The sequence below is a fragment of the Micromonospora sp. NBRC 107095 genome (genome assembly GCF_030269705.1).
GTDB classification, from domain to species: Bacteria; Actinomycetota; Actinomycetes; order Mycobacteriales; family Micromonosporaceae; genus Micromonospora; species Micromonospora parva.
Window position 1 is genome coordinate 399,994 of sequence record NZ_BSTU01000003.1, and the last position, 56,784, is coordinate 456,777.

Below are 56,784 nucleotides of genomic sequence, written 5' to 3' on the forward strand. Positions count from 1 at the left end.
GCGACTACCAGTACGAGTACGCCCCGGACACGTACAACGTCCCCGGTGGCAACCCCCGTGACCACGAGGGACCGGAGACCCGGACGCTGGCCAACTACCGGCAGCGGCACGCCCAGTACAAGACCGACCCGGACCTGCAGGCCGCGCACGCGGTGGCGCCGTGGGCGGTGGTGTTCGACGACCACGAGGTGGAGAACAACTGGGCCGACGAGGTGCCTGAGGCGCCGGACCCGGAGTTCCCCGCGCGGCGGGCGGCGGCGTTCCAGGCGTACTACGAGAACATGCCGCTGCGGCGCACCTCGATCCCCCGGGGCATCGACATGCAGCTCTACCGGCGGGTGCGCTGGGGACGGTTGGCCACGTTCCATATGCTCGACACCCGGCAGTACCGCGACGACCAGGCCTGCGGCGACGGCTATCGGGACTGCGCGGCGGCATCCGACCCGGCCCGGTCGATCACGGGGGCCGCGCAGGAGGCGTGGCTGCTGGACGGCTTCCGCCGCTCGGACGCCCAGTGGGACATCCTGGGCCAGCAGGTCTTCTTCGCGCAGCGGGACAACAACTCCGGCCCGCTCACCGTCACCAGCATGGACGCCTGGGACGGCTACGTGGCCTCCCGGGACCGCATCACCCGGGGTTGGTTGGCCGCCGGGGTACGCAACCCGGTGGTCCTGACCGGCGACGTGCACGCCCACTGGGCCAGCGATCTCAAGCTGGACTACGCCGACCCGACCTCACGGACCGTCGGCACCGAGTTGGTCTGCTCCTCGATCACCTCGACCGGTGACGGCGCGGACTCGGCGTCCGGCTCGCACCCGTGGTTCGCGTTCAACCCGCACCTGCGCTTCCAGAACAACCTGCGCGGGTACGTGCGCACCACGATCACCCCGGGGCAGCTCACCGCCGACTTCGACGTGCTGCCGTACGTCAGCCGGCCGGACGCGCCCGCGTACACCCGGGCGTCGTTCGTGATCGAGGACCGCGTGCCCGGCCTGCACCAGACGGCCGACAACCCGCTGCCGTCGGCGCTGCGCGGCGGCGCGCCGTCCGTCGACCCCGGCCAACAAACCGTCGACCAGGAAACCGTCCGCCCGTAACCGCCCCGACGCCTCAAGATCCGCGCAACATCAGGGAACCTGCTGCCTCGCCAGGCGCTGAGGCAGCAGTTTCGCGGAAGTTGTGCGGATCTTGAGGAGGGCCTGCGGGGCGGGGGGCGGGACGGAGCGGCGGGGCGGGGCGGGGCGGGGCGGCGGGTCAGCCTGGGAGGAAGGAGAAGCGGACCTGGCGGGTCGGGTTGTCGCCGTTGGTGTCGACGAGGCAGATCGACTGCCAGGTGCCGAGCGCCAGTCGGCCGCCGAGCACCGGCACCGTGGCGTACGGCGGGATGAACGCCGGCAGCACGTGGTCACGGCCGTGCCCGGGCGAGCCGTGCCGGTGCCGCCAGCGGTTGTCGGTGGGCAGCAGCGCGTCGATCGCGGTGAGCAGGTCGTCGTCGGAGCCCGACCCGGTCTCGATGATCGCCACACCGGCGGTGGCGTGCGGCACGAAGACGTGCAGCAGTCCGTCGCCCTCACCGGAGACGAACTGCTGGGCCTCCGCGGTGATGTCGCGGACGGCCGGACGGGACCCAGTCTGGACGGTGATGACCTCGCTGCGCATATCCCGCATTCTGCCCGAGCGGAAGGTCCCGAGCCGCGCCACCACCGACCGGGTCAGCGGCGCTGCCGGGCCAGCCGGTGCGGGTCAGGAGCCGCCGCCACCGCCACCGGAGTCACCGCCGCCGCCGGACCAGCCGCCGCCGGAGTCACCGCTGGACCAGCCCCAGCCGGAGTCACCGCTGGTGCCGCCGACGGACTCCGTACCGCCGGAGGTGTCGCCGTCGCGCTGGCGGTTGACGTGCCACTCGCTGCCGACGTCGCCGGTCGGCCCCGGGTAGACGCTGTGGCCGCTCTCGTCGGTGCCCGGGCGGCGGCGGCCGGACCCGCCCGGTTGCCGGGCCGCGCGGGCCGTGTCGCGGAGCAGGACTGCTCCGAGCACGGCCACGAGGGCGCCGATGGCCACCAGTCCCACCAACGCCGCCTCGCCGGAGGCGACTTGGACGACGCCGACCACCAGGCCCGCGACCCCGGCAACGATCATGGTCGCGGCGACCGCGACATGACGCCTGTTCATGTCCGCAACGGTAGGAGTGGCGAGCAAACCGCCCAGGGTTCCCCGCGTCGTCGCGCTAAGTTACCGGCGAGTACCTGTGTTCAGCATCGCGTCGAGGGCACCTAGGCGTGACGACAGGTGCCACCAGGGGGCAGGATGGCGCTAGAGACCTATCCCACACACAACCGAGGGAACGCCTGTGGCTACGGAACGCAAGCGCCCGGTGATCAGCGACGGCCTACCGAGCCAGCTTCCGGACATCGACCCTGAAGAGACAAGCGAATGGGTCGAGTCGCTTGACGGTGTCATCGACGAACGCGGTGCCAAGCGCGCCCGCTACGTCATGCTGCGCCTGCTGGAGCGGGCCCGTGAGCGCCAGGTCGGGGTTCCGCCCCTGACCACCACCGACTACATCAACACCATCACACCGGAGCGCGAACCCTGGTTCCCGGGTGACGAGCACGTCGAGCGGCGGATCCGGGCGTACGTCCGGTGGAACGCCGCCATGCTGGTGCACCGGGCGCAGCGCCCGGAGATCGGCGTCGGCGGGCACATCTCCACCTTCGCCAGCTCGGCGTCGCTCTACGAGGTGGGCTTCAACCACTTCTTCCGGGGCAAGAACCACCCGGGCGGTGGCGACCAGATCTTCTACCAGGGCCACGCCTCCCCCGGCATGTACGCGCGGGCGTTCCTGGAGGGGCGGCTCAGCGAGCACCAGCTCGACGGGTTCCGCCAGGAGCTGTCGCACCCCGGCGGTGGGCTGCCCTCGTACCCGCACCCTCGGCTGATGCCGGACTTCTGGGAGTTCCCCACCGTCTCGATGGGTCTCGGCGGTCTGAACGCGATCTACCAGGCCCGGTTCAACCGGTACCTGCAGCACCGCGGCATCAAGGACACCTCCCAGCAGCACGTGTGGGCCTTCCTCGGCGACGGCGAGATGGACGAGCCGGAGACGCTCGGCGCCATCGGTGTGGCCGCCCGCGAGGAGTTGGACAACCTCACCTTCGTGATCAACTGCAACCTGCAGCGGCTGGACGGCCCGGTCCGGGGCAACGGCAAGGTCATGCAGGAGCTGGAGGCGTTCTTCCGGGGTGCCGGCTGGAACGTGATCAAGGTCGTCTGGGGCCGCGAGTGGGACCCGCTGCTCGCCGCGGACACCGACGGCGCGCTGGTCAACCTGATGAACACCACGACCGACGGCGACTACCAGACCTACAAGGCGGAGTCGGGCGCGTACGTACGGGAGCACTTCTTCGGCCGGGACGCCCGGACCCGCAAGATGGTCGAGCCGCTCAGTGACGACGAGATCTGGAACCTCAAGCGGGGTGGGCACGACTACCGCAAGCTCTACGCGGCCTACAAGGCGGCCACCGAGCACACCGGTCAGCCCACCGTCATCCTGGCGAAGACGATCAAGGGCTGGACGCTCGGCTCGCACTTCGAGGGCCGCAACGCGACCCACCAGATGAAGAAGCTGACGCTGGAGGACTTGAAGACCTTCCGTGACCGGCTCTACCTCGACATCCCGGACTCGGCGCTGGAGGACAACCCCTACCTGCCGCCGTACTTCCACCCGGGCGAGAAGTCCGAGGAGATGGCGTACCTCAGGGAGCGGCGCGAGCAGCTCGGCGGGTTCCTGCCGTCCCGGCGGACCAGCACCAAGCGGCTGGCCATCCCCGGCCCGGAGCGGTTCGCCGACGTCAAGCGCGGCTCGGGCAAGCAGAAGGTGGCGACCACGCAGGCCTTCGTCCGGCTGCTCAAGGACGTGATGAAGGACAAGGAGTTCGGCAAGCGCTGGGTGCCGATCATTCCGGACGAGGCCCGCACCTTCGGTCTCGACTCGATCTTCCCGACCGCGAAGATCTACTCGCCGCACGGCCAGCGCTACACCTCGGTCGACCGCGAGTTGTTCCTGTCGTACAAGGAGTCGACCTCCGGGCAGATCCTGCACGAGGGGATCAACGAGGCCGGTTCGGTGGCCTCGTTCACCGCGGCCGGCTCGTCGTACGCCACGCACGACGAGCCGATGATCCCGATGTACATCTTCTACTCGATGTTCGGGTTCCAGCGGACCGCCGACGGGCTGTGGGCGGCGGCCGACCAGATGGCCCGGGGCTTCCTGCTCGGCGCCACCGCTGGTCGGACCACGCTCAACGGTGAGGGCCTTCAGCATGAGGACGGGCACTCGCTGCTGATCGCCGCCACCAACCCGGCCGTGGTCGCGTACGACCCGGCGTTCGCGTACGAGATCGCGCACATCATGGAGCAGGGTCTGCACCGGATGTACGGGGACGCGCAGGAGAACGTCTTCTACTACCTGACGGTCTACAACGAGCCGACGGTGCAGCCGGCCGAGCCGGCCGACGTGGACGTGGAGGGCCTGCTCAAGGGCATCTACCGCTACTCGCCGGCGCCGCAGGTCGACGGCCCGAAGGCCAACCTGCTCGCCTCGGGCACAGGGATGCAGTGGGCGCTCAAGGCCCAGCAGCTGCTCGCCCAGGACTGGGGGGTGGGCGCCAGCGTCTGGTCGGTGACCTCCTGGACCGAGCTGCGCCGCGACGCGGTGGAGACCGAGGAGTACAACCTGCTCAACCCGGGCGCCGAGGCGAAGGTTCCGTACATCCAGCAGAAGCTGGCCGACGCGGACGGGCCGAAGGTCGCGGTCAGCGACTTCATGCGCGCGGTACCGGACCTGATCGCCCGCTGGGTACCCGGCGACTACACGTCGCTCGGCACCGACGGTTTCGGCATGTCGGACACCCGGCACGCGCTGCGCCGGCACTTCCACGTCGACGCGGAGTCGATCGTGGTGGCCACGCTGCGGCAGCTCGCCCGCAGCGGCGCGGTGCCGGCCACGGTACCGGCCGAGGCCGCCAAGAAGTACGCGATCGACGACGTCAACGCCGCCCCGGTCGGCGAGACCGGCGGCGACAGCTGACTCCGCACCACTGAGGAGGGCCCGGCGCACCCGCGCCGGGCCCTTTTCCGTTCCGGGAGCGGCGGTGGTCCGGGAGCCCTGGCGGGGATCCGGACCACCGCCGTCGCGGGTGACGCCGGGAGGATGGGCGCTCGTCAGCCGACGGCGGCCAGGTCGGTGAGCCGGGCCAGCGAGTCCTCCAGGTCGGCGCCGACCCGACGCAGTCCGAGGCGCAGCAGGGCCGCCTTGACCGGGCCGGCCGGCCAGCGGACCACGATGAGGCGCACGATGGTCCCGCCCTCCTCCTCGTCGGCGGTGAGCTGGACGTAGATTTCGGTGCGCGCCTCCGCACGAGCACCGGCACCCTTGGCCCGCTCCCGCCAGCCGATCAGCGTCGGCTCCTGGTAGGCGATCACCTCGGCCTCATGCGCCGAGCCGCGCCCCGCCTGGACCAGTTGTCGTCGCCCGAAGCCCTCACCCGAGAGCACTTCGGCCGCGCGGACCCCGGCCAGCCAGGCCGGCAACTGCTCGGCCCGCTGCACGACATCCCAGACCACTTCAATTGGCGCCGCCACGTGCGCACTGCGTTCCACGAGGATCATTTCCGTCTTTCCTCCGGTGAGGACATCCCACGATATCGGCACTCTATGCGTTAAATCGGACTTACCAGGACGGGTTCGGAAAAAGACACGCCGATCAACCATTGCGGAATGCGCCAGGCCGGCCTATGGCGCATTCATCGACAGCGCCCTAAAGTCCCGAGCACGTTTCACGTTGACCGGGAGGGCGTATGTCGACAGCACCGATGCCCCAGTTCCCCACCGGCTTCCGCTGGGGCGTCTCCACATCGGCCCACCAGATCGAGGGCGCCATCACCGCTGACGGCCGGGGTCCGTCCATCTGGGACACCTTCGCGCAGTCACCGGGGCGGATCAGCGACGGCAGCAGCGGCGCGGCGGCCTGCGACCACTACCACCGGCACACCGAGGACGTGGCGCTGCTGGCCGGCCTGGGCGTCGGCGCATACCGGTTCTCCATCGCCTGGCCCCGGATCCAGCCCACCGGCGCCGGCCCGGCCAACGCGGCCGGCCTGGACTTCTACGACCGCCTGGTGGACGAGTTGCTGGCCGCCGGCGTCGACCCGGTGGCCACCCTCTACCACTGGGACCTGCCGCAACCCCTCGAAGACACCGGCGGGTGGCTGCACCGCGACACCGCCGCCCGGTTCGCCGAGTACGCCGAGAAGACCGCCGCCCGGCTCGGCGACCGCGTCCGGCTGTGGATCACCCTGAACGAACCGTTCATCCACATGAGCCTCGGCTACGGCATGGGCCAGCACGCCCCCGGCCGGATGCTGCTGTTCGACGCCTTCCCGGCCGCCCACCACCAACTGCTCGGGCACGGGCTCGCCGTCGCCGCGCTACGGGCCCACACCACCAGCCCGGTGGCGATCGCCAACAACTACTCGCCGGTGCGGGTACTCGGCGACAGTGACGCCGACCGGGCCGCCGGGGCCGCGTACGAGGCGCTGCACAACCGGCTCTTCACCGACCCGCTGCTCGGCCGCGGCTACCCCGACCTACCCGGCCTCGACCCGGGCATCGTCCACCCCGGTGACCTCGACACCATCGCCGCGCCGATCGACGTGCTCGGGGTCAACTACTACAACCCCACCGGGGTACGGGCCGCCGAGGCAGGCTCACCCCTGCCGTTCGACCTCGTCCCGCTGGACGGCTACCCGCGTACCGCCTTCGACTGGCCGGTGGCCCCTGACGGGCTGCGCGAGCTGCTCGGCTGGCTGCACGACACGTACGGCGACGCGCTGCCACCCATCGAGATCACCGAGAGCGGCTGCGCGTACGACGACGCACCCGACGCCGACGGGCAGGTGGCGGACCCGGAGCGGATCGCGTACCTCGACGGGCATCTGCGCGCGGTCCGGGCCGCCATCGACGACGGGGTGGACGTCCGCGGGTACTTCGTCTGGTCGCTGCTGGACAACTGGGAGTGGACCGAGGGGTTCACCAAGCGCTTCGGTCTGGTGCACGTCGACTACGCCACCCAGACCCGTACCCCGAAGTCGTCGTACACCTGGTTGCGGGACGTGATCGCGGCCAGCCGGCCGGAGTCGGCGCGGTGACCACCCTCGACCCGACGCCGGCATCACTGCCGGCGGCGCTCGCCGAGCCGACCGTGCCGGTCCGGCGCGGCTGGATCGGCCTGATCTTCGCGGCCAACCTCGGCGTGTGGATGGCGTTCTTCACGCCGATCCAGGTGCTGCTGCCGCAGCAGATCGAGCAGATCGCGCCCGGCGACAAGGAGAACATGCTGGCCGTGGTCACCGGCCTCGGCGCGCTGGCCGCGGTGCTGGCCAACCCCCTTGCGGGCGCGCTCTCCGACCGGACCTGCCTGCGGATCGCCGGCCGGGAGTTCGGTCGTCGGCACGTCTGGACGGTGGGCGGGGCGGTGCTCGGCGCGGCGGCCCTGGTGCTGCTGGCCCAGCAGCGGACCATCCTCGGTGTCGCCCTCGGCTGGGTGGCCGCGCAGGTCTGCTTCAACGCGATGCTGGCCAGCCTCACCGCCGCCATCCCGGACCGGGTGCCGGTGCGCCAGCGCGGTGGCGTCTCGGGCTGGGTGGGCATCCCGCAGGCGCTCGGGTTGGTGCTCGGCGCGGTGCTCGTCACGGCCGTGGTCACCGGCAACGCCGCCGGCTACCTGGCCATCGCCGTGGCCATCCTGCTGTTGTCGCTGCCGTTCGCGCTGCTCACCTCCGACGAGCCACTGCCGCGTACGCATCGACCGGTGCTCCGGACGCGGGCGCTGCTGGCCTCGATGTGGATCAGCCCGCGCCGGCACCCGGACTTCGCCTGGGCCTGGATCACCCGGTTCCTGGTCCAGCTCGGCAACGCGCTGGGCACCCTCTACCTGCTGTACTTCCTCAGCGACGGGGTGCGTCACCCCGACCCCGAGGGCGGCCTGCTGGTGCTGATCCTGCTCTACACGCTCGGGATGATGCTGACCGCGGTGGTCGCCGGCCGACTCTCCGACCGGTCCGGCCGCCGCAAGGTCTACGTGATCGTCTCCGGGCTGATCATGGCGGTGGCGGCGCTGCTGCTCGCGGTCGCCCCGCTCTGGCCGGTGGCCATCGTCGCGGCCCTGCTGCTCGGCGCCGGCTACGGCGTCTACCTCTCGGTGGACGCCGCGTTGATCACCCAGGTGCTGCCCCGGGCCACCGACCGGGCCAAGGACCTGGGCGTGATCAACATCGCCAACTCGGCGCCGCAGGTGCTCGGCCCGGCGCTCTCCGCCCCGCTCGTGGTGTATCTGGGCGGCTATCCCACGCTCTACGCGGTCACCGCCGTGGTCACCCTCCTCGGCAGCGTCCTGGTCGTCAAGATCCGTTCGGTGCCCTGAGTCAGGGGGCCGTGCCCAAAAGCGCTCGCCGCCCGCCGTAGGCTGGGGGACGTGACAGTACGTGTGCGCTTCGCCCCCTCCCCGACCGGTATGTTCCACGTCGGCGGCGCCCGCTCGGCGCTGCAGAACTGGATCTACGCCAAGCAGCAGGGCGGCGTGTTCGTGCTGCGGATCGAGGACACCGACGCGGCGCGCAACAAGCCCGAGTGGACCGAGGGCATCCTCTCCGCGCTGGACTGGATCGGCATCACCCGGGGCAGCTACGAGGGCCCCTACTTCCAGTCGGCGAACGCCGGCGAGCACCGGGCCGCCGCCGCGCGCCTGTACGAGTCGGGCCGTGCCTACTACTGCGACTGCACCCGTGAGGACGTGCAGGCCCGCACCGGCTCGCAGTACCAGGGCTACGACGGCTACCACCGCGACCTCGGCCTCGGCCCCGGTGAGGGTCGCGCGCTGCGCTTCCGTACGCCGGACGAGGGCACGACCGTGGTGGTCGACCTGATCCGCGGCGAGCCCACCTTCGAGAACAAGCTCATCGAGGACTTCGTCATCGCCCGGGGCGACGGCTCGCCGGTCTTCCTGCTGGCCAACGTCGTCGACGACATGACCATGGGGATCACCCACGTCATCCGGGCCGAGGAGCACCTGCCCAACACCCCCAAGCAGCAGCTGCTCTGGGAGGCCCTCGGGGTCAAGCCGCCGGTCTGGGCGCACGTGCCGGTGGTGGTCAACGAGAAGCGGCAGAAGCTCTCCAAGCGCCGGGACAAGGTCGCCCTGGAGGCGTACCGCGACGAGGGCTACCTGGCCGGCGCGATGCGCAACTACCTCATGCTGCTCGGCTGGGCGCCGTCCGGCGACCGGGAGATCGTGCCCTGGTCGGTGATCGAGGACGAGTTCCGGCTGGACGAGGTCAACCTCTCCTCGGCGTTCTTCGACGAGAAGAAGCTGCGCGCGTTCAACGGTGAGTACATTCGCGCGCTGCCGGTGGCCGAGTTCATCGACGCCTGCCAGCCGTGGCTGACCGGCACCGACACCATCGCGCCGCCGCCCTGGCAGCCCGAGGAGTTCGACGCCGAGGCGTTCGCCGCCGTGGCGCCGCTGGCCCAGACCCGGATCGCGGTGCTCAGCGAGATCGTGCCGAACGTCGACTTCCTCTTCCTGGCCACGCCGCTGATCGACGAGGCGGCCTGGACCAAGACGATGAAGGACGGCTCCGCCGAGCTGCTGGACGACGCCGTCGCGGCGTTCGAGGCGCTGGAGTCCTGGGATGCCGAGTCGTTGAAGTCGACGCTGGAGGCGGTCGGCGCCGAGCGGGGCCTCAAGCTCGGCAAGACGCAGGCACCCGTACGGGTCGCGGTCACCGGCCGCACCGTGGGTCTGCCGCTGTTCGAGTCGCTGGAGGTGCTCGGTCGCGAGCGCACTCTGACCCGCATCCGCGCCGCCCGCCTCCGCCTGGTCTGACTGTTGCGCGTCGACGCGTCACGGGCGCGTCGCCGGCCCAACTCCGCATCGCCCCGCCTTTGCTCTGCACCCCAATAGGCACCGGTCGCAGACCGTAACCGTCGCCTCCGCGGGTGCAGAGCAAAGGATGGCGCGCACACCTGACCCACCCGGAGCGGTGAGTGTCAGAGAGTCACCGAACCCCGCGCTGGCGGCGGAACACGAGGCCGGCTCCGAGCGCGGCGAGCAGCAGCACGCCACCGAGCCCCCAGAGCCACCAGCGACCGCCGGAGTCGGACTGCTCCGACGCGGCCGGCACCGTCGACGCCGTCGAGCTGGCGGGGGTGGTTGACGCCGGCACGGCGGAGGGCGAGGCGCCAGCCGAGGGCGACCCGGCCGCTGTGGTCCCGGCCGCGGTCGACGGCGAGGCGGACGGGTCGGCGGCCGTACCGGTCGTGAGGGTGAACCGCACTTCGCCCTTCACCGGGTGCCCGTCGGCGGACGCGAGCTGGTAGCCGACGATGTAGAGACCCGCCGCCGCGGGCTTGAACGGCACCCGCACCCGGCTGCCATCGAAGACCGGTGGGCCGCCGGCGACCACATTGTCCGGTCCGGTTATGGTGATCTTCGTCGTTGTCGGTGACGGCTTGGCGAGGAACCGCAGCTCGACCCGGGCGGGTGCCGTCGCCACACGGGCACCGTCGCGCGGGTTGCTGCCGGTCAGCTCGTTGTGGGCGGCGGCCGGTGTCGGCGGCACCAGAAACGACACACCGAACGCCACGCCGAGCACCACTGGCACGACCCACACCGTACGTGTAACCCTGCCCCCCATGAACCCCTCCGTAAGGGTACGATCCGCCCGCTGATCAAACGGCTCCTCATTAGTCGAGCAGAGATCGCAGATAGTTCCAATTACTGTTCCGAAAGCTGCAACTCATCGACGTTCTGCGGAGTCTGTAGGAGTGGACGCGGCCATCTGGTCGATGCCCGCACCGGCAGGTCGGTCCGGACGTCACGACGAAGCCATCCATCGAGCGGGGCGAGGAGGCGGGATGGTCCGACACATGAGGCGGTTGGCCGCCGTGTTGGCGGGCACGCTGGCGGCGGCACTGCTGTCGCTGGGCACCGTCGGCCCGGCCTCGGCCGCGCCGAAGCCGGCACCCGCCGGAGTGGACATCACCGGCACAGGGCTGTCCGAGCCGCTGCGAATGCACGCGGACACCGAGCCCGCTCTCGTGGGCGCGATCATCGACCAGGTCAACTTCCTCGCTCGCACCGGCATGCCGACCGGTCCGAAGGCGGCCAACCTCGGTCCGAAATACACGGTCGTGGTGCTCGCCGGTGATACGCCGAAGCAGACCTACGACCTCTATCCGAAGGCGGTCGGTGGCCCCCGCGTCTACCGGCCGGCCAAGCAGCCGGACGGCCGCAAGACCAGCGCCGGCTGGTTCCTGGGTCGGCTCAGCATGTCCGAGACCCTGCGCACCGCCGGTGTGCCGCTGGAGCGGCAGTTCGACACGGTCAGCGGCGGCGCCGGCGGCGGCGAGCGGGTGCTCCCGGAAGACACGCTCGACCCGGCGAAGGACCTCGACGAGGCGCTCGGCGACCTGCAACGCCTGCTGCTGCTCAACGTCGGCGTGATGTTGACCATCACGGTCGGCCTCGCCGGGATCGCCCTGCTGATCCGCCGCCGCACACGCTGAGCCGCCGCCGCACACGCTGAGCCGGCACTGAGGCTGAGCCGGCGCCACCGCTGCGCCGGCGCCACCACTGGCACCGGCGCATGTGCTGGCCAGCGCCTCACCTGGCGCTGGTCAGCACCAGCGGCGCGGTGGGCGCTCCCGGCGGGTGGCCCGTGGACGCGGTCGGACCGGGCCGTGCCGGTGCGCCCCGGCCCAGCCGGGAAGTTCACTCAGGCAACCAGCGGGGACGTCAAGGTCGGGCTCGCCGAGGGTGTTGGGCTCCGCGGAGCGCTGGCGCGGCAGCACGGGCTCGTCGTCAGCCCGCCCGGTGAGCGGCTCCGCCGGGTGCGATGGTGCGCCGCCGACCGCCCGGCGGTGCTTACCCGCCGCCTGCGGGTCGTGGTGCCCCGGCCGGCAGGGCTCGCCCTGGGCGCAGCCGTGCTCGGCCTCCCCGTGCGCCATCCCCGGTCTCCTCACGCTCGCCCCACCCTCGGGTGCTCTCCCCGAGGTGCCCTGTCACCGTACTGGCCGGGACCGACGGGCCGCGCGCAGCGTACCCGGCGTCCGGACGGGCCGGTCCCCGGCGACGACGCCGAGCGCGGAACCCGGTTACGCAGTTCACAGCATCTTTTCGTGCCGTTCACCGAAGGGCACGACGGAGGCGGACCGGGCGGAGCGCTGTGCGCGTACCCCTTTCGGCGCATGGGGGTGCCGTCGAGGTCCTCCCCCGGTCGGAGTTCGACAGGCGACGGCTGTGGTGGGATCGGGTCATGCGTCCGCCACCGTGGCTCGACTCCGGCACCCTCGGCCGTGATCTCGCGCTGGCCGGCGCGTCGCTGGCCGGTGGTCTGGTGTTGCACGCCCTGGGTTGGCAACCGCAGGTCCGCCCGAACGCGGAGGTGCCCTCGGCATTGTTCCTGCCGCCGTTGGTGGCGGTGTGCGTCGCCGTCGGTCTTCGGCGGGTAGCGCCGCGCGCCAGCCTGGCGGTGGGCACCGGCGCGCTGGTGGTCGACACGGCGCTGGGCAGTTCGCTGGGCACGGTCCTGGTCTACACGCAGGTGCTCTACGACGCCTGCGTGTACGGCCCACCCCGGCTGTGGCGGTGGTTGCTACGGATCACCGTGGCGCTGAGCCTGGTCGGGGCGGTCGTCGGGGTGCTCGCGCACGGCCACTGGCGTGGGGCGGCACTCGGGGTGCTGGTGGTGCTCGTCGGGCTGTTGCCGGTGCTGACCGGCATCAGTGTGCGGCAGTACCGCGACCAGGCCGCCGCCGAGCGGGCGCGGGCCGAGCAGACCGCCCGGCTGGTCGAGTTGGACCGTCGGCAGGCGGTCGGCGCCGAACGGGCCCGGATGGCCCGCGAGTTGCACGACGTGGTCGCCAACCACCTCAGCGCGGTGGCCATCCACGCCACCGCCGTGCTGTCGGTGCCCGGGTTGGATCGCGGTCAGGTGGAGGCGGCGTTGCGGGTCATCCGGGAGAGCAGCGTGCAAGGACTGGCGGAGATGCGTCAGATGATCGAGGTGCTGCGCGAGCCCGGGAGCGGCGGTGGCCAGGCCACGCCGGAAGTGGTCACCGCGCGGTTGGCCGAGGCGGACGGGCTGGTCGAGCGGGCTCGGGCGGCCGGCCTCGCGGTGCGGGTCCGCACCGACGGCACGCCGGGCGCGCTGCCTGTGGGGGTGGACCTCGCCGCGTACCGGATCGTGCAGGAGTCGCTGACGAACGCGCTGAAGCACGGTACGGGTGAGGCGGAGCTGACGATCGCGTACCGCCCGGCCGAAGTGGTGCTGACGGTGGAGAACCCGGTCCGCCGGGGCGCGGCCGGGCTGCCGGGCGCCGGGGCCGGGCTGATCGGCATGCGGGAGCGGGCCACGCTGCTGGCCGGTCGGTTCAGTGCCGGGCCGTGCGACGGTCGCTGGCAGGTGCGGGCGGCCCTGCCCACCGGGGAGGCCGGGTGACGGGGGCGGCGCGGCCCACGGACGACGCGGACGCGACGACGGTACGGGTGGTGCTCGCCGACGACCAGCCGGCGGTACGGGCCGGACTGGCCCTGATCTTGAACGGCTCACCGGGTGTCCGCGTGGTCGGCGAGGCTGCCGACGGCCACGCCGCGGTGCGCCTGTGCCGGGAGCTGCGCCCCGACGTGGCGGTGCTCGATGTACGGATGCCCCGCTCCGACGGGATCTCCGCGACCCGGGCGATCGTCACCGACGGGCTCGCCGACGTGCTGGTGCTCACCACCTTCGACCTGGACGAGTACGTCTTCGGGGCGTTGCGGGCCGGCGCGGCCGGGTTCCTGCTCAAGGACACCGACGCCGACGGTCTGGTCAGCGCGGTGCGGACGGTGGCCCGGGGCGACGGGTTCATCGCGCCCACGGTGACCCGCCGGCTGATCACGGCGTTCGCGGCCACCACGCCGGGCGCGTCGGCGGACACCCGGGCCGCGCTGGCCACCCTCACCCCGCGCGAGCGTGACGTCCTGGCCTGCCTCGGGTTGGGCCTGTCCAACCAGCAGATCGCCGAGCGGCTGGTACTGGCGGAGAGCACCACCAAGACCCATGTGAGCCGGATTTTGGCGAAGCTGGACCTGCGCAGCCGGGTGCAGGCCGCCATCCTGGCCCAGGAGTTGGGCCTGCCCGCTCCCCCGCAGCCGTGAGCCGTGCCGACCGGTGCCGACGTGGTTGGCCTGCTCACGACGTGTCAGGCTAGGACGGTGAGCACGCCGGGCGGTGGGGAACTGTCGGCCACGCTGCGCCGTATCGAACGATCGGCGGGGGCGTTGGCCACCTCCAGCGTGGCCCGGATGGACGAGACGCTGCCCTGGTTCCGGTCGCTGCCGGCCGACCAGCGCTCCTGGGTGATGCTGGTCGCCCAGGCGGGCGCGAGGTCGCTGGTGCAGTGGCTGCGCGAGGGCGGAGGCACGGCGGACAGCACCCAGGAGGTCTCGGACGAGGTCTTCGCCGCCGCCCCGCAGGCGCTGGCCCGGTCGATCACCCTTCAGCAGACCGTGGCGTTGATCAAGGTGACGATCGACGTGGTCGAGGAGCAGGTGTCGCACCTGGCCGCCGAGGGCGAGGAGCAGCAGTTGCGCGAGGCGGTGCTGCGCTTCTCCCGGGAGATCGCGTTCTCCGCCGCCCGGGTGTACGCGCGGGCCGCCGAGTCGCGCGGCGCGTGGGACGCCCGGCTGCAGGCGCTGCTTGTCGACGCCCTGTTGCGCGGTGACTCGCCGGACGTGCTGGCCAGTCGGGCCGCCGCGCTCGGCTGGACGGACGCGCCGCCGGTGGCGGTGGCGGTCGGCCGGTCGCCCGGTGGCGAGGTCTCCGCGGTGCTGCACGTGGTCTACCGGCAGGCCCGCCGGATCGGCGTGGAGGTGATCGGCGGTGTGCACGGCGACCGGCTGGTCATCGTGCTGGGCGGCGCACCGGATCCGCTGACCGCCACGGCGAAGCTGCTGAGCGCGTTCGGGGACGGCCCGGTGGTCGTCGGTCCCGCCGTTCCGAGCCTGGACGAGGCGACCGAGTCGGCGCGGGCCGCGCTGTCGGGCTTTCGGGCCGCGCCGGCTTGGCCCAGCGCGCCCCGCCCGGTGCCGGCGGCGGACCTGCTGCCGGAGCGGGCCCTCGCCGGTGACGCGGAGGCCCGTCGGCGGCTCCGCCACGATGTGTACGCGACGCTGGTGCGCGCCGGTGGAGAACTGCTGGCGACCCTGGACGCGTTCCTGGCCGCCGGTGGCACGTTGGAGAGCGCGGCCCGGGCACTGTTCGTGCACCCGAACACGGTGCGTTACCGGTTGCGCCGGATCGCCGAGGTGACCGGGTTCTCGCCGTTGTCTCCGCGCGACGCGTTCGCTCTCCAGGTCGCGCTGACCGTGGGTCGGTTGGACCCGGTTGCCCCGCTCGCCTCTGCGGTCCCGACTCAGACAATGACCCCGGCCGCTCGGAAATCCCCTCAAAACGAGGATGATCCCCGCCGATCTTTGTAGGAAACCTCCAAAGGTCCTAGTACGGTTTGGTCGAAGGCGGCACAGCGTTACCCGCCTTTATCCGGGAGAGTCATAGGCGTGCTCGCTGTACTTAGTCCCGGCCAGGGTTCTCAGAAACCCGGCTTCCTGACCCCCTGGCTCGACCTGACCGGCACTGAGGCGCGACTGCGCGAGTGGTCGGCGTTGGCCGGGGTCGATCTGCTGCACCTGGGCACCGCCGCCGACGCTGACGAGATCAAGGACACCGCACGCACCCAGCCGTTGCTGGTCGCCGCGGCGTTGCTCGCGGCGGAGCACCTGCCGTTGGACGGCGTCGCGCTCACCGCCGGCCACAGCGTCGGTGAGTTGGGTGCCGCCGCGCTGGCCGGAGTGCTCTCCGCCGACGCCGCGATCACCCTGGCCGGCGTACGCGGCCGGGAGATGGCCGCCGCCTGCGCGCTGGAGCCGACCGGGATGGCCGCCGTGCTGGGCGGTGACCCCGACGAGGTGATCGCCGCGATCGAGGCGAACGGGCTCTACCCGGCCAACCGCAACGGCGCCGGGCAGATCGTCGCCGCCGGCGCCCTGGACGGGCTCGACAAACTCGCCGCCGCCCCGCCGGCCCGGACCCGGATCATCCGACTCCAGGTGGCCGGCGCGTTCCACACCCCGTACATGGCTCCGGCCGAGACCGCGCTCGCCGCGACGGCCGCCGGAATCACCCCCGCCGACCCGGCCCGGACCCTGCTGTCGAACCTCGACGGCACCGCCGTCGACAACGGCGCGGCCATGGTGCAGCGCCTCGTCCGTCAGGTCACCGCGCCGGTGCGCTGGGACCTGTGCATGCGGACGCTGGCCGACCTCGGCGTCACCGGCGTGATCGAACTGCCCCCGGCCGGCACCCTCGCCGGCCTGGTCAAGCGGGAACTCAAGGGCGACGGCGCCCCGGAGATCGTCACCCTCAACACCCCGGACGACCTGCCGGCCGCACGGGACCTGATCGCCCGTATCGGAGGTCGTTCATGACTGGCAGTCGCATCGTCTCGATGGGGCACTACCAGCCGTCCCGGGTGGTGACCAACGACGACATCGCCCAGCTCGTCGACACCAACGACGAGTGGATCCGTGACCGGGTCGGCATCGTCAGCCGGCGGATCGCCGACAGCGAGACGGTCGCCGACATGGCCGCCGCGGCCGCCGGTAAGGCGCTCGCCAACTCGGGCCTGACCGCCGCCGACATCGACCTGGTGGTAGTCGCCACCTGCTCCTCCATCGACCGCAGCCCCAACGTGGCCTGCCGGGTCGCCGCCAAGCTGGGCATCAACGCGCCGGGCGCGTACGACCTCAACACCGCCTGCTCGGGCTTCGCGTACGCGCTGGGCACCGTGGACCACGCCATCCGGGCCGGGGCGTCCCGCAACGCGATCGTCATCGGCGCGGAGAAGCTCTCCGACTTCACCGACTGGACCGACCGCTCCACCTGCATCATCTTCGCGGACGGGGCCGGCGCCGCGGTGGTCTCCTCCACCGCCGACGACGAGCCGACCGGGATCGGCCCGGTCGTCTGGGGTTCGGTGCCGGACAAGAGCGACGCGGTCCGCATCGAGGGCTGGCGCCCGTACATCCAGCAGGAGGGGCAGGCGGTGTTCCGCTGGGCCACCACCGCGATCGCGCCGCTCGCGCTCCAGGCCTGCGAGCGGGCCGGGGTCGACCCGTCGGAGCTGGCCGCGTTCGTGCCGCACCAGGCCAACGCGCGGATCATCGACGGCATCGCCAAGCGGCTCAACATCCCCGACGCGATCATCGCGAAGGACATCGTCGAGTCCGGCAACACCTCCGCGGCGAGCGTTCCGCTGGCCCTGTCCAAGCTGGTCGAGCGCCGGGAGGTGCCCTCGGGCGCGCCGGTGCTGCTGTTCGGCTTCGGCGGCGGTCTGACCTACGCCGGTCAGGTCGTCCGCTGCCCCTGATGACCCCCTCGGGCGCGTACGCGTCGAGGAGTGGCGGTGGGCGACGCCGACCGCCGGATAATCCCGATGAAAGGAACCAACCGCAATGACCCGTGACGAGATCACCACCGGCCTCGCCGAGATCCTCGAAGAGGTTGCCGGGGTGAACCCGGACGACGTGGCCGAGGGGAAGTCCTTCACCGACGACCTCGATGTCGACTCGCTCTCCATGGTGGAGGTCGTGGTCGCGGCCGAGGAGAAGTTCGGCGTCAAGATCCCGGACAACGAGGTGCAGAACCTCAAGACCGTCGGTGACGCTGTCAGCTACATCGCGGCCCAGTCCTGATCATGAGTCGTCCCGACGTCGTCGTCACCGGGCTCGGCGCGACGACCCCGCTTGGCGGGGACGTCGCGTCGACCTGGGACGCCATGCTCGCCGGCCGCTCCGGGGTGAGTGCTCTCACCCAGGAGTGGGCCGAGCAACTGCCGGTCCGCATCGCCGCCCAACTGGCGGTGGAGCCGTCCGAGGTGCTCGACCGGGTCCGCCTGCGCCGCCTCGACCGTTCCGAGGCGATCGCGATCATCGCGGCGCAGCAGGCCTGGGCGGACGCCGGCCTCGCCGGCTCCGACCTCGACGGGGAGCGGTTGGCCGTCAGCGTCGGCTCCGGCATCGGCGGTGCCACCACTCTGCTCGCCCAGGACGACATCCTGGAGGCCTCCGGGCCGCGGCGGGTTTCCCCGCACACCATCCCGATGCTGATGCCGAACGGTCCGGCTGCCTGGGTGGGCCTGGAGCTGGGCGCGAAGGCCGGCGTGCACTCGGTGGCCAGCGCCTGTGCCACCGGCGCCGAGGCGATCTCGCTGGGCCTGGACATCATCCGCTCTGGCCGGGCCGACGTGGTGGTGGCCGGCGGCACCGAGGCGGTCATCCACGCACTGCCGATCGCCGGCTTCAGCTCGATGCGGGCCATGTCGACCCGCAACGACGACCCGGAGCGGGCCTCCCGCCCGTGGGACCGGGGTCGGGACGGCTTCGTCCTCGGTGAGGGCGCCGGCATTCTGGTGTTGGAGCGGGCCGAGCACGCCGCGGCCCGGGGAGCCCGGGTGTACGCGCGCCTCGCCGGTGCCGGCATCACCTCCGACGCGTACGACATCGTGCAGCCGCACGCCGAGGGCGAGGGCGCCATCCGGGCCATCACCAAGGCGATCGCCGACGCGGACATCGCCAAGCGGGACATCGTGCACGTCAACGCGCACGCCACCTCGACCCCGGTCGGGGACATGCTGGAGATCGGCGGGCTGCACAAGGCGCTCGGCGACCACCCGGTGCTGTCCGCGACGAAGTCGATGACCGGTCACCTGCTCGGCGCGGCCGGCGCGCTGGAGTCGATCGCCACCATCCTGGCGATCCGCGACAGCGTCGTCCCGCCGACGATCAACCTGGACGACCCGGAGCCCGGCCTCACCCTGGACGTCGCCGCGCACAAGGCCCGCCCCATGGAGATCCCGGCCGCGTTGAACAACGCGTTCGGCTTCGGCGGCCACAACGTGGCGCTCGTCTTCGCCCGACCCTGAGCTCCTGCGTAAGGGCCTCTCCTCGTCGAGGAGGGGCCCTTGCGTCGTTCAGCCCCGGTTGCGGGGGTGCTGTTTCGCGGTGCGTTCGTTGCCGTGGCGGTAGTTGCCGGTCCAGCGGGCCATCACCAACTGCGGATCGTCATCGACCTCGGCGAGGAACTCCGCGGCCCGCGCGCCGCGCAGCGTCCCGGCGACCCGTCCGTGGTGGGTGATCACCACTGTGCCGTCCGCCCGTTGTGTGTGCCGGAATCCCGCTGCCGCTCCCATGGGTGGAGGCTGTCAGACCGGCCGGGGGCGAGGCGACCCGATTTCGGTGGCGCGGACACGATGCCGATTGACGCCGGGACAGCGCCCGGCTTAGATGGGCCGACTGAAGATCGACTGACGGGGATCACCACCATGGACGCTCGTACCCGCGTTGCCGTGTCGGCGGTGCTCGCCCTCGGCCTGCTGGCCGGCTGCGGCGACGACGCTCCCACCGGTGCCACGGCCGGCGGGCCCGCGCCGCAGGCCACGGGTGAGCCCTGGTACGACGAGGTGGCCCCGGCGTCGCCCGGCGGCACGACCGGCGGCACGGGTTCACCCTGCCCGGTCCCGGTGTCGTTTCCACTGGCCGACGGGTGGACGGCCAAGGCCGTCGAGCCACCCAAGGGTGAGCTGGCCGAACTGGTCGGCGAGGCGCTCACCAAGCGCGGCGGCACCACGGTGCGCTGCGAGGTGGACGGCCGCCCGGCCGGTGGCGGATTCCTGCGGATCTGGGCTGCGGACTCGCCAACCGGCACACCGCGCGCCGCGCTGGAGGGTTTCGCGGCCGGGGCCGGCGAGACGGTCGCCGGGGCACAGTTCCGCGACCTGCGCGCCGGCGGCTTCGACGCCACCGAGATGACCTGGATCGCCACTAACCCGCTGGCCGAAGAGAAGTCGCGCAACTGGGCGCTGGCCATCCAGTCGGCCGGGCAGACGCTTGTCTTCGCGGTCAACGAGGGGCTGATCACCGAGCGGACCGACGTGCTGCCGGCATACCGGCTCGCGGTGCGCGGGCTCGCGCCCGGCAAGTGAGGTCGCCCCGGCGCGGGCGGTGATCCACCGCGCGTCGACCGGTCAGGTGCGACAGGTGCTCGCGGGCAGTCCGGGGACGGCCACCGGCGACCGGCCGCCCGGCCGGGCCTTGCCGGCGAGCACGGCGGCCAGCGCGGTCATCGACGCCCGGCTGGAGGAGTACGTGGCCAGCAGCGTCGGTGACGCGGCGCCGGCCAGCACGTACGGGGTGTCCATGGCGACCGTGACCGCCGCGTCGGCGCGCAGGTCCTCGGCGCCGTCGCCGTAGCCCACCAGGTGCACGACAGTGCCGCCGCTGGGCTTGACCGACACCCCGGCGGCGGTCAGCGCCGCGGTGAGCGTGGCCCGGGTGCCGTCCCGACCGCCGGACGAGGTGACGGTGACCGGCCCGCGTACTTCCGCGCCGCAGGTGCCCCGCAGCACGGTGACGGCGGCGGCGGCCAGCGCCTCGGCCGCCGCCCGGTGCGCCGGGGTGTTGAGCGTGGACATCTGCGCCGCCGGCAGCTCCGCGAGCTGGAACTTCATGGTCAGCACCCGGGTGACCGCCTCGACCAGTCGGGTCCGGGGCAGTGATCCGCCGCGCAGCGCGGCGAGCAACCCGTCGTACGCCTGAGCGACGTTCGGGGTCATCAGGATGAGGTCGTTGCCGGCGTTGAGCGCCCGGACCGCCGCCTCGCCGGGAGCCCAGCGCTTGGCGGGCGGCATGTTCATCCCGTCGGTGATCACCACGCCCTTGAAGCCGAGTTGGCCGCGCAGCACGTCGGTGAGCAGCTTGTGCGAGAACGTAGCCGGGGTCCCCGGGTCGATCGCGCGCGCGTCCAGGTGACCGGACATCACGGCCATCGCGCCCGCGTCCATCCCGGCGGTGAACGGCGGCCACGCGCCGCTCTGCAACGCCGCGGCGGACTGGGTGAGCACCGGCAGGTCCTGGTGCGAGTCGTCGGCGCTGTGGCCGTGTCCGGGGAAGTGCTTCAGGGTGGCCGCGACCCCGCCCGCCTGGAGGCCCCGGACCGCGCCGCCCACCTGCGCGGCGGCCTGCTTCGGGTCGGCGCCATAGGACCGGGAGCCGATCACGGTGCTGCGGGTGGCCAGCACATCGGCCACCGGGGCGAAGTCGACGTTGATGCCCATCGCGGCCAGCTCGGTGCCGGCCGCCCGCCAGGCGGCCTCGGTGAGTTTCGGGTCACCGGCCGCGCCGGCCGCGAGGGCGCTGGGCAGCACGGTGACCCCGTCGGTCACCCGGGTGACGACGCCGTACTCCTGGTCGGTGCCGATCAGCAGCGGTGCGGGCCCGGTGGCGAGCCGACCGGCGGCGGCACGCAGCCCGGTGGTGAGCTCGTGCACCTGCTGCGGGTTGTCGACGTTGGTGGTTTCCTGGTTGCCCTTGGTGGGGTCGTCGGCGCTGAAGCCGACCAGGATCAGGCCACCCAGCCGGTACTTGGCGATCATGTCGGCGGGGGTGTCGACCCCGGCGAGGGCCTGGTTACCGGCCGCCGAGCCGGCGGAGACCTTCGTCGCCGAGTCGCCGTAGGCGTACGGCATCAACACCTGGCCGACCAGGTCTTCGTCGGACAGCGTCGCCACCAGCGCGGCCGCGCGGCCGGCGGGATCGGCGGCCGGCGGCGCGGCCGGGGCGCTCGGACCACCGGACGGGGCGGTGGGGCTGGGTGTCGGGGCGGGGCGGGGCGAGCCGCCCGAGCAGCCGGCGACGAGCAGGGCGGTCAGAGCGGCGACAGCGACAGGGGCGCGCCACGGGCGATTCGACACGCCGCCTATCCCACCAGCTTCTCCCTTATCGGGGCAACTTGACCTTACCGCCCGTGCATGCCCGGGCGGACGGGCGTGCACGTCGCCGACTCGCGGACCGTCGGGTCAGCCCACCCGGGTGAGCAAGGTCACCGGGGCGCCGTCACCGGCGTACCGGTAGGGCTCCAGGTCAGCGTCCCACGCCGTGCCGAGCGCCTTGTCGAGGGCGTGCGCCAGCGCCTCCGGGGCCCGCGAGGCCGCCATCAGCGTCCGAAGCCGGTCCTCGCCGAGTTGGATGTCGCCGGCCACGCCGACCGTCGCCCGGAAGAGGCCACGGGCCGGCACGTACATGAAGCGTTCGCCATCGGCGCCGGGACTCGGTTCCTCGGTGACCTCGAAACGGATCATGGGCCACTGCCGTAGGGCAGCGGCCAGCTCGGCGCCCGTCCCCGGACGACCGGTCCACCCGCACTCGGCCCGGCGTGCGCCGGGGTCGACGGGCTGAGCCGTCCACTGCAGGTTGACCGGCGCGGCTAGGACGCGCGCGATCGCCCACTCGACGTGCGAGCACACGGCGAGCGGGGTCGAGTGGACGTATACGACGCCACGCGTTGGCACGGTGACCTCCCGGAGAGCGAGGTGCGTCTTCCCCTACGACCTCGTCCACCCAGGTGGCTGCTGCAACACATGATGACTTGTGTGACGCGTGGTGCGCCAGGGAATCGGAAAAATCGCCGGTCGGAATAGCCGGACGGGTGGTCGCCGTTGCCTCTCAGGACACCGCGACGACCAGCATGATGTCGTGGTCCTGTACAGTTCCACCGGCGGCTTATGCCGCGTTACATCTTCGCGGGTCGAGTTCACGTACGGCCCGCACACAGCCCCCGGACGTCCAGTCCTCCCGTACGTCTTGCAAGGAGTACCTCCGTGGCGAGCAACACCTCTAAGACCGCGCGCGCGTCCGTCCGGGCCGGCCAGGCTGGCCAGGGTGGCGCCCTCAGCGTGCTGGGCGAGTTCAAGTACCTCATCCCGCTCAACGGCGGCAAGCACGCCTACGTGCGGAACCTGACCAACGGCAAGACCGCGCACCTGCGCACGGACTCCGACGCGTTCGTCGAGGAGATCCGCGTGCTGGCCGCCGCCGGCCACGCCGCCAAGATCCGGGCGGAGATCAACAACCTGGCTGCCACCCACCCGGGTGACGGCTGGGAGGCCACCGAGAAGCGCCTGGTCGCGGCCGGCGTCTTCGAGGGCTGAGCCCTCCCCCACCGCACCAGCCGAAACCGCCCGCCGGGACAGTCCGGCGGGCGGTTTCGCACGTCCGGGGTCGGGTCGGGCCAGCCCGCCCGAGCAGGGGGCGGGGCAGCCAAGGGGGCGGGTCAGGCTGGATCGATCAGGGCGACCTCGCCGGTGGCCAGGTCGTAGAGGCCACCGACCACGGCCACCCGGCCGGCGGCCACCGGCCCGGCCAGCAGGTCGTCGACGCGCAGGATGCGCACCGTGCGCCGGACGTGCCGGCGGATCGCCAGCGGTTGCACCGCCGGGTCGTCGAGCCCCACCTCGGTCACCGCCGGGGCGATCTCGTCCACCAGGTGCGCCAACGACCCCCCGGGGCGCTGCCCGGCGCGCAGCGCCCGCACGGTGGCCTCCACCGCGCCGCACCGCTCGTGGCCGAGGACCATCACCAGCGGTACGCCGAGCTGGCCGACCACGTACTCGATCGAACCGCAGACCGCGCGATCGAGCACGTGCCCGCCGGTACGGATCACACAGATCGCACCGAAGGTCTGGTCGAAGATCGCCTCCAGCGGCACCCGGGAGTCGATGCAGCCCAGCACCACGGCGTACGGCTGCTGGTCGCCGGAGGCAGCGGCGGCGGCCGTGACGTCGTGACCGTGCAGCGGCTGACCGCTGACGAACCGCCGGTTGCCGGCGAGCAGGTCGGCCAGCGCGGCGCGGGGCGTACCGCCGGCCTGCCGCCCCGGCCCCGACGTCGCGCCCATGGGCGCTCCCGACCACCCCATGCCGTTCAGCTTGGCCCGCCGCCGTCCGCCGCGGGTGCGGTCGGGAATGTTCGCCACGGCGCGATTGGCGTGGTGTCATGGCGGGTAGCCGGTGTTACCGCCGGGTATCCCGGTGTTCGTGGTACTGGGCGGCCCTGGGGAGGTGGCGATGCCGGAGCGGTTCGAGGTCGCTCTGCCGGACGGCGTACGGCTCAACGTCGAGGCGACGGGTCCGACGGACGCCCAGGTCACCGCCATCCTGCTGCACGGCTGGACGCTGGACGGACGCGCCTGGCACCGGCAGGTCGACGCGCTCACCGCGACGCCGTTCGGGGACGCGGTGCGGGTGGTCGCCTACGACGCGCGAGGGCACGGCCGGTCGAGCTGCATGGCGTTGCCCACCGCCACCCTGGCGCAGTTGGGTGACGACCTGGCCGCGGTGATCGACACCGTGGCGCCGACCGGCCCGGTGGTGCTGGTCGGGCACTCGATGGGCGGCATGACGATCATGGAGTACGCCCACCGCCACCCCGCGCACTTCGCCGCCCGCGCCGCCGGCCTGCTCTTCGTCTCGACCACCGCCGAGGGGCACACGCACACCGTCTACGGGCTCTCGCCGCGGATCGCCCGGTTGATCCGGCTGGCCGAGACGACCGGCGCCGGCGTCCTGGCCCGGTGTGGTTCGTGGCGGGCGCCCCGGGCACTGCTGAACGCGCTGCAACCGAGCATCCGGTGGATGCTCTTCGGCGACCGGTGCGAGCCGGCCGACATCCGCCTGGTGACATCGGCGGTGGCCCGTGCCTCGCTGCGGTCGATCGGTGGGTTCCGCGCCTCCATCGGCACCCAGCACCGACTGGACACCCTCGCCGCGCTGGCCCACCTGCCGGCCGCCGCCCTGGTGGGCGACCGGGACCGGCTGACCCCACCGCCGTGCGCCGAGTCGATCGCGGCGGCCCTGCCGGCCACCGAGCTGACCGTCTGCCCGGGCGCCGGGCACATGCTGATGATGGAACGCCCGGACGAGGTCAACGCCGCGCTCACCGGGGTGCTGCGGCGGGTGCTCGCCGAATCGCCGCCGGCCTGCGGTGACGCGAGCCCGGCTCAGACGGGTGCCTGAGCACGTTCGCGCACCTCGGGCGCGGCGGGTCGAGCCGGGGGCCGTACCCTTCTGCGGTTGGCCCGCGCGGTTCCCGCCGCCTGCCGGCGACCCTCGAAGGAGCGTGCGTTGACCGACCAGAACGGCCTTGAGCAGGAGATTGCCGTCGAGCAACGACACCTCGACCGGGTGTACGCCCGGCTGGCCGAGCTGCGGCAGTCGGCGGTCCGCGCCGAGCGCGACGGTTACCGGATGGCGCGGGTGGGCACGTTCGGCGCCCTCGTCGAGCGCGACGCGATGGTCTTCCACGCGGCGCAACGACGGCACACCCTGGACGCCGAGCACGAGGGGCTGGTCTTCGGCCGGTTGGACCTGCGCGACCGTCAGGTGCTGCACGTCGGGCGGCTCGGGATCCGCGACGAGGACGCCGTCACCCTTGTCGTCGACTGGCGCGCGCCGGCCGCTGCCGCCTTCTACCAGGCCACCCCGGCGCAGCCGTTGGACGTGGTGCGACGCCGCACGATCCAGTCCCGCGCCGAGCGGGTCACCCGGATCGAGGACGACCTGCTGGACCCGACCGCCGCCCCGGAGGGGATGACGGTGGTCGGTGACGGCGCGTTGCTGGCCACCCTGTCCAAGGCCACCGGTCGGGGCATGCGCGACATCGTGGCGACCATCCAGCGGGAGCAGGACGAGGCGATCCGCTCGCCCGGCTCCGGGGTGACGATCGTCGCGGGCGGCCCCGGCACCGGCAAGACCGCTGTCGCCCTGCACCGGGCCGCGTTCCTGCTGTACTCCGACCGCAGTCGCTACGCGGGCGGCGGCATCCTGGTGGTCGGCCCGTCGTCGGTCTTCGTCGAGTACATCGGCTCCGTGCTGCCCTCGCTCGGTGAGGACACCGCGACCCTGCACTCCTTGGGCACCCTCTTTCCGGGGATGACCGCCACCCGCACCGATCCGCCCGAGGTGGCGGCGGTGAAGGGCTCGCTGCGGATGCGCCGGGTGCTGGAGCGCGCGGCCCGCGACGCGGTGCCGGGCGGCCCGGGTGAGTTGCGGCTGCTCTACCGCGGCACGCTGCTGCGGCTGGACCGGGCCACCCTGGACCGCATCCGCGACCGCGCGCTGCACCGTGGCGCACGGCGCAACGAGGTGCGCCGGGCCGGTTTCGACGGGGTGTTCGCCGCGTTGTGGGCGCAGGCCCGTGAGCTGAGCAGCGGTCGGCTGCCGGAGCAGCCGGCCTTCGAGGCGGAGATCGCCGAGCGGCCGGAGTTCCGCGAGTTCCTCAAGGCGTGGTGGCCCCGGCTGCACCCCCGGCACGTGCTCGGCTGGCTGGCGCAGCCGGACCGGCTGCGCCGGTACGCCGGGGGGATCCTCTCCTCGGCGGAGATCCGACTGCTCACCGCCGCGTACCGGAACCTGGACTCGGCCGGGCTGACCATCGCCGACGTGGCGTTGCTGGACGAGTTGGACGCGCTGCTCGGTAAGCCCGCGCAGCCGGCCAAGGCGCGACGCGATCCGTTCCAGCTCGCCGGTGGTGTCCGCGAGCTGAGCACCCTCGGTGAACGGCAGCGGGCCGCTCGCGCGGCGGCCCGGGAGCGGCCGGAGGACTACCGGGACTACGCGCACGTGGTGGTGGACGAGGCGCAGGACGTCTCGCCGATGCAGTGGCGGATGATCGGTCGACGTGGCCGGCTGGCCTCCTGGACGGTGGTGGGCGACCCTGCGCAGACCGCGTGGACCGGCGACCCGGAGGAGCTGACCCGGGCCCGGGACCAGGCGCTGGGCCGGCGCAAGCGGCACGAGTTCACGCTCACCACCAACTACCGCAACTCGTCGGAGATCTTCGCGGTGGCGGCGGCGGAGATCCGCCGGCTCTACCCCGACCTGCCGCTGCCGACCGCAGTCCGCTCCACCGGGGTCGAACCGGTCGAGCTGGTGGTGCCGGCCGCCGGGTTGGAGACCGCGACCGTGGAGGCCGCTACCGGACTGCTGGCCCAGGTGGAGGGTACGGTCGGGGTGATCACGCCGGTCCCCCGCCGCGACGAGGTCGCCGGTTGGCTCGGCGCACTCGGCGCGCCCAGGTTGCAGGTGGTGACCAGCCTGGAGGCCAAGGGCATGGAGTACGACGGGGTGGTGCTGGTCGCCCCGAGCGAGATCCGGGCGGACCCGGGCGCCGGCGTACGCACCCTGTACGTGGCGCTCTCCCGGGCCACGCAGCGGCTCACCACCATCGACCCGACCGGCTGACCTGCGCGGACCGCCGCCAGCGCGAGGCATCGCCCGTACACTTGCACACATAGCGATGTGAGCATACATTTGACCGGGTCCCGGCCGGCGGCGGAAGGTGAATCTCGTGGGCGCAGGTCATGACCACCACCATGGGTCCGTCGCCAATGCCGCACACCAGCACCGGGGTCGACTCTGGGCGGCGTTCGGGCTGCTCGCCACCCTGATGGTGGTCGAGGCGGTGACCGCCCTGCACACCGGCTCACTCGCCCTGCTCTCCGACGCCGGGCACATGTTCACCGACGTGCTCGGCATCGGGATGGCGCTCGCCGCGATCACGGCGACTCGGCGGGCCACCAACGACCCGCAGCGCACCTTCGGGCTCTACCGGCTCGAGGTGCTCGCCGCGCTGGCCAACGCCGTCCTGCTCTCCGGCGTGGCGATCTACGTGGTGATCGAGGCGATCCGCCGGTTCGGCGACCCGCACCAGGTCGTCGCCGGTCCGATGCTCGCGGTGGCCGTACTCGGTCTGCTCGCGAACACCGCCGCCTTCGCCCTGCTGCGCGCCGGAGCGCGGGAGAGCATCAACCTCCAGGGCGCCTACCTGGAGGTGCTCGGTGACCTGCTCGGCTCGGTCGGCGTCATCGGGGCGGCGCTGCTCATCACCGTCACCGACTGGTGGTGGGCGGACCCCCTGGTCGCGGTCGCCATCGGCGTGTTCATCCTGCCGCGCACCTGGCGGCTGGCCCGCGCCGCCATCCGCATCCTGGTGCAGGCCGCCCCGGAGCACCTCCAGGTGACCGCCGTGCACGACCGGCTGGCCGCGGTGCCCGGCGTCGTCGAGGTGCACGACCTGCACGTCTGGACGCTCACCTCGGGCATGGAGGTGGCCTCCGCACACCTGACCATGGCACCCGGGGCGGAGGTCGGCGCGGTGCTCACCGCGGCGCGTACGGCCCTGCACGACGACTTCCGCATCGAACACGCGACGTTGCAGATCGAGCCGGGCGCCGCCTCCGGCGTGTGCGGCTCCATCGAGTGGTGACAGGTCTTTTCGGAGCGTTGCTTCACTTTTAGGGTAATTTTCCGTGGTGACGTACGCACCGTCCGTCACATTGGCTGCAAGGGCCCCACCGGCACCGGTAGGCTCGGTCCCGGCCTCCACCAGGCGGCGCCTCCCGGCGCCGGTGGCGGTCGCCGCCTAATCGCCCAACCGGGCGAACCGGGGAACCATGTTCCTGGGGTGCATCCGCGTCAGCGGTAGGGATCTTCCGTCCCGAACCCGTCAGCTAACCCGGTCGGCGGCTGACGGAAGGACATGCGCAGTGGCACCAGCACGACCACCCGCCGCCCGACTGGCGGCCCTGATCGTCGCGATGTTCGCCCTCGGCGTCGCGCTTCCGGCCGGCACCGCCTCGGCCGCTCCCCCGACCGGCCTGCGGGCCGCCGCACCCGACTCGGACGAGGAGGGCGGCACCCCGGCGTTGCGCGCCCAACTCGACGCGGCCAGCAAGGGCTACCTGGACGCCAAGCGCGCCCTGGACACCTCGGTACAACGGCAGAAGCAACTCACCACCCAGCTGAAGACCATCGAGGTCGAGATCGAGCAGCGCAACGGCAAGGTCGGCGAGATCGCCGAGGTGGCGTACCGGACCGGACGACTCGGCGCGATGTCGGCGCTGCTCAACAGCAGCACCCCGGAAGGCTTCATGGACCGGGCAGCCGCCCTGGACGCGGTGGCCGCCAACGAGGACCGGGTGCTCCGCGACCTGCTGAAGAGCAAGGACCAGGCCACCCGCACCCGCGTCGCGCTGGACGGCGAGATCACCGAACAGCGCAAGCAGGTCGCCGTGATGGCCAAGCGCAAGGAACAGGCCGAACGGGCCCTGACCGTGGCCACCACACCCAAGACGCAGAGCGCCACCGACACCGGCTCCAACCGGGGCACCTCCACCGCCAACGCGACGGCCGCACCGCGCAACTCCGACGGCTCCTGGCCCGCCGAGTCGTGCAGCGTCAACGACCCGACGCCGGCCAGCGGCTGCATCACCCCGCGCACCCTGCACGCGCTCAACCAGGCCAAGGCCGCGGGCTTCACCCGGTACGTCTCGTGCCACCGCCCCAGCGGCTCCGGTGAACACCCGAAGGGCCGGGCCTGCGACTTCGCCGCACAGAAGGGCGGCTTCGGCGGGGATGCCACCGGCGGCGACAAGACCTACGGCAACAACCTGGCCGCGTACTTCATCCGCAACGCCGACCGGCTCGCCGTGCTCTACGTGATCTGGTACCGGCAGATCTGGCTGCCCAGCAGCGGGTGGAAGTCGTACAGCGGGGCGGGCGGCGACCCGTCCAGCGACCACACCAACCACGTACACCTGTCGGTCTACTGACCCACGCCACGTGATGCCTGTGAGTCATGGTGATGACTCACAGGCATCACGTGCGTCCGGGGCCGGCTACGTCGCCGGGCGTACCCCTGGTGTCGTCGCTCGGCGGACGACCCGGCCGGGGCCGGCGGGCAGCATCGCGGTATGCCTCGGATCCGACCCACCGCCCGCAAGGCGCTGCTCACCCTGCACCTCGTCACCTCGCTCGGCTGGCTCGGCACCGACCTGGTGCTGCTCACCCTCGGCATCGCCGTGCAGCGGGGCGCCGACCCGGCGGTGGTCTACCCGGTCACGGCCCTGATCGGCACGGTGCTGTTCGCGCCGCTGAGCGTCCTGGTCTGGCTGATCGGAGTGGCCAGTTCACTGCTCACCCCGTGGGGCCTCCTGCGGCACCGCTGGGTGCTGGTCAAGCTCGTGCTCACCACGGTGATGGTCGGGCTGGTGCTGCTCCTGCTCACCCCGAACCTGCGCCACGCCGGAGCGGTCGGCGCCGCCCTGCCCGCCCGGGACCGCGCCGACCTGGTCATCGCGCCGGCCGTGTCGACCAGCTTGATGATCATCGCGACGGTGCTCTCCACCTACAAGCCGTGGGGCCGCCGGCGCACCGCCGCAGCCACCCTCGCCGGCCGTGGCCGCGCCACCGCACGTCCCTGAGGACCCCGGTCGTGCCAGCGGGGCGAGGCTGTGGGTCAGGACGGGGGTGGTGGGGGGTCGCCGGTGCTGTCGAGGGCCGCGCCCAGCCGGGTGGCGAGGGCGAGGTGGGCGGCTCGGGCCTGGCGGAACGCGTACCGGAACAGCGGCGTCGGCGCCGTCAGGGTGATCTCCACGTCGATGCGGACCAGACCGTCGGGCTCGGCGCGCAGCCGGGTGTGGTTGCGCACCGTGGTGGCTGGCCACTGCCGGGCCACCATGACGATCTCGTCGGTCTCGCTGATCAGCACGTCCGCGTGGTATGTGGTCCGGAAGCGCAGCGGGCCGGCCACCAACCGGTCGTTGATCGTGTAGCTGGCCCGCGCTCCGGGCCGGGGCGGCACCCGGCGGACCCGGACGATCAGCGGATGCAGCTCGCCCTGCCGGGTCAGGTCGCTGAGCAGCGCTGCGGCCTCGGCTGGTGAACTCCGGGCCTGGACGGTGTAGCTGAAGGTATCGCTGCTGAGCACACCGTCTCCCGCCGCCGTTGGTCGCCCGATCGTCCCGTACCGATGTCCGGCTGGCAACGCCCGATCGCATCCGACGCCGCGCCGAGCCGAGCCGATGCGGCAACCTGCCCCACCTGTCCCAATAAGATCAGTTAGTGCGAAATCTTCCGAAGATGCCGGAACGCGGCAACCTGTACGGCGACAACCGATGAGCGGGCACGTGATGGTCTTCGCGCCCACTCCACAGCTGACGGTGACCGTGGACCAACCCAACGACCACCCCGAGCTGCACCTGCACCCCGGCGGGCAGGGCGTCTGGCAGGCCCGGATGGTGATCTCCCTCGGTGTCGACGTGGTGCTCTGCACCGCCCTCGGTGGTGAGATCGGCCAGGTGCTGGAGCCGCTGCTGGTCAGCGAGGGCGTGGACCTCAAGGTGGTAGTCCGTGACTCCGGCAGCGGCGGGTACGTGCACGATCGCCGGGACGGCTCCCGGCAGGAGATCGTCGACGTACCCGGGCAGCCACTGAGCCGGCATGAGATCGACGAGCTGTACAACCTCGCTCTCGGCGAGGGCCTGCGGGCCTCGGTGAGCATCCTCAGTGGACCCAATGAGCCCTGGCTCGTACCGGCCGACCTGTACCGACGCTTCGCCGCCGACCTCGGCGCGAACGGCGGCCGGGTGGTGGTCGACCTCTCCGGCGATCACCTCGGTTCGGTGCTGGAGAGCGGGGTGTTCTTCCTCAAGGTGAGTCACGAGGAGTTGATCCGCGACGGCCGCGCCCGCAGCGACGACACCGCGGAGCTGACCCAGGCCATGTACGAGTTGCACGCGGGCGGCGCCGAGACCGTCGTGGTGAGCCGCGCCGACCAGCCGGCGTTGGCGCTCGTCGACGGGGAGTTGTTCCAGGTCGAGATGCCCCGGTTGGAGGCCGCCGACCCGCGTGGTGCGGGCGATTCGATGACCGCCGGAGTGGCGGCCGTGGTGGCCCGGGGCGGGGACATCCGTACCGCGATCCGCACCGGCGCCGCCGCCGGGGCGCTGAACGTGACCCGGCACGGCCTGGGCACCGGGCGACTGGACTCGATCACCGGCCTGGTGGATCGGGTCAGACTGGTGCCGGCGGACAGCCGGCAACAGGAGCGGACCACCCCGGACGAGTTGGCCGACCGGGTGGCCGAGCGATGACACTGCGGGTGTTGATCACCAACGACGACGGGATCGCGGCGCCGGGCATCCAGGCGCTGGCCTGGGCGGCCAGACAGCGGGGCCTGGACGTGGTGGTCGCCGCGCCGATGGAGGAGGCGAGCGGCACCAGCGCCGCGATGAGCGCCATGGAGCGCGACGGGCGGGTGGTCGTGAACGACCACCCGCTGCCGGACCTGGCGGGTGTGCCGGCGTACGGGGTCGCCGGGTCCCCCGGCTTCATCACGCTGATCGCCCTGCACGGGGCGTTCGGTCCACCGCCGTCGGTGGTGCTCTCCGGAATCAACCGGGGTGCCAACGCCGGCCGGGCGGTGCTGCACTCCGGGACCGTGGGCGCCGCGTTCACCGCCGCCACGAACGGGTGCCGGGCGATGGCGGTCTCCCTCGACGTGCTCTCGGCCGGCGAGGCGACGGCCGCGAGCGGTGGCGCCGCAGTGGACGCCGCCGCCCGCGTACGCGACGCCGAGCGGCACTGGAGCACCGCCGCGCGGGTCGCCCTGGACCTGCTCCCCCGGTTGACCTCCGCGCCGTCGGAGAGCGTGCTCAACGTGAACGCCCCGGACCTGCCGCACGGGCAGCTTCGCGGGGTGCGACGAGGCCGCCTGGCCAGCTTCGGTCAGGTGCAGATGACGGTGGCCGAATCCGGCCACGGCTTCGTCCGTACCTCGCTGGAGGAACCGGGGCAGGCCGCGCAGCCCGGCACGGACGTGGCGTTGCTGGCCGCCGGGTACGCGTCGGTGACGGCCGTCCGAGCGGTCACCGAGGCGACCGACATCGACCTGACCGGCCTGGACGAGCAGCCCTGACCGGAGGCGGCGCGCTCAGGCGCCGGGCAGCACCTCGGGGGTGGCGGCGCCGGCGAAGTAGGGCTCCGGGGCGCCGAAGAGGCCGAGCAGGCCCGTCACCCAGAGCTGCCGGTGCACGAACCGGCTCGGCTCGGTGACGACCAGCTTGACGTCGCTGACCTCGGCCGTCTGGAAGCCGGCCACCATGGCGCTGATGCCGACCGAGTCGATGAAGGTGACCAGCCTCATGTTGAGTTCGATGCGCAGCGGCCGGCCCTTGGCCAGCACCTCCGCGATCGCTTCGCGCACCTCGTACGCGGTGTCGACGTCGATTTCGCCCCGTGGGGCGATCTCCACGACACCACCGGACAGAACCGACTTCACGATCGACAGGCTCACGCGAGCACCTCCACCCGCCCGTCCCCCGGGCGCCTCATCAGTACGCGGGCCGCGACCGAGAGTATTCCTCCGATGGCCTCGGTCGCCACCCCTCGGGATGAGCAATTCGCGGATCCGGGCCCAAAAAGCTGCCCATATCCGCACTTTTCAGTATTTGATTACTCAAGAGTTTTTGTTATCCGAGCATCGGCGATCAGTCGGGACCGACGCGCCGCCGAACCAGGGTAGCGGTCCGGACGCGGCACGCCCGACAACCGGTCCCCGACGTACGCCCACCCCGTGCGCCGTCGGCGTGTCGCACCCGATCGGCCGGCGCGATCCACGCCCCTGGTTGCCCACGCGCCCTAGCATCGGCCGGGACACCCGCCGTGACGGAGAGGATCTTCGATGATCAAGCGACTTGCCGGGTTGGCCGGCGTCGGCGTTTTGCTCGCCCTCGTCCTGGCCTGCGGTTTCGGTGGCGGAGACGACGATGACGACGATGACGACGACTTCGCCCGTGGCGTCACCGTGTCAGCGGTGCGCTGAGTCGGTGGCGCGCCGGGGTGATGGTGCGCCGAGGTAGCGGTGCTCCGCGGCGGTCGGGGTTTGCGTCCGGCTGACGCGGGGCACTGCGGGGTGGACGACACCGTGACGCGCTGGAAAGACGCCGAAGTCCGAAGTGGCCGGCGGCTTCGGCACCCGAGGAGGTAACCACGATGTTCGGAACCAACCTGCTGGACCGCCGCAGCAAGCCGGAGCGGATCGCTGAGCAGGCCTGGGAGCACCTGCTCTCGGCGGTCAGCTCCGCCGGAGACAGTGTGCTGGACACCGCCCGCTCGGCCCGTCGCAGCAGCAGTGACCTCGCCGACGGGGCGGGTGACCTGGTGGGATCCGCCGCCGAGGAGGCGCGACGCCGCGCCTCGCTGGCCTTCGACGCGCTCGCCGGCCGCCAGCCGGCACTGCCCTGGACGCTGCTGATCGGCGCCGCGCTCGTCGGCGCGGCTGTCGGTTGGGCCGTCGGTTCCGCCGCGCGGGCCGCCGGCAGCCGCGACGACCGTGCCGTCGACGACGTGGAGTTCGTCGACGTCGACCGCCCCAACTCCCCCGCCGTCTGAACGACAGCGCCACCACGGGCCCCGCACGACCGAGGTCGGGTGGGGCCCGTGGTCGCACCGCGACGCTCTCCAGCGCACTTCTGTGAGCACAGGTAGGTGGGGGTGATGGGCCGGTCCGCCGGGTGCCGGACCCCTCAGGCGGCCCGGCGGACCGGTGTCTGGGTGGGTGATCCGGGGTCCCGTCCGGATCACCTGCTCAATGGCGCGCGCAGGTGCCGGCAGGCCCCGGTCCGGGCGACCACCAGCCGGAGTGCGCGCACGTTGTCACTCGATGGCAGGCCGCGGGCCGACGTGGAGGCCGGCACGGGTGGAGGGCGCCGGACCGGGTCTGCGCATCTGCGGTTCCTCTCGGGCGGGGACCCCGGGGGACGAGGTCGATCGCCTGCCTGACGCCGTGGCCCGGGGGACGAGCACGACGACGGGGACGGACGGAGCTGCCCTGGCTCCATCACCCGACGCGACGGCTCCCGCGATCGAGGAACGCGATTACCGTAACCGAAACCCGCTCGCTTTGGAAGCGCTCCCATCATCGATGTTGATCCGCGCCCTCCCGCCGCGCCGCCCAGGTCGGCCCACGCCCTCACCCGGTCCGGGCGAGGGCGGCTCACCCCGGGCGGCGGCAGGCTGGCGGCACGGCGGACCTCCGGCCGCGACCAGCGTCAGGTCCGCCATCGCCACAGCGGAGGAGGACAGATGGCCATCGCGGAGATCAACCGCACCGATCAGGACATCCAGTCCGCCGTCCTCGATGAGCTGACCTGGGAACCGCGGGTGCAGCCGCACGAGATCGGCGTGACCGTCGCCGAGGGCGTCGTCACCCTGACCGGCCGCGTGGACAGCTACGCCAAGAAGTGGGCCGCCGAACGGGCCGCGCACCGGGTCACCTCGGTCCGGGCGGTCGCCAACGACGTGGCCGTGCAGCTCACCGACAGCACCGAGCGCGCCGACAGCGACCTGGCCGCCGCAGCCAGCCACGCGCTGGAGTGGGACGCGTTCGTGCCCATCGAGAAACTCCAGGTGACCGTCTCCGCCGGCTGGGTGACGTTGCACGGCGACGTCGAGTGGGAGTACCAGCGCCGAGCCGCCGAACGCGCGGTCGCGCGACTGACCGGCGTACGCGGGGTCAGCAACGGCATCACCGTCCGACCGGCCAGCGCGCCGGACGGCCACAACCTGGCCGAGCGGATCGTCGACGCGCTGGCCCGGGCCGGCGCGACCGAGGCCGAACGGATCAGCGTCCGGGTGCACGGCGACACGGCGATCCTCGCCGGGTTGGTGCACTCGATGCCCGAACGGGCCGAGGTCGAGCAGGTGGCCTGGTCCGCGCCGGGCATCCGGGAGGTGCAGAACCACATCGCGGTCGCCCCGGTGCTGCGCTGACCCGCCAGCACCGTGCGGGCGCGGAACCACCCGGGGTGGGTGAGCCCGCCTCACCCGCCCCGGGAGCAGGCTGGTGGCATGAGTGATCCGAACGGGCTGATCCAACCGGGACGTACCGCGCCTGGTTTCACACTGCCGGCCACCCCGGACGGGGCTCTCGTCGGGCCTGAGCAGTTCCGGGGCCGGCCTGTCGTGCTCGCCTTCTACCCCGCCGACTGGAGCCCGGTCTGCGGGGACCAGATGTCGCTCTACCAGTCGGCGGCACCCGTCTTCGCCCAGTACCAGGCGGTGGTGCTCGGCGTGTCGGTCGACAGCATCTGGTCGCACCGGGCGTTCGCGGAGGACAAGGGTATCGAGTTCCCCCTGCTGTCCGACTTCGAGCCGAAGGGCGAGGTGGCCTGCCGCTACGGCGCGTACCTGCCGCAGCGGGGCGAGGCGGCCCGCGCGCTGGTCGTGCTCGACCCGGCCGGGACGGTGGCCTGGAGCTACCTGTCGCCGCCCGACGTGAACCCCGGCGCCGACGGCATCTTCGACGCGCTGGACCAACTCGCCGCCGATCGGAAGGTGATGGCCGGATGAGCACGCCACTGCAGGTCACCGCCCGCCTTCGCGACCCGGTGACCACCGAGGACCACATCCGGGGGCCGGCCGACGCGGCGGTGACCCTCGTCGAGTACGGCGACTTCCAGTGCCCGTTCTGCGGTGCCGCGTACCCGAACCTGCACGAGGTGCTGCGACAGCGGGCCGACACCGTACGGCTGGTCTACCGCTATTTCCCGATCGCCAACGTGCACCCGTACGCCGAACGCGCCGCCGAGACGGCCGAGGCCGCCGGTGTCCGCGGCCGGTTCTGGGAGATGCACGACTGGCTCTACGAGCATCAGGACCAGCTCGACCCGGTGCACCTCTCGCTCGGTGTCGAGCAGGTCGGCCTGCCGCCGGACGAGTTGAACGCCGAGGTGGAAAACCGGACGCACGCGGACCGGGTGCGCCGGGACTTCGTGGGTGGCATCCGCAGCGGGGTGAACGGCACCCCCACCCTGTTCGTCAACGGCGTCCGGCACGACGGTGGGTACGACCTGCCCGACCTGCTGACGGCAGTGGACGCCGCCGCCAACGCCTGAGCGGTGCCCGCTCAGATCAGCCGCAACTCGCGCGCCCGCCGGACCGCCTCGCGCCGGCGGGTCGCGTCGAGCTTGCGGTAGATGTTGCGGACGTGGGTCTTCACCGTGTTGACCGAGAGGGACAACTCGCTGGCGATCTCCACGTTGGACAGGATGCTCTGCAGATAGCGCAGGATGGTCAGCTCCCGCTCGGTGAGCGGCTCGTCGAGTGCGCCCCGCGGCCCGGTGGCCGGCCCGGCGGCGCTCTGCCCCGCACCCCGGACGAGGTCACTGACGAGCGCGAAGTGCGCCGTGCCGGCGTCCAGGTGCGCGGCAAGCAGGTCCCGCACGGGCGGCTCGGCCCGGGTGAAGACCCTCCGGCAGCCCTGCGGACCGGCCAGGTCCAGCGTCTGCTCCAGGATCCGGCCGGCCCGACGCCCGTCCCCGGCCCGCTCGGCCAGCACCGCGTCCAGCAGGCCCGCGTCCAGCCGTACCGGCAACGGCCAGGCGGTGGCGGCCGGCGCCTGCCAGTCCGGCAGGGTGCGCGCGGCAGCGGCGGGGTCGCCGGCCAGCAGTTGCACCTTCGCCAACGTCACCGCGAGCACCGGGTCCGTCCCCTCGTCGGCGGCGTCGGTCAGCAGGTCGCGGGCGGAGTCAAGGTCGCCCCGCGCGGCACGCAGTTCGGCTTCGGCGGCCCGCAGCAGACCGGTCAACCTGGCGGCGGAGGGCCGGTCGGCCAACGCCTCCCGGGCCTGGACGAGCAGCCGCTGGCCGGCCGCCGGGTCGCCGGAGTCGCGCCGCAGCTGAGCCCCGCACAACGCGGCCACCGCCGCCGCCACCGGTTCCCTGGCCGCAACGGCCAGCCACTCGTCGCCCACCTCCGCGTCGCCGGACCAGCCGCCCGCCACGTCGAGCGCCGGGAGGGCGAGGGCGAGGTTCGCGGTGGCCTCGTCGGGCTGGTCGCGCAGCAGCGCCACCACCGCAAGAGCCAGGTACGCGTAGCCGCAGTCGAGCCGACAGGACCAGCCCCGACAGGGCGGCATGCCCAGCGCGTCCCGGGCCGCCTGTTCGGCCGCCCGCAGTTCGCCGCGCACCGCGAGCAGCAGCGCGGCGCGGCTGGCGCCGACCAGTTCCGTGCGCGGTCGCTCAGCCTCCCGAGCTGCCGCCCGGGCCCGGACGAACCGGGCGGTGGGCAGCGCGCCGTCGGCCATCTCGACCAGCCCCAGGGCGGTGCCGGTGAACGCCCGCAGGTCCAGGTCGTCCGCCGCGCCGCCGCCACCGGCCGTCGGGGCGGAGCTGACCACCCCGGTCGGCGGGCTGTCCGGCACCCGGGTCGGTGTGGCGTCCGACGGGCGGGTGCGCAGCAGGCGAGCGGCGGCGGCCCGCACCTCACCGCGATCGTCGGCGAGCCGGGCCACTGTCAGCTCCAGCGCGGTGACCAACCGCAGGAACCGGTCCCGGCGCGGCACCGGCAGGCCTGCGGCGTGCCCGGCGGCGGCGCGCAGGTGACCGCCGGCCGCCGGCAGGTCACCGACGTACGCCCGCTCGGCGGCGCACGCCAACGCCACCTCCGGGTCGGCACGGATCACCTCCGCTGGCGGCGGCGCGGGTGCCGGCGCGTGCACCGGGCCACTGTCATAGCGGGTCAGCTCCGGCCAGTGCGCGACGAACAGGTCACCGGCCAGGTCCCAGCGGCCGGCGGCCAGGGCGTGCCGCAGGCCGTCGGCGGGCCGGCCGTCGCCCGCGTACCAGTCGGCGGCCCGCACGTGCAGCTCGCGCAGCTCGTCGGCGGGCAACCGGGCCAGGTCGGCGCGGAGCAGGTCGGCGAGCAGCGGCTCACACCGGTACCAGGGTGGCCGGGTGTCCTCCCGGTGCAGCAGACCACCGGTCCCGGCCAGGTCGGCAAGCGCCTGCCCGGCGTCGGCGCGGCCGGACAGGGCCTCGGCCAGATCGGCGCAGACGGTGTCGACCAGGGCGGTACGCCGCAGCAGGTCCACCTCGGCCGGGTCGAGCGTCGCCAGCACCTCCTCGTGCAGGTAGCCGGCGATCTCCGGTTGGTCCCCGCCGAACTGCCCCACCCAGCGCTCCGGGTCGGGTTGTCCGCGGATCGCCAGGGCCGCGATGCGCAGCGCGGCCGGCCAGCCGCCGGTGCGCTCCCGAAGCCGGCGCACGGCGCTCGCCGGCAGCGCGGCAGCGTGGGCGGTGAGCAGATCGGCCACCTCGTCGTCGGTGAACGCCAGCTCGTCCGGGCCGATCTCGGTCAGCTCACCGGCGAGGCGCAGCCGGTGCAGTGGCAGGTGCAGTCCGGCGCGCGCGCCGATCACCAGCCGGAGCCGCCGGCCGGCATGCCGCAGCAGGAACTCCAGGCCGGTCAACGCCGCCGGGTCGGCGACCCGGTGCAGGTCGTCCAGGATCAGCAGCACCGGCCGGTCGGCGGCGGCGAGCGTGGCGGCCAACGCCTCCAGTTGGTCGGGGCGCGGTGGCCGGTCGGGCACCGGGCCGTCGTCGGTCGACCCGATCGCCGAGCGCAGCGCCGCGGCGAGGTACGCCCAGAGCCGGTCGGAGTCGTCGCCGGCCTCGACCGACATCCAGGCCGAGACCGGGGTGTCCGCCGGCGACACCGACAGGTCGCCGGAGTCGGGCACGACCTCGCCGGGCTCGACGTCGGGCGGAGCGCCGCCCAGCCGCACCCAGGAGGCGAGCAGTGTCGTCTTGCCCCAGCCGGCGGGGGCGGCCACCACTGTCACCGGTCCCGCGCTGCCCTCGTCCAGTCGGCGCAGCAGCCGGGGCCGGGCCACCACCGGCTCCGGCGGCACGGCCGGTGTCAGCCGGGACGCCAACAGCGGTGGCCCCGGTGCCGGTTCGACCCGTACCCGATTCTGTTCCGGCACCCAGCCCCACCCCCACCACGCGCTCCGCCCCCGGTCGGCGAGCGGTTACCCGACCCGGGCCGGTTCACCCCTTCCGGGCGAGCGCGCTTCACCCGGCGGCGACCGACGATCGGGGGACGTGAACCGGGAGGACGGGTGGTGCCGATGGGACGGCTGGCGCGGGCGGGACCCGCCCTCGGCGGCGCGGCGCTGGCCGGGGCGGAACGGTTGCTGCGCGTACCCCGTCGGGGTGGCCGACCGGGCGCGGACGGCGACGCTGACGCGCCGCCCCGGTGGGAGGTGGTGACCGTCGACCGGCCGCCGGAGCAGGTGCTTCCCGACGGCCGCTGGCCGGAGCCGCTACGCCGCCTGGACGGGGCGATCGAGGTGCGGGTGCGGCCGGCGCCCGGCGATCGGGGCACCGAGCTGGCCGCCCGGCCGCTGGCCGGCGTCACCCCGCCCACAGGGCTGGCCGCGCACCTGGTCGGCGACGACCCGGGTCTGCTGGTCCGCCGGACGCTGCGGCAGGTCAAGCAGCGGGTGGAGGCCGGTGAGGTGCTCCGCGCGGACCGCTCCGCGTTGGACCGCCCCGAGGTTCCCGGGTGAGGGCGCTGTGCTGGGTGGCCGCCGGTGAGCTGGGGGTACGCGAGGTGCCCGACCCGGAGCTGCGCAACGAGCGTGACGTCATCGTGCGGGTGCGGCGCAGCGCCACCAGCGGGGGTGATCTGCCGCTGCTGTCCGGCCGGCACCCGTTGCTGCGCGCCGGCGACGTGCTCGGCGCGGAGTTCCTGGGCGAGGTGGTCGAGGTCGGCCCCGGGGTTCGCCGACACGGGGTCGGCGATCGGGTGGTGGTCGGCGCGAGCGTGGCCTGCGGCGGCTGCTGGTACTGCCGCCAGGGCCGGCACTCCTGCTGCGACAACGCCCATGCCGACCCGGCGGGCGCCGACCCCGACTGGACCCGCTCGGACGCCGGGTGCTTCGGCAGGCCCAGGCTGGCCGGCGGTTTCGCGGGCGGTCACGCCGAGTACGTGCGGGTGCCGTACGCCGACGTGAGCGCGTTCCGGGTGCCGGACGGCGTCGACGACGACCGGGCGGTGTTCGGTGCCGACGCCGCGCCGAGCGGGTGGCTCGCCGCCGAGCTGGGTGCGGTAGGCCCCGGCGACGTGGTGGCGATCTGGGGCGCCGGGGCGGTGGGCCAGTTGACCGCGTGGGCGGCGGTGCGGCGCGGTGCCACCCGGGTGCTGATCGTGGACCGGCACGAGGAGCGGTTGCAGATGGCCGAGCGGCACTGCGACGCCGAGCCGCTCGACTACCGCCGCGACGACATCGCCGCCGAGCTGCGCGACCGCAGCGGTGGGCGCGGGCCGGACGTGTGCGTGGTGGCGGTCGGCGCGCCGCCGACCCGGTCCATGGCCGACCGGTTCGGCGGCCGGCACGTCGACCGGCCGGATGCTCTGCGGGAGGCGGTGCACGCCTGCCGCAAGAGCGGCGTGGTGGTGGTGCTCGGCGGAACGGCTGGTTTCGTCGACGCGTTCCCGCTGGGTTCGCTGACCGAGCGGCGGCTCACGCTGCACGGGGCGGGCCGGCCCGACCTGCGGGACGTGCCGATGCTGCTGGACCGGATGGCCCGCGACGAGCTGCGGACCGAGCACCTGGCCACCCACCGACTGCCGTTGGCGCGGGGCCCCGAGGGGTACGCGCTGTTCCGGGACCGGGCCGACGGTTGCGTACGGGCCGTGTTCACGCCGTGACGAGTGTCGATCGGCGAGGGCGAATGGCAGACTGCGGGGATGGCCGTGCAGCGAACGTACGACGTGGTGTTGTTCGGCGCGACCGGGTTCACCGGCGGCCTGACCGCCGAGTACCTGGCCCGACACGCGCCGGCCGGGCTGCGCTGGGCGCTGGCCGGGCGCAACCCGCAGCGCCTCGCCGCCGTCCGGGACCGGCTGGCCGCCATCGACCCGGGCCTGGCCGACCTGTCATTGCTCACCGCCGACGTGACCGACGCCGACTCGCTGCGGGCGGTGGCCGAGTGCTCCCGGGTGGTGGCCAGCACTGTCGGCCCGTACATCCACCACGGGGAGCCGCTGGTCGCCGCCTGCGCCCGGGCCGGCACCGACTACCTGGACATCACCGGCGAGCCGGAGTTCGTCGACCTGATGTACGTGCGTCACCACGCCGAGGCGACCCGCACCGGCGCCCGGCTGGTGCACGCCTGCGGCTTCGACTCCGTCCCGCACGACCTGGGCGTCTGGTTCACCGTCAGGCAGCTGCCCGCCGACGTCCCGATCACCGTGGACGGGTACGTGCGCGCCGGTGGCCGGTTCTCCGCCGGCACCTACCATTCGGCGCTCACCGCGTTCTCCCGTACCGGGCAGGCCAGCCGGGCCGCCCGGGAGCGTCGGGCGGTCGAGCCGCGCCCCACCGAACGTCGGGTGCGGGCGGTGCCCGGCCGGCTGGCCCGCTCGGCGGAGCTGGGCATCTGGACGGTGCCGCTGCCGACCATCGACCCGCAGGTGGTACGCCGCTCGGCGGCGGCCCGCCCGGAGTACGGCCCGGACTTCCGCTACCGTCACTTCGCCGCGGTGAAGCGGCTGCCCACGGTGCTTGTCGGTGCCGCCGGGCTCGGCGCGCTGGTCGGGCTGGTGAAGCTGCCGCCCAGTCGGCGCTGGCTGCTCGGCCGGCTCGCGTCCGGGCAGGGGCCCACCGCCCAGCAGCGGGCGTCGTCGTGGTTCCGGGTCCGCTTCGTGGGCTCCGGCGGCGGGCAGCGGGTGGTCACCGAGGTCGCCGGCGGTGACCCCGGCTACGACGAGACGGCGAAGATGCTCGCCGAGTCGGCGCTGTGCCTGGCGCTCGACGAGCTGCCGCCGACCACCGGGCAGCTCACCCCGGTCGCCGCGATGGGTGACGCGCTGCTCGACCGGCTGGTCCGGGCCGGCCTCACCTTCCGGGTGCTGGAACGCCCGGCTTGACCCTCAACCGGGTCGAGGGGGCAGGATGCCCAGCGTGAGCCACCTGCACAGCATCGGCGAGCTGGCCCGGGCCAGCGGCCTGACGGTCAGCGCCCTGCGCTTCTACGACTCGGCCAGCGTGCTGGAGCCGGCCCTGGTCGACCCGGTGACCGGCTACCGCTGGTACACCGACGAGCAGGTCGCCCCGGCCCGGCTGGTGGCCGGGCTGCGCCGGATCGGCATGCCGGTGCCGCAGATCGCCGCCGCGGTACGCGCCGAACCGGCCGTGGTGCACCAACTGCTCGACGCGCACCTGCGCCGGCTCGCCGACGGACTCGACGACGCCCGCCGTGAGGTCGACCGGCTCCGCGCCCTGGTGGACCCGGCCCCGCCGACGGCCACCACGCTCCTGGTCTCCCCCGCCGCCCTGGCCGCCGCGCTCGACGCGGTGCGGTTCGCCGTCGGCGTCGATCCGGAGCTGCCGATGCTCGCCGGCGTGCTGTTCGACGTGGAGACCGACGGCGTCCGACTCGTCGCCACCGACCGGTACCGACTGGCGCTGGCTCGGGCCGCTGCCGACGTCGACGGCCCGCCGGTGCGGGTGTTCGTGCCGGTGGCCCTCGTCGACCAGCTCCGGCCACTGCTCGACGCCGCCGACGCCTGGCCGGTCCGGCTGACGGTGGCGGGCGCGGACCTGCGGGTGCGGGTGGCCGAGGGCACGGTGACCGGCACCGCGCTGCCGTACGACTTCCCGGACTACCGGCGCCTGCTGCGCAAGGCGGTCGGCGAGCGGTCGACCGCGCGGCGGATCCCGGTCGACGTGGCCACCCTGCGCGCCGCGTTGGCCGACCCGGCGGCCCCCACCGTCGCCCACGACCATGACGGCACGACCCGTGCGGTCACCGTGCTCGGCGTCGACGGCCGGGGCGAGTTGCGGCTGCTACCCGCCGCCGACCTGGGCACCGACGCGCTGCGGGTCGGGGTGGACGGTGGTTACCTGCTGGACGCGCTGAACGCGGCCGGCGCGCCGCAACTGGTGCTGGAGCTGGACGGGCCGATCGCCCCGCTGGCCGTACGCCGACCGGACGACGCGGACACCTACTCGGTGCTGATGCCGATCCGGCTCTAGAACCTCCCCGTCCCGGGCGGAAAAGCCCGCGACGGTAGCATCTGGTGGTCCACCAGTGACCCCGGACGGAGGCGTACGGAGCAGCATGCTCGACATGGAGTTGATCCGGAAGGATCGCGAGGCGGTGGCGACCGCGCTGGCGAAGCGTCTGGATCCCGCCGAGGTCACCCGATCCCTGGACGAGATCCAGCGGCTCGACCAGGAACGACGCGCGCTGATCACGGAGATCGACGCCGAGCGGCAGCGCCGCAAGGCCGAGGCCCGGGCGTACGCGCAGGCGAAGCGGGCCGGCGAGGAGCCGCAGGTCGCCGCGCCGGAGGCGGAGCGTCGGCAGCTCGCCGACCTGGAGTCCCAGCTGGACGAGGTGCAGGCCCGGCTGCGGGACGCGATGAGCGAGCTGCCCAACCTGCCCAGCGACGACGTGGTGGCCGGCGGCAAGGAAGCCAACCGGGTGGTGAAGACCTTCGGTGAGCCTCCGGTGATCGAGAAGGTCCGCGACCACGTGGAGCTGAGCCGGGCGTTGGGCCTGGTCGACTACGAGCGCGGCGTCAAGCTCGGCGGCTCCGGTTTCTGGATCTACACGGGCATCGGCGCCCGGCTGGAGTGGGCGCTGCTCAACTACTTCGTCGACCAGCACATCAGGGCCGGCTACGAGTTCCTGCTCCCGCCGCACCTGCTGCTCGACTCGGCCGGCTTCGCCGCCGGGCAGTTCCCCAAGTTCTACGACGACGTCTACCACCTCGATGCGGCGTCCGCCCCGCGTGGCCAGTTCCTGCTGCCCACGTCGGAGACGGCGATCCTCGGCGCGTACCAGGACGAGATCCTGGAGACCCCGAAGCTGCCGCTGAAGGCGTTCGCGTACACCCCGTGTTACCGGCGGGAGTCGGCCGGTTCGCACTCGGACGAGCGCGGCACCGTGCGCGGGCACCAGTTCAACAAGGTGGAGATCTTCCAGTTCACCCTCCCGGAGCAGGCCGACGCCGCGTTGGAGGAGATGCTCGCCCACGCCGAGAGCCTGGTCGAGGGCCTCGGCCTGCACTACCAGCGCACGCTGCTCTCGGCGGGTGACGCCAGCGCCTCGATGAAGAAGACCCTCGACATCGAGGTGTGGATGCCGAGCACCGGCAAGTACAAGGAGGTGTCGTCGGTGTCCTGGGCCGGCGACTACCAGGCGCGTCGGGCGGCCATCCGCTACCGCGAGCCGGGGGGCAAGCAGACCCGCTTCGTGCACACCCTCAACGGTTCCGCCCTGGCGACGAGCCGGCTCTTCCCGGCCATCCTGGAGCAGTACCAGCAGGCCGACGGCAGCGTCCTGGTCCCGAAGGTCCTCCAGGAGCGCCTGGGCACCGACCGTCTGACCCCCCTGCGCTAGCCGGCCCCCGAAGCGTCGACGGGGGCGGGACCGGTGCGGACGCACCGGTCCCGCCCCCGTTTGTTCGGGCCACGGGTATGACGCCGTGATCAATCCCGACGCGGAGCTGTTCCGGCTCCTGCGCGGACAGGCGGTGCCGGTTCAGGCACCGAACACCTCCACGGAGGTCAGCCGGGCGTCACCGGGCTGCCAGTCGGCGACCTCGACCGCCAGGTACCGGGCGGACGAGCTGGTCGAGATGGTGGTCTCGGGTTTCGGCTTCGGCACCGAGGCGACCGCCGCGTAGCCGAGTCCGTCGGCCGAGGTGGCCACGGTGACCGCCCGCCGCCGACCGGGAGTCCAGGTCAGGCGGACCGATGCCAGCTCCTGGAGCGATCCGAGGTCGATCACCATTCGGCCGTTCGGGCCGGGTTGCCAGGCGGTCCCCGGATCGCCGTCGACGGCGGCCGACGGGTCGGTCATGCCGGCCGGGAGCGGTGACGTCGGGTAGGTCGTCCGGGACCGGGCCAGGTCGTTGATCGGCGTCACCGTCCCACCCGCGAACGCGACGTCCTTGCGGTGTCCGGCGGGGACCGTCACCCGCTGTCGGGCGCCACCGGCCGCGGACTCCACCTGCACCTTCACGGTGTGCCCGGCGGGTGCGGTGATTCGGAGATGGTGCGAGTCGGTGACCTCGAACCGGGTACCGGCGGGAATCGCCTTCTCCGGCTGTGCCGCGGTCACGGTGAACCGGGGCGGCTCGACGCGTGCGGTCGCGGCGGCAAGGTCGACCTGGTAGGCCGTGGTTCCCGATCCGGTGACCTGGCTTCCGTGGTACAGCCGCAGCGTGGCGGGCTGCGCAAGCGTGACGACCGCCGTGGTGATGTCGTCGTCGGACAGGTTGAACAGGCTCAGGTATCCGTCCGCGTCACTCACCCGCAACGCCTCCGGACCGCCGCTGGGCAGGGTTCGCGACGCCGCGGCGGCCAGGGCCGACCTGCTCGCGCCCGGGTACCCCTCGATGACCAGCCGAGTGCTGCCGGTGGCCGGTCCGCTGGACAGGGTGACCGTGGTGGCGGTCACGGTGATCGGATTCCGGGCGTTGTGGACCACCAGACCCGCCCGTCCGTCGATGTCCAGCCAGGAGCCGGCGATGGTCGGGCTGTCCGGCACCACCGCCGCGTCGCTCCAGTCGGTGCCGTCGAGAGAGGTCTGGATGACGTAGCGGGTGCCGTACGCGGCCTCCCAGTCCAGGCGTACGCCGCTGATGTCGACCGCCTCGCCGAGGTCGACGGCGAGCCAACTGTCAGCGCGGGCGCGTTCCTCCCGGGCGACCGCCCAGCGGGTGCCGGGGTTGCCGTCGGTCGCGCGCGAAGCGGGGTAGGCGGGGTCGGCGGACGAGGCCGTGGTGGGCCGGCCGACGGCGCGATCGACCCCGCCGGCGCCGAGCACGGCGAAGGCGAACAGCGAGTAGCCGTACTGGTTGGCGGGGGATCGGCCGAGCATCCGCACGTACCTGGCTGAGCGAGGCGGGAAGCTGATCTGGTCGGTGCCGCCGTCGCCGACACCCGATTGTCCGGCCAGGGTGACGGACCCCTGTTCACCGGTGAAGGTACGGGTGCCGGTGAGCCCGGGTACGCCGGGCATGTTCAGGTTGAACAGGGTGAGCGTGCCCTCGTCGGCACCGGTGCCGGTGGTGGTGTACACGACCGTACCGGTGGGCAGCGTGACATACCCGGCGGTGCCGCCGGCGACGCGGAGAACGGTAGCCGTGGCGTCGAGACCGTCGCGGGCCGCTGTGTACGCGGCGGAGGTGCGGCCGAGGACCGGCGCGGACTGCCTCGGCAGCAGCGAGGCGGCCCGGGTGTCGAACAGCCAGTTGTCGTGGGCGGGGGCCCACTGGAACGAGACGAATCCGGTCTTGCTGACCGCCGCGGCGAAGGCCGTCGGTGTTTGGTGGGCGGTCAGCCCGGCCTGCTCCCCGAAGTCCCGGGTGCCGGCCGCCGCCGCGAAGTACGTGGTGCTGGCGACCGGCTGGACCACGCCGCCGTTGGCTGCCCGCCAGGCGTGGAAGAGATAACTGATGGCGAGTTCGGCCCGGGCTTCGGGCTCGTACTTCGGCTCGCCGCTGAACTTGGTGAGCCGATTCTCGGGCGGGTAGTTCAGGTAGGGCATGAGCCGGTCGGCGAGGTCCGCCTCGGCCCGGGCGGCGTGCCGGTCGCCCTGGACCTGCGCGAGGAAGGCGAGCGGCAGGACATCCCGGCCGTACAGGTGGTAGCGGTCCGCGACCATCGGCATGAAGGGTTCGCCGGCATCGCTGGCCAGCAGCCGCATGGTCCGCCACAGCTCGGCGCCGTTGGGCTGCCGGGTGAGTGCCTCGGGGAGCGGTTGGCCGGCGGTCAGGAAGTGCGCCGCGGTACGTCCCGCGGTGCGCCACAGTTCTTCCTGGTAGTGCGGGCCGAAGGAGCCGTGATTCTCGACGAGGAACGTGTCGTGGACGTTGTGGGCGGTGTTCCAGTCCGCGACCGCCCGCCCGTCGACGACGGCGGCGTTGGCCCGGTCGGCTGCCGGTAGTCCACTCGCGTTGAGCATCCACGTCAGGAACCGCTCGCGCCACGCCGGGGCTGCGGGGTCGTCCGCCGCCCAGGCCAGGCCCGGCGCGATCGCCTGGGCGTAGACCCCCATCTCCTCGAGCTTCGTGTCACCGATCCAGCCACCGGTGAGGCCGTTCGGTGTCCAACCGCCACTGAGCGGGTCGTTACCGGTGCCGAGGGAGTGGGCGTACGCGGCCTGCCCGCGGGCGATGCGGTCGACGTTGGTGCGGGTCACCTCGTCCAGGTCGGACCAGAGCAGTCGGGCGGCCAGGACGAAGTACAGCTCGAAGGTGCTGTCCCAGAACAGCTGTCGGCCCCACTCGGTGCCGCCGGTGAGCCGGTTGGTGGCCGCGAACCGGCGGATGGTGGCGACGGTACGGGCGTGCAGCGTGTCCCTGTCGACGCCCGCTGCCGCCGGGTCGTACCCGGGCGAGATGAGCAGGACCGCGTTACCGAGGACGACCGCGAACCTGAAGTCCGCGAGGCGGTACGCGTTGATCGCCGGATCCCATTGCTCCTCGGCCCACCGGGTGTGGGCGAGCAGCAGCGCGTGGTAGGTGTCGGCAACCGGGCCGGTGGCCGCAGCCGGTGGCGTGGTGGCGGCTGGCCCGGCCTGGGCGGCGGTGGGTCGGGCGATGGCGAGTCCAGCGCCGATAGCGCCGCCAAGGATGAGGAGCCGCCGCCTGCTCAACTCGAATTCGGATATACGCATGGTGGTCCTTCGGTGTGACAACGTTGTCAGCCAGCCTCCGATGATCGCTTCCCTATGTCAAGACCAACGCGTTACCTCAGGTCTCCACCCCCACCCCTGCCGTTGATCATGAAGTTATTGCTCCTCACCTCGGCGTGTCGGGGCAATAACTTCATGATCAACTAGGGGCGGGGTCGGGCGGTGGGCGCGCTTTGACAGGAGCGCGGCCAGGAGGAACAGGGCGGCCAGTGCGGCCAGCAGGACCGTTGGGCCGGCCCGGTCCACAGTGTCGGCCAGGGCTCGCTGGGCCTGCGCGGCCACCCGGATGACCGGGTCGTGCAGCGCGTCGCGTTGACCGGCGGCGAGCCGCAGCTCGTACCAGCCGTACCAGGCGACGTAACCGCCGGCGAGCAGCAGCACCAGGCCGCTGAGGCGGGGCACCAGCGCACCGGCGACGCGCAGCCGGGCCACCAGGCCGTCGCGCAGCAGCGCCACCCCGAGCGCGGCGACCGCGACCACCAGACCCATCCCGAGGGCGTACGCGCCGAACAGCGCCAACCCCTGACCGGTCGAGCCGGCCTGGAGGCTGGTCACCACGATGGCCAGGAACGGTGCGATGGCGCAGCCGAGCGACGCCAGCGCGTACGCCGCGCCGAACAGCGCCATCGACGGCCAGGACCGGGTCAGTCGGGGCGCCCGGGCGGACCAGCCGGGGGTGGGCAGCCGCCGACCGGCGAGCAACCAGCAGCCGGCCACCAGCAGCAGCACACCGAGCGTCACGGTCAGCCACGGCAGCCGGGGCCGCAGCCAGCCGGCCAGCGGCGCGAGCGCCAGGCCGAACGCGCCGAAGACCAGCACGTACCCCACTGTCAGCCCGGCCGCCGCGGTGAGCGCGCGGCCGACCGCGCCGCGGGTGTCCGACGTCCCGGCGACCAACAGCGAGAGGTACGCGGGCAGCAACGCGAAGCCGCACGGGTTGACCGCGCCGAGCATGCCGGCGGTCAGCGCGAGCAGCAGTGCGCCGGTCACGCCCCGGCCAGTGCGGCGACCCGGGCGGTGAGCGCCTCACCGTCCAGGAATCCCTGGTGGACGATTGCGCCGTTGCGGTCGATGACCACGAAGATGCTCTGCTCGGTCACCTTGAACCGCTTCCAGAGCACTCCCCTGCTGTCCTCGATCTGCGGTGTGCCGTCGAGCTCGAACTCGGTGACGAACTCCTTCATTGCCTTCCGTTCACCCAGCCCGGCGACGCCGACGATCGGCACGGTGTCCCGGTACTTCGGGGCGATCTCGGCCACCGTCCAGGCCTGACTGGCGCAGGTGGCGCACCACGGCGCCCAGAACCACAGCACCACCGGTTTGCCGGCGAGCTGCGCCGCGTCGAACGCGGCCCCGCCGAGGGTGGTCCCGGTGAAGCGCAGCACGTCCGGGACCTGCGCTGGCGCGGCGGGTGGTCCGCCGGTGGCCGAGCCGGTCGGCGAGGGCGGTGTCCCGGTCGGCGCGGCACCGGTCGGGGCCGGGGCCGATCCGGCGGCGGCGGGTCCGCCCGGCGCGGTGCCGGTGCAGGCGGCGACGCCGAACAGGGCCACCACGAGCGCCCCGGCGGCGGCGCCACGGCGTACCGACCCAGCCGCTGTCCAGCGGCTCAACTGCCCGGCCGCTGCCCGGCGGCGTAGCTGCCCGGCCGCTGCCCGGCGGCTCAGCTGCCCGGCCGCTGTCCACGTCCTGCTGATCCGCATCCGCTTCTCCGTCTCCGGTCCGGAAGGGACCCTTGCTGGACCTGAGGCTTACCTACTCGGCCTTGGCGAGTCGGAGGGCCAACTCGGGGCAGACCTTGACCGCCTTCAGCGCCCCCTCCCGAAGCCAGGTCGGCACGGGGGTGGCCGGAAAGGCCGGATATCCGTTCGCGTCGAGGCGGATGAAGTCCGGGACGACGTGCGCGCACAGGCCGTGCCCGTCACAGCGCGACCAGTCCAGGGTGAGCTTCTGCGGGTTTGCGTCGGGTGCGCCCGGCAGCCCCATCACGCCCTTGACCCGTCGGCCGCAGCCGTCACCGGTGCTGTGCAGCCGCAGGTCCTCGGCGAAGACCTCGATCGCGGAGAGCGCGAACCGGGCGGTGCCGTCGGGGTGGCTGCACGCGCCGCGGCCCTTCACCTCGCCGGCGGCGGCCCGCACCACGTCGGCCGGTTGGCTGCCGGCGACGGCCAGGTCCACCGCGCGGGCCAGGTCCGGGAGGCCCATCTTGCACGGTCCGCACTGCCCGGCGGACTCACCGGCCAGGTAACGCACCACCTGGGCGGCCTCGCCGAGCGGGCAGGTGTCGACGCCGAGCGGGACGATGATGCCCGCGCCGAGCGTGCCGCCGACCGCCGCCAGACCCTTGCGGGAGACCTCGGCCTTCTCCGCCGCCTCCGGGGTGATCCACTTGCCGTGGTATCCGCCCATCAGGATGCCCTGGACGTCCGGCACCTCGCACAGGTCGAGGACGTCGCGCAGCGGCATGCCGGCGGTGCACTCCACCACGGCCGGTCGACCGGCCGCGCCGGTCACGGTGAGCAGCACGGTGCCCGGCTCGTCGTCGGTGCCGAGCGCCGCGTACTCGTACGGGCCCAGTCGGGCGCCGATAGCGAGCTGGGCGTACGTCTCGGCGTTGGACAGCAGGGTGGGCAGGCCGCTGACCCCGGAGTCGCTGGAGCGCTTCTTGGTGCCCGGCGGGATGTGCGGCAACCCGTTGATCCCGTTGACGAGTGCGCCGCCCTCGCCGGAGATGAACCGGTGCGGCACGGTGACGATCGTTGTCTGCACCGGCATCCGGCGCTCGTCGAGGGCGTCCATCAGCGAGTCCCGGCCGACGCCGTCGTCCGCCACGCCGATCACGATCTCGTCGGCGTCCAGGGCGTACGCGGCCAGCGCCGCGCCATCCAGGATCAGGTGCGGGGCGCGGGTCAGCAGCACCTTGTCCTTCCAGCTGGCCGGCTCCCCCTCGGTGGCGTTGACCACCACCACGGCGGCGAGGTCCTGCCGCTCGCAGGACTCCAGCACCGCGCGGAGTTTGCGGGCGAACGGGAACCCTGCCCCGCCCTTGCCCTTGAGTTGCATGCCCTCGGCGAGCCGGAGCAGTTGCGCCGGCTCGATCGGGCCGATCGGTCCGTGCACCTCCTCGTGCGCGAGCAGGTCGAGTCGACCGTACTCGGCGAAGCCGGCGGTGAGCCGGGGCTCACCCACACAGGCGACCGGTGGCACGGCGGTGCGCATCACTTCGCCTCACCCCGCAGCCCGGCCCAGTACGCCCCGTCCACCGCGTCGGCGCTGGCCTTGCGACGCTTGGACCGGCCCTCGCCAGCGGCCCGCTTGGCGCGGCGGGACGCCAGGTCGACAAGGGTCGGGGTGTCGTCGACGGGCGGCACCTCGTCCGGCACGTACCGGGCCGGCGGACGCCAGTAGTCCGGCTCCTCGGGCAGGTCGTCCTCGGCGCTGTGCCGGCCGCTGCCGCTGCGCGGCGCCGACGAGATCGGGCTGCCGGAGACAGGGCCGGCGGAGATGGGCTCGGCGGAGACCGGGCCGGCGGAGATCGGCTCGGTGCCCTGCCAGCGGCGCGGGCTGTCCCACGGCTCCTCGGGCTCGGTGAGCGCCGGCAGCGGCGGCGCCGAGTAACGGCTGCTGTCGTCCTCGCTGCGGGACCGGCGACGGGAACGCTCGGCGGCCGGCTCCTCGGCGCGGCGCCGTCCGGTCGGCACGGCCTCGTCGCGGGTACGCGAGGCGCGCCGCCGGGTCACCGGCTCGGCCTCCTCCTCGTCGCGCCGACGGGTGTCGGTCTCGTCCACGCCACGGCGGGCCGAGCGGCGGGGCGTCGGCTCCTCCTCGGCGCGCCGGCCGCGCGAGGACCGTTCGGTGTCGCGGTAGGCCGCCGGCTCCTCCTCCCGTCGGCGTCGGCTGGGCCGGGTCGGCTCGACGAGCGAGCCGGGCTCGGGCACCACCGGGACGGTGAACCGTTCCGGGTCGCGGCGGGCGGGCGGGGCCGTCCAGGTGGCGGTGGTGGTCTCCGCCCAGGCGGGACGCTTGTCGGCGGCCTTCGGGCGGCGACCCAATCCGGCCAGCAGCGACCGGGCGGTCTTCGCCTCCTCGGCCCGGCCGACCATCACCGCGTTGCGCACCGCTGCCTGGTGCTGCTCACGGCTGCGCCGACCGAGGGTGACCGAGAACCGGACCAGCAGGGCCAGCACCACCAGCAGAACGCAGCCCAGGTAGCTGAACATCACCCAGGGCGCTGCGGCCCGACCGGCGTTGAGGCCGTGCACGATGGCGAAGGGCCAGGCGAGGTACGCGGTCGAGTGCAGCGCGCGCCAGAGCCACCTCGGACCGACGCCCGCGAAGCGGGCGCGGATGATGCCGGTCCAGATCACGCTGACCATCAGCAGCGCGGCGACGGTGCCGAGCCCGACGTAGAGGCCCCGGCCGCCGACGAACGGCACCAGCGCGTCGGTCGCCGCCGCCCGCCCCGTGCCGATCTTGGTGAGGACGTGAAAGCCGAGCCCGGCCACCCCCAGCACACCGGTGGCCCGGTGCGCGGACTGCATCAGCACCCGGTGCGGGATACGCAGCACCAGCCGGTCGGTGGCGAGCAGACCGAGCATGACGGTGAGGCTCAACGACACCAGGGAGACCACCCCGGCGAAGAACTCGGTGAAGAAGAAGCCGTACGCGTACGCCGTCTGACCGGTGCCGGTCAGCATGATCGCCGCCCAGAGCGCGGCGAGCACCGACGCGATCAGCAGGGCGCTCGCCGACCGGGACGGGGTGCGCACCCCCCGACTGCTGGCGGTGGTCCGGACCGTCGTCGCCTGCTTGTCCTGCTGTGCCCGGGCCATCTGCTCCTCGATCGTCTCGCGGCGGCGTACCACCGGCCGACCCCTGCTCCCCCATCCAGTACGGACCGGCAGGGCGCGCGGATCACCCGCCGCGAAAAATTTCTGGGCCCGGATCGAACCGAGGGGCACGGCCGTGCGTTGCACCCCGCTCCCACCCACCAGATGGGACAGTGACGAACGTGCATGCATTGACACTCCCTGCAACACGCTTGTAACCTTTCAGCAAATTTCAGCCAGGGTTGCAAGATTCCGGCAACCCGGCGTTCCCCCACCGCACCACCACCCCCGCTCCCGTCAGGAGTCCCCATGCACCGACGTCGACACGGCTCGGCGCTCCTCGCCCTCGGCCTGATCGCCAGCCTGCTCGTCCCCACCACAGTGACGGCACCCCCGGCCGTCGCCGCCCCGTCCGGCGCCAAGAAGGTCATCGTCCAGCTCTTCGAGTGGAACTGGCCCTCGGTGGCCAGCGAGTGCCAGAGCACGCTCGGCCCGAAGGGCTACGGCTACGTGCAGGTCTCACCCCCGCAGGAGCACGTGCGGGGCAACCAGTGGTGGCTGGCGTACCAGCCGGTCAGCTACCGGATCGAGTCCCGCAAGGGCACCCGGGCCCAGTTCCAGTCGATGGTGAACACCTGCCACGCGGCCGGGGTCAAGGTGATCGTCGACGCGGTGATCAACCACATGTCCGGTCAGGACAACGGCGGCACCGGCTGGGCCGGCTCGTCCTACTCGCACTACGACTACCCGGGCATCTACCAGACCCAGGACTTCCATCACTGCGGGCGCAACGGCGGCGACGACATCGCCAATTACAACGACCGGTACGAGGTGCAGAACTGCGAACTGGTCAACCTCTCGGACCTGAAGACCGAGTCGGACTACGTCCGCACGAAGATCGCCTCGTACCTCAACGACCTGCTCTCACTCGGCGTCGACGGCTTCCGGATGGACGCCAGCAAGCACATGCCGGCCGCCGACATCGCCGCGATCAGGGGCAAGCTGTCCCGCTCCGCGTACATCGTGCAGGAGGTCATCCACGGTGCCGGCGAGCCGGTCCAGCCGACCGAGTACACCGGCAACGGTGACGTGCACGAGTTCCGCTACGGCAAGGACCTGGCCCGGGTGTTCCGCTCCGAGCGGTTGGCGTACCTGCGCAACTTCGGCGAGGGCTGGGGGCACCTGCCCACCGGCCCGGCCTCGGTGTTCGTCGACAACCACGACACCCAGCGCGACTCCGGCGGGGTGTTGACCTACAAGGACCGCGGGATCTACGCCCTGGCGAACGCCTTCATGCTGGCCTGGCCGTACGGCTCCCCCACCGTCATGTCCAGCTACACCTTCAGCAGCCGCGACGCCGGCCCGCCGTCCGACGGGGCCAACAAGACGCTCAACACCACCTGCTACTCCGGCTGGGAGTGCGAGCACCGTTGGCCGGTGATCGCCAACATGGTCGGCTTCCGCAACGCCACCGAGGGCGCCGGGGTGGCCAACTGGTACGACAACGGCAACAACCACATCGCGTTCAGCCGCAGCGGCAAGGGCTTCATCACCGTCAATGACGAGGACGCCGCGGTGAACGGCCGCTCCTACTACACGGGGTTGCCCGCCGGCCGGTACTGCGACGTCATCCACGGCACGTACGCGGGCGGCACGTGCAGCGGCCCAGTGATCACGGTGGACGGTAACGGCTGGTTCGCGGCCAACGTGCCCGCTCACGACGCCGTGGCCATCCACATCGGCGCACGAATCTGAGTCGATCGGGGCCTCCGGGCGGCGGATTTCGCCGAACCGGGGGCCCCGGCGTAATCGCCACCATAGAGTGATTTCGTGTCGTTTGACCGAAAGACTCCATCCCGCCGTCGCGGCGTCTGGGTGACCGCCGCCATCGGCGTACCCGCGCTGCTGGTGACCGCGCTGCTGGTCGGCCAGGCCCTCACCCCCAGCTCGACGGCCCCCGACGACCGCAACGTGGTGGTGGCCGACCCGACCCCGAGCAGTGTGGAGCAGAGCCCGGACGAGTCGGTGCTCCCGGCCGCACCCGCCCCGGACGGGCTGCCGGTGGTCGACTACGACCCGGCACCCCGCGGGTTCCCCGCCGATCCGGCCACCATGGACGTCACGCCGCTGACCGAAGGCGCGCACCCGACCAGACGGATCGCCGCGTACGACGCGCCCGGTGGTCGTCCGCGCGCCTTCCTCGAACCGACGATCCGCGGTGTCGAGCTGACCATGCCGATCGCCCAGCGGCGGGCCGGCTGGACCGCCGTCCTGCTGCCCTCGGCCAACCGGCGGCTCGCCTGGCTGCCACCCGGCGGGTTCGAGACGGTACCGCTGCGCGACCAGATCGTCGTCGAACGCAAGGCCCACCGGCTCACCTGGTACCGGGCCGGCAAGGCGGTGCGCTCCTGGGAGGTCAGCCTCGGGCAGTCCGGCCAGGAGACTCCACTCGGGCGGACCTTCATCCTGGGCCGCACCCCACCGCCGGAGTCGGTCTACGGCGGGGTGGACATCTACGCCCTCGGTTCGGTGCCGGACGACCCGGAGTCGGTGCCGGACGGGCTGCGCGGCGCGCACATCGGCGTACACACCTGGCACAACGACGACGAGCTGGGCGAGAACACCACGAACGGCTGTATCCGGCTGACCCGATCCGGGCAGCGGGAGCTGCTCGCCGAGGTCCGCCCCGGCAGCAGCGTGGTGGTGGTCGACCAGTTGGCCGCGCCGCCGCCGACCGCCTGAGCGTCGGCACACCCGGTCACTCGCCGAGCAGCCAGCCGTTCCGCTCGGCGACCCGGATGGCGTCGGCCCGGTTGCGGGCACCGGTCTTGCCGATCGCCGCCGACAGGTGGTTGCGGACCGTCCCCTCGGACAGGTGCAGGGCCCGGGCCAGGTCGGCGACGGTGCCGCCGCCCCGAGCGGTCCGCAGCACCTCGGTCTCCCGCTCGGTCAGTGGGCTCGCGCCGGTGGCCAGGGTCTCCGCGGCCAGCGTCGGGTCGACAACCCGCAGGCCGGCGTGCACCCGGCGGACCGCGTCGGCGAGCTGCCGGGCCGGGGTGTCCTTGACCACGAACCCGCTCGCACCGGCCTCCATCGCCCGACGCAGGTAGCCGGGCCGACCGAAGGTGGTCACCACCAGCACCCGGCAGGTCGGCAGCGCCACCCGCAACGCCGAGGTGGCGGCGATCCCGTCCAGGCCGGGCATCTCCACGTCCAGCAGGGCGACGTCCGGGGCGCTGCGTCGCGCCTCGGGCACCACCTCGTCGCCGCGACCGACCTCGGCGACCACTGTCAGGTCCTCCTCCAGCGAGAGCAGGGCGGCCAGCGCACCCCGGACCAGCGCCTGGTCGTCGGCGAGCAACAGCCGGATCGGCGTCGGACCGCCGCTCACCGGCCCTCCTCCGGAGTGTGCACCCGCAGCAGAAAACCGTCACCCTCCGGCCGGCGACCTACGGTCACCACCGCGTCCAGCCGCCGCGCCCGCTCCCGCAGGCCGACCAGCCCGTGCCCACTGGCGTCGGGAGTGGACGGACCGCGCCCGTCGTCACTGATCTCGACCCGATCCGGATGCACCCGGATCACGCAGCACCGCGCCCCACTGTGCCGGACCACGTTGGTCACCCCTTCCC

At 72.9% G+C, this 56,784-nt stretch carries 51 protein-coding genes, 2 pseudogenes and 1 riboswitch (2 of these 54 cut by a window edge); of the genes and pseudogenes, 34 read left to right on the plus strand and 19 right to left on the minus strand.

Translation table 11 applies throughout. The features are described from left to right. On the plus strand, window positions 1-1,097 hold the 3' portion of the coding sequence (locus tag QSK15_RS18635; RefSeq protein ID WP_285795431.1) for an alkaline phosphatase D family protein. Its footprint begins 550 nt before the window's first position; only the last 1,097 of its 1,647 coding nucleotides appear in the window; its start codon lies beyond the left edge, outside the window; it ends in the stop codon at window positions 1,095-1,097. Window positions 1,098-1,254: 157 nt separating this feature from the next. Here the strand turns inward: QSK15_RS18635 and QSK15_RS18640 are convergent, their stop codons facing one another. Together QSK15_RS18640 and QSK15_RS18645 are read right to left on the minus strand one after the other, a co-directional pair. Then, entirely contained in the window at window positions 1,255-1,659 is a 405-nt protein-coding gene (locus QSK15_RS18640) for a YjbQ family protein (protein ID WP_285795432.1), read from the minus strand. A gap of 84 nt (window positions 1,660-1,743) precedes the next feature. Further along, window positions 1,744-2,172: a hypothetical protein gene (locus tag QSK15_RS18645; RefSeq protein ID WP_285795433.1), complete on the minus strand. Its 429-nt coding sequence runs from the start codon at window positions 2,170-2,172 to the stop codon at window positions 1,744-1,746. A 178-nt stretch (window positions 2,173-2,350) separates the two neighbouring features. On the opposite strand from QSK15_RS18645, the gene aceE reads away from it, so the two are divergent. Next, window positions 2,351-5,089, plus strand: a complete 2,739-nt coding sequence (aceE, locus tag QSK15_RS18650; protein WP_352232188.1) for a pyruvate dehydrogenase (acetyl-transferring), homodimeric type — start codon at window positions 2,351-2,353, stop codon at window positions 5,087-5,089. 134 nt (window positions 5,090-5,223) lie between these two features. Here aceE and QSK15_RS18655 read toward each other — a convergent pair whose 3' ends face one another. Continuing rightward, window positions 5,224-5,670: an SRPBCC family protein gene (locus QSK15_RS18655; protein ID WP_030330254.1), complete on the minus strand. Its 447-nt coding sequence runs from the start codon at window positions 5,668-5,670 to the stop codon at window positions 5,224-5,226. 188 nt (window positions 5,671-5,858) lie between these two features. Between QSK15_RS18655 and QSK15_RS18660 the strand changes: the two genes are divergently transcribed. The 3 genes from QSK15_RS18660 to gltX are packed head-to-tail and all read left to right on the plus strand — an operon-like array spanning window position 5,859 to window position 9,943. Continuing rightward, window positions 5,859-7,208, plus strand: a complete 1,350-nt coding sequence (locus tag QSK15_RS18660) for a GH1 family beta-glucosidase (protein ID WP_285795434.1) — start codon at window positions 5,859-5,861, stop codon at window positions 7,206-7,208. After that, window positions 7,205-8,482 (plus strand): MFS transporter, encoded by a 1,278-nt coding sequence (locus QSK15_RS18665; RefSeq protein ID WP_285795435.1) that lies wholly within the window; start codon window positions 7,205-7,207, stop codon window positions 8,480-8,482. The genes QSK15_RS18660 and QSK15_RS18665 overlap by 4 nt, the downstream gene beginning before the upstream one ends. Window positions 8,483-8,533: 51 nt before the next feature. Continuing rightward, the gene (gene gltX / locus QSK15_RS18670) at window positions 8,534-9,943 is read left to right on the plus strand and encodes a glutamate--tRNA ligase (protein WP_285795436.1); all 1,410 of its coding nucleotides are present in this window, start codon (window positions 8,534-8,536) and stop codon (window positions 9,941-9,943) included. Between the two features lie 172 nt (window positions 9,944-10,115). Here the strand turns inward: gltX and QSK15_RS18675 are convergent, their stop codons facing one another. After that, the gene (locus QSK15_RS18675) at window positions 10,116-10,721 is read right to left on the minus strand and encodes a copper resistance CopC family protein (protein ID WP_285795437.1); all 606 of its coding nucleotides are present in this window, start codon (window positions 10,719-10,721) and stop codon (window positions 10,116-10,118) included. A gap of 253 nt (window positions 10,722-10,974) precedes the next feature. On the opposite strand from QSK15_RS18675, the gene QSK15_RS18680 reads away from it, so the two are divergent. Further along, window positions 10,975-11,625, plus strand: coding sequence for a hypothetical protein (locus QSK15_RS18680; RefSeq protein ID WP_285795438.1), 651 nt, complete (start codon window positions 10,975-10,977; stop codon window positions 11,623-11,625). A gap of 111 nt (window positions 11,626-11,736) precedes the next feature. Here QSK15_RS18680 and QSK15_RS18685 read toward each other — a convergent pair whose 3' ends face one another. After that, window positions 11,737-12,066, minus strand: coding sequence for a hypothetical protein (locus QSK15_RS18685; RefSeq protein WP_285795439.1), 330 nt, complete (start codon window positions 12,064-12,066; stop codon window positions 11,737-11,739). A gap of 308 nt (window positions 12,067-12,374) precedes the next feature. On the opposite strand from QSK15_RS18685, the gene QSK15_RS18690 reads away from it, so the two are divergent. From QSK15_RS18690 to fabF, 7 genes and pseudogenes are all read left to right on the plus strand, one after another. Next, on the plus strand, window positions 12,375-13,559 hold the full coding sequence (locus tag QSK15_RS18690; protein WP_285795440.1) for a sensor histidine kinase: 1,185 nt from the start codon (window positions 12,375-12,377) through the stop codon (window positions 13,557-13,559). Next, window positions 13,556-14,257 carry a response regulator gene (locus tag QSK15_RS18695; RefSeq protein WP_285795441.1) on the plus strand — a complete coding sequence of 234 codons (702 nt, stop codon included), beginning with the start codon at window positions 13,556-13,558 and terminating at the stop codon, window positions 14,255-14,257. Before QSK15_RS18690 ends, QSK15_RS18695 begins: the two co-directional genes overlap by 4 nt. A 21-nt stretch (window positions 14,258-14,278) precedes the next feature. Next, the gene (locus tag QSK15_RS18700) at window positions 14,279-15,580 is read left to right on the plus strand and encodes a PucR family transcriptional regulator (protein ID WP_285795442.1); all 1,302 of its coding nucleotides are present in this window, start codon (window positions 14,279-14,281) and stop codon (window positions 15,578-15,580) included. A 78-nt stretch (window positions 15,581-15,658) separates the two neighbouring features. Further along, window positions 15,659-16,576 (plus strand): annotated as a pseudogene (locus QSK15_RS18705) (ACP S-malonyltransferase); the annotation flags it as partial. Between the two features lie 5 nt (window positions 16,577-16,581). Continuing rightward, a complete protein-coding gene (locus QSK15_RS18710) occupies window positions 16,582-17,526 on the plus strand; it encodes a beta-ketoacyl-ACP synthase III (RefSeq protein ID WP_285795443.1) in 945 nt (314 codons plus the stop codon). An 85-nt stretch (window positions 17,527-17,611) separates the two neighbouring features. After that, entirely contained in the window at window positions 17,612-17,851 is a 240-nt protein-coding gene (locus tag QSK15_RS18715; RefSeq protein ID WP_030330276.1) for an acyl carrier protein, read from the plus strand. Between the two features lie 2 nt (window positions 17,852-17,853). Beyond that, window positions 17,854-19,080: a beta-ketoacyl-ACP synthase II gene (fabF, locus tag QSK15_RS18720; protein ID WP_285795444.1), complete on the plus strand. Its 1,227-nt coding sequence runs from the start codon at window positions 17,854-17,856 to the stop codon at window positions 19,078-19,080. Between the two features lie 48 nt (window positions 19,081-19,128). Here the strand turns inward: fabF and QSK15_RS18725 are convergent, their stop codons facing one another. After that, window positions 19,129-19,347 carry a hypothetical protein gene (locus tag QSK15_RS18725; protein ID WP_091409273.1) on the minus strand — a complete coding sequence of 73 codons (219 nt, stop codon included), beginning with the start codon at window positions 19,345-19,347 and terminating at the stop codon, window positions 19,129-19,131. 132 nt (window positions 19,348-19,479) lie between these two features. Here QSK15_RS18725 and QSK15_RS18730 point away from each other — a divergent pair, with 132 nt between their 5' ends. Further along, entirely contained in the window at window positions 19,480-20,139 is a 660-nt protein-coding gene (locus tag QSK15_RS18730) for a lipoprotein (RefSeq protein ID WP_285795445.1), read from the plus strand. A gap of 42 nt (window positions 20,140-20,181) precedes the next feature. Here QSK15_RS18730 and QSK15_RS18735 read toward each other — a convergent pair whose 3' ends face one another. Both QSK15_RS18735 and QSK15_RS18740 read right to left on the minus strand, forming a co-directional pair. Continuing rightward, window positions 20,182-21,915 (minus strand): glycoside hydrolase family 3 protein, encoded by a 1,734-nt coding sequence (locus tag QSK15_RS18735; RefSeq protein ID WP_377631403.1) that lies wholly within the window; start codon window positions 21,913-21,915, stop codon window positions 20,182-20,184. A 96-nt stretch (window positions 21,916-22,011) separates the two neighbouring features. Beyond that, on the minus strand, window positions 22,012-22,503 hold the full coding sequence (locus QSK15_RS18740; protein WP_030330284.1) for a DUF3145 domain-containing protein: 492 nt from the start codon (window positions 22,501-22,503) through the stop codon (window positions 22,012-22,014). Window positions 22,504-22,812: 309 nt separating this feature from the next. Here QSK15_RS18740 and QSK15_RS18745 point away from each other — a divergent pair, with 309 nt between their 5' ends. Next, entirely contained in the window at window positions 22,813-23,142 is a 330-nt protein-coding gene (locus QSK15_RS18745) for a hypothetical protein (RefSeq protein ID WP_030330285.1), read from the plus strand. A 122-nt stretch (window positions 23,143-23,264) separates the two neighbouring features. Here QSK15_RS18745 and QSK15_RS18750 read toward each other — a convergent pair whose 3' ends face one another. Beyond that, window positions 23,265-23,888: a carbonic anhydrase gene (locus tag QSK15_RS18750; RefSeq protein ID WP_285795447.1), complete on the minus strand. Its 624-nt coding sequence runs from the start codon at window positions 23,886-23,888 to the stop codon at window positions 23,265-23,267. A gap of 169 nt (window positions 23,889-24,057) precedes the next feature. Between QSK15_RS18750 and QSK15_RS18755 the strand changes: the two genes are divergently transcribed. The 5 genes from QSK15_RS18755 to QSK15_RS18775 all read left to right on the plus strand — a co-directional run bounded on the left by QSK15_RS18755 (window position 24,058) and on the right by QSK15_RS18775 (window position 30,251). Continuing rightward, window positions 24,058-25,005, plus strand: a complete 948-nt coding sequence (locus QSK15_RS18755) for an alpha/beta fold hydrolase (protein WP_285795448.1) — start codon at window positions 24,058-24,060, stop codon at window positions 25,003-25,005. A gap of 108 nt (window positions 25,006-25,113) precedes the next feature. Beyond that, entirely contained in the window at window positions 25,114-27,231 is a 2,118-nt protein-coding gene (locus tag QSK15_RS18760; protein WP_285795449.1) for a HelD family protein, read from the plus strand. 106 nt (window positions 27,232-27,337) lie between these two features. Continuing rightward, window positions 27,338-28,255 carry a cation diffusion facilitator family transporter gene (locus tag QSK15_RS18765; RefSeq protein ID WP_285795450.1) on the plus strand — a complete coding sequence of 306 codons (918 nt, stop codon included), beginning with the start codon at window positions 27,338-27,340 and terminating at the stop codon, window positions 28,253-28,255. Window positions 28,256-28,398: 143 nt separating this feature from the next. Next, window positions 28,399-28,530, plus strand: a riboswitch (cyclic di-AMP (ydaO/yuaA leader). 5 nt (window positions 28,531-28,535) lie between these two features. Then, on the plus strand, window positions 28,536-29,600 hold the full coding sequence (locus QSK15_RS18770; RefSeq protein WP_377618107.1) for a coiled-coil domain-containing protein: 1,065 nt from the start codon (window positions 28,536-28,538) through the stop codon (window positions 29,598-29,600). A 141-nt stretch (window positions 29,601-29,741) separates the two neighbouring features. Further along, window positions 29,742-30,251 carry a hypothetical protein gene (locus tag QSK15_RS18775; RefSeq protein ID WP_285795451.1) on the plus strand — a complete coding sequence of 170 codons (510 nt, stop codon included), beginning with the start codon at window positions 29,742-29,744 and terminating at the stop codon, window positions 30,249-30,251. Between the two features lie 35 nt (window positions 30,252-30,286). On the opposite strand, the gene QSK15_RS18780 is transcribed toward QSK15_RS18775, so the two are convergent. Beyond that, window positions 30,287-30,757, minus strand: coding sequence for an SRPBCC family protein (locus QSK15_RS18780; RefSeq protein WP_285795452.1), 471 nt, complete (start codon window positions 30,755-30,757; stop codon window positions 30,287-30,289). 187 nt (window positions 30,758-30,944) lie between these two features. On the opposite strand from QSK15_RS18780, the gene QSK15_RS18785 reads away from it, so the two are divergent. After that, entirely contained in the window at window positions 30,945-31,922 is a 978-nt protein-coding gene (locus QSK15_RS18785) for a 1-phosphofructokinase family hexose kinase (RefSeq protein WP_285795453.1), read from the plus strand. After that, window positions 31,919-32,746 carry a 5'/3'-nucleotidase SurE gene (surE, locus tag QSK15_RS18790; RefSeq protein WP_285795454.1) on the plus strand — a complete coding sequence of 276 codons (828 nt, stop codon included), beginning with the start codon at window positions 31,919-31,921 and terminating at the stop codon, window positions 32,744-32,746. Before QSK15_RS18785 ends, surE begins: the two co-directional genes overlap by 4 nt. A gap of 15 nt (window positions 32,747-32,761) precedes the next feature. On the opposite strand, the gene QSK15_RS18795 is transcribed toward surE, so the two are convergent. Beyond that, a complete protein-coding gene (locus QSK15_RS18795; RefSeq protein WP_030330302.1) occupies window positions 32,762-33,124 on the minus strand; it encodes an STAS domain-containing protein in 363 nt (120 codons plus the stop codon). 387 nt (window positions 33,125-33,511) lie between these two features. On the opposite strand from QSK15_RS18795, the gene QSK15_RS18800 reads away from it, so the two are divergent. From QSK15_RS18800 to QSK15_RS18820, 5 genes are all read left to right on the plus strand, one after another. After that, window positions 33,512-33,652, plus strand: coding sequence for a hypothetical protein (locus QSK15_RS18800; RefSeq protein WP_156057395.1), 141 nt, complete (start codon window positions 33,512-33,514; stop codon window positions 33,650-33,652). Window positions 33,653-33,822: 170 nt separating this feature from the next. Continuing rightward, window positions 33,823-34,221 (plus strand): hypothetical protein, encoded by a 399-nt coding sequence (locus tag QSK15_RS18805; RefSeq protein WP_285795455.1) that lies wholly within the window; start codon window positions 33,823-33,825, stop codon window positions 34,219-34,221. A 693-nt stretch (window positions 34,222-34,914) separates the two neighbouring features. After that, the gene (locus tag QSK15_RS18810) at window positions 34,915-35,601 is read left to right on the plus strand and encodes a BON domain-containing protein (RefSeq protein WP_279519087.1); all 687 of its coding nucleotides are present in this window, start codon (window positions 34,915-34,917) and stop codon (window positions 35,599-35,601) included. Between the two features lie 78 nt (window positions 35,602-35,679). Next, on the plus strand, window positions 35,680-36,180 hold the full coding sequence (locus QSK15_RS18815) for a redoxin domain-containing protein (RefSeq protein ID WP_285795456.1): 501 nt from the start codon (window positions 35,680-35,682) through the stop codon (window positions 36,178-36,180). After that, window positions 36,177-36,725 (plus strand): DsbA family protein, encoded by a 549-nt coding sequence (locus QSK15_RS18820; protein WP_285795457.1) that lies wholly within the window; start codon window positions 36,177-36,179, stop codon window positions 36,723-36,725. The genes QSK15_RS18815 and QSK15_RS18820 overlap by 4 nt, the downstream gene beginning before the upstream one ends. Window positions 36,726-36,736: 11 nt before the next feature. Here the strand turns inward: QSK15_RS18820 and QSK15_RS18825 are convergent. Next, a pseudogene (locus QSK15_RS18825) lies at window positions 36,737-39,663 on the minus strand (winged helix-turn-helix domain-containing protein). 76 nt (window positions 39,664-39,739) lie between these two features. On the opposite strand from QSK15_RS18825, the gene QSK15_RS18830 reads away from it, so the two are divergent. From QSK15_RS18830 to serS, 5 genes are all read left to right on the plus strand, one after another. Beyond that, the gene (locus QSK15_RS18830) at window positions 39,740-40,180 is read left to right on the plus strand and encodes a hypothetical protein (protein WP_285795459.1); all 441 of its coding nucleotides are present in this window, start codon (window positions 39,740-39,742) and stop codon (window positions 40,178-40,180) included. Continuing rightward, window positions 40,177-41,325 (plus strand): alcohol dehydrogenase catalytic domain-containing protein, encoded by a 1,149-nt coding sequence (locus tag QSK15_RS18835; protein ID WP_285795460.1) that lies wholly within the window; start codon window positions 40,177-40,179, stop codon window positions 41,323-41,325. The genes QSK15_RS18830 and QSK15_RS18835 overlap by 4 nt, the downstream gene beginning before the upstream one ends. Window positions 41,326-41,364: 39 nt before the next feature. Continuing rightward, a complete protein-coding gene (locus QSK15_RS18840) occupies window positions 41,365-42,546 on the plus strand; it encodes a saccharopine dehydrogenase family protein (protein WP_285795461.1) in 1,182 nt (393 codons plus the stop codon). A 43-nt stretch (window positions 42,547-42,589) separates the two neighbouring features. Continuing rightward, window positions 42,590-43,654 (plus strand): DNA polymerase III subunit beta family protein, encoded by a 1,065-nt coding sequence (locus QSK15_RS18845; RefSeq protein WP_502889631.1) that lies wholly within the window; start codon window positions 42,590-42,592, stop codon window positions 43,652-43,654. 85 nt (window positions 43,655-43,739) lie between these two features. After that, a complete protein-coding gene (gene serS, locus QSK15_RS18850) occupies window positions 43,740-45,026 on the plus strand; it encodes a serine--tRNA ligase (RefSeq protein ID WP_285795658.1) in 1,287 nt (428 codons plus the stop codon). A 141-nt stretch (window positions 45,027-45,167) separates the two neighbouring features. Here serS and QSK15_RS18855 read toward each other — a convergent pair whose 3' ends face one another. From QSK15_RS18855 to QSK15_RS18875, 5 genes are all read right to left on the minus strand, one after another. After that, window positions 45,168-48,311 (minus strand): discoidin domain-containing protein, encoded by a 3,144-nt coding sequence (locus tag QSK15_RS18855; protein WP_285795463.1) that lies wholly within the window; start codon window positions 48,309-48,311, stop codon window positions 45,168-45,170. A 114-nt stretch (window positions 48,312-48,425) separates the two neighbouring features. After that, a complete protein-coding gene (locus QSK15_RS18860) occupies window positions 48,426-49,319 on the minus strand; it encodes a cytochrome c biogenesis CcdA family protein (protein ID WP_285795464.1) in 894 nt (297 codons plus the stop codon). Further along, entirely contained in the window at window positions 49,316-50,029 is a 714-nt protein-coding gene (locus QSK15_RS18865; RefSeq protein WP_285795465.1) for a TlpA family protein disulfide reductase, read from the minus strand. Before QSK15_RS18865 ends, QSK15_RS18860 begins: the two co-directional genes overlap by 4 nt. Before the next feature lie 52 nt (window positions 50,030-50,081). Beyond that, complete coding sequence (locus QSK15_RS18870; RefSeq protein WP_285795466.1) at window positions 50,082-51,545, minus strand: NADH-quinone oxidoreductase subunit NuoF family protein; 1,464 nt, start codon at window positions 51,543-51,545, stop codon at window positions 50,082-50,084. After that, window positions 51,545-53,347, minus strand: coding sequence for a ferric reductase-like transmembrane domain-containing protein (locus QSK15_RS18875; protein WP_285795467.1), 1,803 nt, complete (start codon window positions 53,345-53,347; stop codon window positions 51,545-51,547). The genes QSK15_RS18870 and QSK15_RS18875 overlap by 1 nt, the downstream gene beginning before the upstream one ends. Window positions 53,348-53,464: 117 nt before the next feature. Here QSK15_RS18875 and QSK15_RS18880 point away from each other — a divergent pair, with 117 nt between their 5' ends. Further along, on the plus strand, window positions 53,465-54,910 hold the full coding sequence (locus tag QSK15_RS18880) for an alpha-amylase (RefSeq protein WP_285795468.1): 1,446 nt from the start codon (window positions 53,465-53,467) through the stop codon (window positions 54,908-54,910). A 75-nt stretch (window positions 54,911-54,985) separates the two neighbouring features. Beyond that, window positions 54,986-55,897, plus strand: a complete 912-nt coding sequence (locus QSK15_RS18885) for a L,D-transpeptidase (RefSeq protein ID WP_285795469.1) — start codon at window positions 54,986-54,988, stop codon at window positions 55,895-55,897. A 16-nt stretch (window positions 55,898-55,913) separates the two neighbouring features. Here QSK15_RS18885 and QSK15_RS18890 read toward each other — a convergent pair whose 3' ends face one another. Both QSK15_RS18890 and QSK15_RS18895 read right to left on the minus strand, forming a co-directional pair. Further along, a complete protein-coding gene (locus QSK15_RS18890) occupies window positions 55,914-56,546 on the minus strand; it encodes a response regulator transcription factor (RefSeq protein ID WP_279518784.1) in 633 nt (210 codons plus the stop codon). Next, window positions 56,543-56,784: the final stretch of a sensor histidine kinase gene (locus QSK15_RS18895; protein ID WP_285795470.1), read on the minus strand. 889 nt of this gene lie beyond the right edge of the window; the window shows 242 of its 1,131 coding nt (coding positions 890-1,131); its start codon lies beyond the right edge, outside the window — the gene reads right to left on this strand; its stop codon occupies window positions 56,543-56,545. The genes QSK15_RS18890 and QSK15_RS18895 overlap by 4 nt, the downstream gene beginning before the upstream one ends.

What these genes read in the sequence shown, in the direction of transcription:
- QSK15_RS18870 (WP_285795466.1), bottom strand. Translation starts at nt 51,545, where the DNA reads ATGCGCACCGCCGTGCCACCGGTCGCCTGTGTGGGTGAGCCCCGGCTC.
- QSK15_RS18800 (WP_156057395.1), top strand. Translation starts at nt 33,512, where the DNA reads ATGATCAAGCGACTTGCCGGGTTGGCCGGCGTCGGCGTTTTGCTCGCC.
- QSK15_RS18865 (WP_285795465.1), bottom strand. Translation starts at nt 50,029, where the DNA reads ATGCGGATCAGCAGGACGTGGACAGCGGCCGGGCAGCTGAGCCGCCGG.
- serS (WP_285795658.1), top strand. Translation starts at nt 43,740, where the DNA reads ATGCTCGACATGGAGTTGATCCGGAAGGATCGCGAGGCGGTGGCGACC.
- QSK15_RS18660 (WP_285795434.1), top strand. Translation starts at nt 5,859, where the DNA reads ATGTCGACAGCACCGATGCCCCAGTTCCCCACCGGCTTCCGCTGGGGC.
- QSK15_RS18750 (WP_285795447.1), bottom strand. Translation starts at nt 23,888, where the DNA reads ATGGGCGCGACGTCGGGGCCGGGGCGGCAGGCCGGCGGTACGCCCCGC.
- QSK15_RS18655 (WP_030330254.1), bottom strand. Translation starts at nt 5,670, where the DNA reads ATGATCCTCGTGGAACGCAGTGCGCACGTGGCGGCGCCAATTGAAGTG.
- QSK15_RS18690 (WP_285795440.1), top strand. Translation starts at nt 12,375, where the DNA reads ATGCGTCCGCCACCGTGGCTCGACTCCGGCACCCTCGGCCGTGATCTC.
- QSK15_RS18685 (WP_285795439.1), bottom strand. Translation starts at nt 12,066, where the DNA reads ATGGCGCACGGGGAGGCCGAGCACGGCTGCGCCCAGGGCGAGCCCTGC.
- QSK15_RS18840 (WP_285795461.1), top strand. Translation starts at nt 41,365, where the DNA reads ATGGCCGTGCAGCGAACGTACGACGTGGTGTTGTTCGGCGCGACCGGG.
- QSK15_RS18875 (WP_285795467.1), bottom strand. Translation starts at nt 53,347, where the DNA reads ATGCATGCACGTTCGTCACTGTCCCATCTGGTGGGTGGGAGCGGGGTG.
- QSK15_RS18880 (WP_285795468.1), top strand. Translation starts at nt 53,465, where the DNA reads ATGCACCGACGTCGACACGGCTCGGCGCTCCTCGCCCTCGGCCTGATC.
- QSK15_RS18680 (WP_285795438.1), top strand. Translation starts at nt 10,975, where the DNA reads ATGGTCCGACACATGAGGCGGTTGGCCGCCGTGTTGGCGGGCACGCTG.
- QSK15_RS18805 (WP_285795455.1), top strand. Translation starts at nt 33,823, where the DNA reads ATGTTCGGAACCAACCTGCTGGACCGCCGCAGCAAGCCGGAGCGGATC.
- QSK15_RS18820 (WP_285795457.1), top strand. Translation starts at nt 36,177, where the DNA reads ATGAGCACGCCACTGCAGGTCACCGCCCGCCTTCGCGACCCGGTGACC.
- QSK15_RS18855 (WP_285795463.1), bottom strand. Translation starts at nt 48,311, where the DNA reads ATGCGTATATCCGAATTCGAGTTGAGCAGGCGGCGGCTCCTCATCCTT.
- QSK15_RS18640 (WP_285795432.1), bottom strand. Translation starts at nt 1,659, where the DNA reads ATGCGCAGCGAGGTCATCACCGTCCAGACTGGGTCCCGTCCGGCCGTC.
- QSK15_RS18830 (WP_285795459.1), top strand. Translation starts at nt 39,740, where the DNA reads ATGGGACGGCTGGCGCGGGCGGGACCCGCCCTCGGCGGCGCGGCGCTG.
- QSK15_RS18815 (WP_285795456.1), top strand. Translation starts at nt 35,680, where the DNA reads ATGAGTGATCCGAACGGGCTGATCCAACCGGGACGTACCGCGCCTGGT.
- QSK15_RS18785 (WP_285795453.1), top strand. Translation starts at nt 30,945, where the DNA reads ATGAGCGGGCACGTGATGGTCTTCGCGCCCACTCCACAGCTGACGGTG.
- QSK15_RS18730 (WP_285795445.1), top strand. Translation starts at nt 19,480, where the DNA reads ATGGACGCTCGTACCCGCGTTGCCGTGTCGGCGGTGCTCGCCCTCGGC.
- QSK15_RS18715 (WP_030330276.1), top strand. Translation starts at nt 17,612, where the DNA reads ATGACCCGTGACGAGATCACCACCGGCCTCGCCGAGATCCTCGAAGAG.
- QSK15_RS18775 (WP_285795451.1), top strand. Translation starts at nt 29,742, where the DNA reads ATGCCTCGGATCCGACCCACCGCCCGCAAGGCGCTGCTCACCCTGCAC.
- QSK15_RS18725 (WP_091409273.1), bottom strand. Translation starts at nt 19,347, where the DNA reads ATGGGAGCGGCAGCGGGATTCCGGCACACACAACGGGCGGACGGCACA.
- surE (WP_285795454.1), top strand. Translation starts at nt 31,919, where the DNA reads ATGACACTGCGGGTGTTGATCACCAACGACGACGGGATCGCGGCGCCG.
- QSK15_RS18755 (WP_285795448.1), top strand. Translation starts at nt 24,058, where the DNA reads ATGCCGGAGCGGTTCGAGGTCGCTCTGCCGGACGGCGTACGGCTCAAC.
- QSK15_RS18645 (WP_285795433.1), bottom strand. Translation starts at nt 2,172, where the DNA reads ATGAACAGGCGTCATGTCGCGGTCGCCGCGACCATGATCGTTGCCGGG.
- fabF (WP_285795444.1), top strand. Translation starts at nt 17,854, where the DNA reads ATGAGTCGTCCCGACGTCGTCGTCACCGGGCTCGGCGCGACGACCCCG.
- QSK15_RS18710 (WP_285795443.1), top strand. Translation starts at nt 16,582, where the DNA reads ATGACTGGCAGTCGCATCGTCTCGATGGGGCACTACCAGCCGTCCCGG.
- QSK15_RS18810 (WP_279519087.1), top strand. Translation starts at nt 34,915, where the DNA reads ATGGCCATCGCGGAGATCAACCGCACCGATCAGGACATCCAGTCCGCC.